Origin of the sequence: Paenibacillus sp. VTT E-133291 (assembly GCF_002264395.1) — a bacterium.
In the GTDB taxonomy this organism is placed as follows: Bacteria; Bacillota; Bacilli; order Paenibacillales; family Paenibacillaceae; genus Paenibacillus_AQ; species Paenibacillus_AQ nitricinens.
Window position 1 is genome coordinate 1 of sequence record NZ_NFVA01000058.1, and the last position, 45,828, is coordinate 45,828.

Here is a 45,828-nt window from a genome sequence, read left to right on the forward strand (position 1 = left end):
CGCGTCTGCCAATTCCGCCACGACCGCACAAAATATAAAAGAACCATGCAGTGCAGAACTAAATTATCATATATTAGCGCAAAGGGCAATACCTAATGTGAAAAGAAAAAGTGTACCGAGTCCCTATTAGGGATCATCGATACACTTTTAGAAGAACTATCGGATTATGAAGCTTGTTCAAGCATACGGTAGATAATGACTGCCGCTTGAGCGCGGTTAGCTATGCCCTTAGGTGCAAATTTACCACCCTCAACACCGTTAACAATTCCCATTTGGGTCAGTTGTGCTATAGCGTCCTGTGCGTAAGGAGCAATACTGGACTTGTCTGCAAACTTGCCCAGCGCTGCATTCTTATCAATCGGCTGTAGTTTATCCTTCAATGCATTAGCAATCATAATCGCCATCTCTTCACGAGTCACTTCACGACCCGGTTCAAATTTACCATTTCCAGAGCCTTTTACAAGTCCGGCTTTCACCGCAAGAGCGATAGAATCCGTGTACCAAACTCCTTGTTTAACATCGCTGAATGAACTGGTTGTTGCCGAACCCGTCAGATTCAATGCGCGAACCAGCATCGTAATAAACTCTGCTCTAGTCACTGTTTTGGTTGGCGCAAAAGTATTTGCATCCAATCCTTTTATAATGCCCTTAGCAGCCAATGCTTGAATAGCTTCCTGTGCCCAAGCTACCTTACCCAGATCTTTGAAGTTTGCTGCTGGAGCAGTAGTTGGCGCTGGTGTTGCTGTTGGTGCTGGTGTTGCTGTTGGTTTCACGGTTGGAGTAGGTGTTGGAGTTACAACATTAGAACTTCCATCGCCACTGCCCGATCCCGTATCAGCCTTCTCTTTGTTCGTAATACGACCTTCAATAGCTGCCTTGATCTCTTTGCGATCAAACGTCTTCACAATGTAATCGTAGAATACATCCAAATCAATAGGACCTGCCAGTGAATCACTCGCTTGAGTCAGAACCGTGTAGTTATCCCCACCCGCAGCCATAAAGTTATTCACCACTGCCGTATATTTCTGATCAGGATTAATTGGTGTACCATTAGTTAGCGTAAGACTCGTAATGCGATTTTTCACTGGTAGATTCATAATCGCTGTATATTTCAGTCCAGAAATTTGCAACGTTTTGATATCTTCTGATCCATCAGCTTTCTCTTTCCATTGTTGCTCTAGCAAGGTCTTGATCTGTGCTCCAGTTAGCGTCAGCTTCACTAGTGTGTTGCCAAATGGTTGGATTTTAGCCAAATCGCCAAAGGTTACATTACCCTTCGGAAGATCCGCACGAATACCACCCGGATTCATAAAGGCAAAATCAGCAGCCTTTACGCCATCACCAAAATCAGCAGCACGCATAGAATCAGCAATTAGGTTACCGAGGGCTGCTTCTTTGGTATAAGCATCCGTACGAGTTACGGTTCCATCAGTTGTACCCACTGGTTGGGTAAGTTCAGGATGCTTCTCAAGGTAAGCATTTACCAGTGCCACACTTTCCGGATCTGGTGTTACACCTTCATGGAAGGTGGAGGTTACCACAGCAGACTTACTCTTCACATCTCCTGTTATAGGATCAATGATCAGCTTAATATCTTCAAATGCCATGCCGTAAGAGTATGCTTGTACAATCAACTTTCCGTTTACTATTCCGTTTGCCAGCGCATGGTTATCACCAGCAACGATAACGTCAACCGGGGAATCAGCAGGAAGCGCTTTGGCCAGATCAGCAGCTTCACCTGTAGTTATGCCATCTTTAGTAGAGGCTGGATCATGCGCAAGCACGACGATCGTCTCTACACCTTTAGCTTGGAGCTCCTTGGCATATGTCTCAACAGCCGCTACTTCCTCCTCAGGAGTGAGGAAATATACACCAACTGTACCCGAAGGTGCAACTTTGCTTGGTGTAGATTTAGTTACAAGACCTATAAACCCAATCTTGACTCCACCCACTTCTTTGATCACATAAGGATTAATAATCGGTGGGCCTGGTTTATTATCTGTTTTACCATAAACAGCATTAGCATTCACATAATCAAAATCAGAACCAGCATGGATAATTTTTTCATTCTTTGGATCAGCACCACCATAAAGCTGTGTCATTAGCGCATCAACACCTTGGTCGAACTCATGGTTACCCAAGGAACCTACATCAAATTTCATCATATTCATCCAAGCATGAGTCGGCTCATCGCGCTCAAGTGAGGATACTGGTGCAGATGCTCCTACGGAGTCACCGTTATGGAAGAGCAAGGAGTTCTCGTACTTCGCACGAGCCTGTTTCAAGTAAGTCGCGAGGTAAGCTGCTGTGCCTACAGACTTATTGCTCACTGTAGAAACTGTGTCTAGTTGACCATGGAAGTCATTGATTCCAATAAGGTGAACTTCAACATCTGCAGTTGGCGCAGGAGTTTTCACACTTAGATCCAGTTCGAAAATTCCGAAGCCTTTATCATTTTGCTGACCCATATCGTATATGTTCGTTGGAAGTACACTTGCTGCTTTAGGTGTTGTAGTGAACGTTACTTTCACACTACCCTTAATAGGTGCCAAGGACCAGTTGCCATCAGCAGTAGGATCAATCGTTCCAGCTTCACTGATATAGTCCATCAAGACCTGACGATTCTCATCTTGAGAGTCCACTACCAACTCTGAGCCTTTAACACCCGGGAAGTTACCGCCACCGCTTGCACGATAATTGTTAGTGACAATAATAAAATCCTGATTCGGATCTAACGGCTGATCATTGTAAGTCACGTCCGTTACACGACTCGATGAATCATCATTAATCGCGCCTTCCGGAGTGTACTTCGCGTTTTTCGTTACATCAATTTTATATTGAATCCCATCAATTACATCAAAGTTAAAGACTTGGAATTTCGGGTTCAACAGAGACTGCGGAGTCGAGATTCCAAGTTTGATGCGGTTAAATGCACCTGCACTCATTTCCAGCCACTCTTTAACAACAGAACCCTTAACCTTGATCGCTTTGAGCGTATTGTCGTATAGATAGAGATCGCTTGCGCTACGGATAGTCAAGTTGCCTTCATCAATACTAGTGTATTCTTCTGGGCCGTTACGTCCTGCTTTAAAAGGAGCACCGACACTCAGAATTGGAAGGTCCTTATATTGAGGAATATTGGCATCAATATACTTCTGAACATACCACTTCTGTGCATACGTCACGAGCTGAACTGTAGGATCATCCTGAACCATTGCAAAATAACTGTTCATTGGAGCTGTTGTAACACCCAGCTTCTGTTCAGTATAAACAATAGTAGCATTATGCGCTGCCGCAGCAGCATCATCTACAGCTGGATCAGGTTCGACCGTTGGATAATTCACTTTATTCTCTGTCTTATAAATAGAACGAGTTAAAGCTTTTGAGCTTTTCTTATCTACTTCCCAGCCTTTATCACCGTATACAATATCCAGATCAATTAGACCTAAATAAGCACCGCCGTAGCCAGCTTGTACAGCAGGCGTACCATTAATGTGACCATTCACGTTATCGATTACAGCCTTATCGTTATTGTAAGGCTTTTTAGTATCCGGATCTTTAAACAAAGCATCCAGTGTGCTGTCATTTCCCGTTGGGAATACCTTATGGGTATGTGAGAATGTGATCGCATCAATACCCGGAACCTTACTCAGCGCATTAATGTCATTCTCGGAACCATCACCTATAACGGCATTAATATCAAAGCCAGTATGAGCCATAGCGACAATGACATTTGCTCCTTCAGCTTTCATTTTAGGAACAAATTTCTCTGCCGTTGCAGCAATATCTTCAACGACTACTTTACCCTCCAGATTAACCTTATCCCACTCCATGATTTGAGGGGTAACAAGGCCAATTAGGCCGACTTGAATCGTTTGATCTTGACCATTACTGTCTTTTATTGTTTTAGGTATAATAACAAAAGGATCAAAGGCATTCGTGCCATCTGTTTTATATATGTTCGCATTCACATAATCGAAATTTGCACCGGTAGCTAATTCATTACCATCGCTACCATTTATAGTACGATCTAAAAATTGCAAACCATAATTGAATTCATGATTGCCAAAAGTCGCAGCATCATATTCCATAACATTCATAGCCGCAATCATCGGATGAATCTCATTCGGATCTTTCAGTTCCGATTTCTTCGCCACGTACGTACCAAGCGGAGTTCCTTGAATCAAGTCACCATTATCAAGCAGGAGGTTGTCGGGTTCTTCAGCTCTCGCTTGTTTCACCAGACTTGACGTGCGGTCAAGACCGACGGTTACAGATGGTGCACCCTTAAAATAATCCCAACCATACACATTAGTGTGCACATCCGTTGTGCTCATCAAACGGAGCTCAACCTTGGCTCCAGAAGCAGGTGTAGCAGGTGTAGCAGCTACTTTGTCTGGACTCCAAACCGTACCCAAAACGACTCCACCTAGTACCTGTGCTGAAAGCACTGCAGTTGCTAGTACAGAAGCGAGAGGCTTGTTCCATCGTGTCTTCCATCCCATAAAGATTTATTCCCCCTAGTATTTTTTACATAATTTCGGTGATATTATATCACACAAACATGACGAAAAAGTATAGAATTGTAAAATTAATATAAATTCGTGTCAAATATAATAACGTGTGAAGAAAGACCTAGGTCACATTGTGTTTTTATTAGATCAAGAGTCTCTAGACATACAAAAAATACACCTTATACAGATGCACCCCAAGAAAGCGCATACATAAGGTCTAAAAGCGTCGAATCTTTATCTGACAATAACTCTCTCAAGACCCACTCATGATGGCAGTAAACCCAAAGCAAATTGCCGTGATTAAAGACAAAGGTGACATCACAAGTCTTTCTTTTTTACTCTTCGATAATATATTCATTACGGTATTGAGAATTAGATAGACTGCGAAAAAATAACATACGCTTCTATCAAAAGGTAATCCTATAGAAATCACGTTTCCTGCCTGCAACAAGTACAAGATTGCAATCGATTGTATAACAACTGAGATCGCACACGCAATCCTCATCTGTGAGGGCATGATTCTATGTTTGCCACCCATTGCAAATTCACCATAAGGTAATCCTAAAGACAGTAATCTGTAAAGAATCGCCGCTCCCGCAAAAGTAATACTCCCAATCCATGCAGATAACACCCTTCCACCCCCTTCACTAATTGTTATTCAAATCTTATAACCTCTCCTCATCAATTTTTGGACTTTATTTTCATATTAATGATGAACTCGCACAAGCAACACCGGAATATCTGAGTAATATATAATTAAATAGACCAATGAGGTGATCCACAAATGTCAAACAGAGCAAAAATTCGCAAGCGAGCTGAACAGCTCAAAGGTAGACCTGTGTGCGTTACGCTTCATGATGGACGTACGTATGTAGGATGGATAACTGGCCTCGATAAGGATGGATTGACCCTTTCCAAACCACGTAAAAATAAAAATAAAAACAAAAAATCAAAAAAACACACTTCTTCCCGCTCCCGGAAAGCGAACGTATCAGGACTCATGCCATTATTCGGCTCACTCTTCGGAATGGGAGGAGGGGCTGCTGGCGCTGCCGAGGGTGCAAGTTCAGGCGCTTCAGGATTCGGTGGAATTATGGGCTTCGTAGGGATGATCCAAAGAACAATGCCGGTTGTGAAAATGGGCTACAATATGATTAGATCTATTTCTCCATTCTTGAATGGGCTGAAGGGTTTAATGGGATAGTCTTCTAAATGAGTATACTTAGACATAAAAAGACACCCCACAAGGTGTCTTCTTTATTGTTCGTTTTAAGGACTATTGATTTCATTCGGGTCAAAGAAGGTTATAATTCATATTATTTCAAGGCTACACGCGATCCATCGCTCGTATCAGAATGCTAGCAGCATTTCCTGCAAAAGCAAATGAATTGGATAACGCATATTCAATAGGACCTGAATCATTTGCAGCTTTAAATGACCAGTCCCCCTCCATGTCTAATCTTGAATTCCACGTTTCTGGGAGTATGCCTTCATAAATTGACAACAAACTAAAGTATAACTCTATGCTTCCTGCAGCACCCAAACAGTGTCCTGTTCTTGATTTTGTAGATGATACTACGGGAAAACCACCAAAAACTTCTCTAATTGCCTTGAGCTCCATCTGGTCGTTGGCTGAAGTACCTGTGCCATGTGCATTAATATAACCTATTTCTTCTTTGCTAGCCTTAGCATCCTGTAGTGCCATTGTCATAGCCTGAATCGCTCCAGCACCTTTCGGATCAGGACTTGTAATATGGTAAGCATCGTTGGCTAAGCCGTATCCAATAATTTCACCATAACAACGTGCATTTCTTTTTTTAGCATGTTCGTATTCCTCAAAGATAAAAAAAACGCTCGCCTCACCAATGTTAATTCCATCACGCTCTGCATCAAAAGGTTTGCTAATATCTCTACTCAGTGATCTAAGGGCGTTAAATCCGAAGATGGAGAATAGAGAAATATGATCTGCCCCCCCGGTTACCACGACATCTGCTGCGCCATTGCGAATAAGATCAAAAGCTATTCCCGCACCAGCAGTTCCTGCTGCACAAGCTGAGCTTGTTGTGTAAAAACCCCCGCCTATTTTATAGGCTGCTGCCAATCTACTAATAAAAGCTCGTGTCTTCACAACCCACATCTGATCCTGTTTGCCTAAATCTAAATACTTTAGAAGATGATCTGTTCCGGCTAGTGAAGTAGACATAGAGAATGAAGCCCGTAATCCTTCCTTCTCTAAATCTTGAACCGTCAATCCAGCGTCTCTCAATGCTTCATCCAGAGCCTGCCTAGTCATTCTTTCAATCTTGTCGAGTTCATCTGGATGTTCTAGCTCTACTTGCTCAAAATTACTTATTCCTACTTTGACATACTCTAAATCGTCATAAGGACTGCACATCTCCGCCTTCTTAATTCCAGTAGTTTGATCTGCTAAAGCTTTTAACACCTCTACCTTATTATTTCCCAAAGCACATAGAATACCTATACCAGTGACTACCACTTTTCTTTCCATAGGTTTACCTTCTGCGAGCTTCATATTTTTTTGAGCACGATATATGTAATCATTGCTTCTGCAACTTTTTTCCCCTGAACAGATGCCTTTACCTTAACCTTAATAAAATCGGCAATTTTCTCAACAAATTTCCCTTCCACTATTACAGTATCACCCGGTATTACTTTGCAGATGAATTTTAAATTATCTACTCTTGATAAATAGGCATTATGTTCATTTTTGTTATGCCCGCCACCAGTGCTAAGCATAATCCCTCCTCCTTGCGCCATGGTTTCCATCATCAGGGCGCCCGGGAAAACTGCACCTTCGGGAAAATGACCTTTAACCCAAAATTCATCCTCTCTAACATGCTTTAGTACTTTGGAGTACTCTCTTGGAATTAATTCAATAATCTCATCTACGAATAGAAATGGTTCTCTATGAGGAAGTAATTCTTGGATCTCCACTTTCAATTCCTCCGATCTCATGAAATGAACTAATAACTACACAATGGTAGGGGAGAAAGCAATAGTATATATAAATCGAAGGTGGGAGAGCAGGATAGATGGAATTAATATGCAAGCCGTCATCATTAGCAAACTGAATAGCTTTATATCCGTCTTTCAACCCAACTCTAATCAGCTTTCCAATACTTTCCTTACTGCACCAAAGAAACGTTTTCAATTGCTTGCTACAATCTGTTTGTACAACTGACTGTATAGCCTCTATCTCTTCAGGACTTGCAAATACATCCAATACACAACCTCTAAGCTTTTCGTAACATTCAAGATCAATACCAATTTGAAACTGACTTACAATTACAGCAATATTGTATCCACTTGATGAATATGAGTAATTGAATTCTTCTTGGTTATCAAAACTTATTCGTCTCCGAACGAAGTCTAGCTCTACCAGGTCGCCATACTTTTTCTTTAGCATATCCAGAAGAAACTTTCGTCTGAGCTTCTTAAACTGTCTACCCGTGTATTGATACTTCAAGCCTTCAAAGTTTACAACCTGTGCCCCTAAAGACACAGGCTGCATTTTAATTAAAGTAACCCGCATATTTCACCCTTTAATAAGAACAGCCCACATTTTATAAACCGTCTGTTACGTTAATTAAGAGAGCATTGATCTCGTATGTATAAATCCACGATGTCCATCTACCAGACTTAAAAAATAATTGATAATAATTAGTTAGTGCAGCAAGCTACAGTACCAAAACCTGGAGTAATAACTTCTTCAACTTCTGGAATATCATCAAATTGAATGTCTTCGAAATGAATATCCATTTTCAATTGTTCCTTCATGCTTCTCACCTCCTTTCATATCATGATTAATTGCTAAATAGTAGAATGATTACCCGCAACATTTTTGCGATCCCCAACCAGGGGTAACGATTTCCTCAATCTCACAAACCTCGTCAAAGCTTAATTTATCAAAATCAACGCTTTTCAGCAGTTCATCAACTGATTTCATATAAATCTCACCTCCTTAAAATGTCAGAGTAAATTGTTCACATTAATAGCAGCAATAATAACTACCCCAACCTGGAGTTACAATTTCTTCGATATCCTCTACATCTGAAAACTTTAGATCTTCAAAGTTAATCGTGTTAAGCATTTCTAGCTCATCATTTTTCATTTTTTCACCTCCTTCTCTGATCAAAGTAGGCTAGGGTAGACTTAATAAATACTTTTGTCCTTCCGAAGCTAAAATCTGCTTTAAATCTTGGATCGCAGATGTCTCCAGTCGTTGAATAGATTGAAAATGCTTGACCAGCAATTCCAGCGTAGCAATCCATCCTTCAATATCCTTATTACGCTTCAATCCCATGTCGAGCTTACGCCCCAGCACCCTCCATTTTTTGGATATTCGTTCCCACTGTTTGATATTTATTGTTTTCAAAGGGTTGCTTTCATCATCGAACAGCGCATTTAGTACTTCCGCAAACTCATTTCGATAATATCCATCAGTACCCGCCAATATAAACTGTCTGAAATATCTTAATTCGACCTTCACATACTTCACAATCAACGCCTGCTGTTTCTGACTTTCTGTATTTCTAAGTGCATCAGCACATTTTTCAAACTGCTTGATAAAATGCACATATACCTGATCTCCCTCAATTCGAACTACACCATCATTAAAATCTACGTGAGTATTCTTTAAAAAAGCAGTGGCCATTTCTTCTAAAAGCTCTTTAACATCTAACTGATGAATGTTTTGAATAAATGAACACTGCTTCAATTGCTCCCGAGAAAGAATGTAAATACTCAAATTATCTTCCAAAAGCCAAGAATGAGAGTGTTCAAGTTGCAAACATACTTCTATATCAATCCAGCTAGAATTATCCTGCTCATCATCTGTCCTTAAGATGAAGCGGTTACCTTCACTATCCACGGAATGAATGGGAAGATAGGATTGTCCAAATAAAGTTAGATCTACATAATCCAGCTCTCTTACATGCAAAATTTCAGAGGAAAATGGTAAGATTGCTATATACTCTGTCTTAAAATCCTCTTCTTCTTTATATCTCTGTAAATAATCACTGACTGTTATAGCCTGATATGGAAGTCCGAACTTCTCAAATACAAACGGGCAACTAATATCTGTAAAGCCACTAGGAATAAAAAGTTTTACACTTTTATGCTGGATATAAAGTAAGCTGTTTTTTATTCCCCCTAGAATAAGGAAGACTTGCTGTAAGGTGAGATCTGCTCCTGCATGATGAAACACTTCATACATCGTCGTCATACGACATTCCCTGAATTTAATAATCCCTCATCCTCTCCGGCTTTTTTCTTTCAGTTTTAATGATTGCTCTACCAACCTACATGCCTTTTCTATTTTCTCTACAATCTCCATTAACTGATCTATTGTAGAATTTAAGGGTGGCGCAATAATTACCTTCCCTTCACCTTCATAGTAAGGAATCAATCCTTTTTTCTTCAAAAGCATCTCGATCACCCCACCCAGTTCCCACTCGAACTCATCGTCAGTACACAGGTTTGGGTTAAAATTAATCCCTAACATATATCCTTTTCCTTGTACCGACTGTACTAATGGAAAAGATTCCAGCAGCTTTAGAGATTGAAATACCTGCATTTCATGTTCCTTCACTCGATCTAATATCGATTCCTGGACGATACATTCCAAGGTAGCCAGGCCTGCAGCACATGCCAGCGGATGACCACTGGAGGTATATCCGTGAGAAAATTCTTTGGTACTATTTAATTCTCCGCAAAAATTATCATATATCTCACCGGTTACTAGCACGCCACCCATAGGGATAAGCCCATTTGTCATAGATTTAGCCATCAATACAATATCGGGTTGTACCCCCCACTCCTCATATGCAAATAAAGTGCCTGTTCGACCAAATCCCGTCGCCACTTCATCAACCATAAAAAGAATATTGTATTTATCACAAATGGATCTAAGCTTTTGAAAATACCGATCAGCAAACACAACTACTCCATTAGATAATTGAACGGGCTCAACTAGTAAAGCGGCTATTGTTTCTGGCTGCTCCGACTTAATTTTGTCTTCCATTTCACGTATGCATTCATCTACCCACGCTTCGTCCGTCATGTTGAGTGGTTTATTGCTATTATTAGGTGCCTTCACTTGTATAAAAGTGCTGAATTCCTCTCCTAAAGCACGCTTGTCATACTCATTCCCCGAAGCAGCAGTTGCAGCTATAGTTGAACCATGATAAGCCCCCTTCAGTGAAATAATTTTATTTTTTTGAAGCTGCCCTTTATTGAAGTAGTATTGCTTGGCCATTTTTATCGCAGTATCTGTAGCTTCCGAACCACTATTTGTAAAAAACAAATGCCGGAAAGTGCCTTGAATTTGAGATAACAGCTTATGGGTATATTCAATTGAAATTTTGCTAGTTGAGTATATTAAAGTGCATGAATCTAGTTGATTTAATTGTTTTGCTACTCGCTGGATTATTCGAGGATGATTATGTCCCAAATTGCTTGAGAGTAAATTAGAGGTTGCATCTATGTACTTTTTTCCTTTTTGATCGTAATAATATCCGCCTTCACTTCGTTCAAATATGATAAGCCCTTTCTCTAAGTACACCTGCATTTGTTTCCAGCCGTTCCATACCGAGTTAGCTTCAAGCTTCGTAAGAATCTTTTTCACCTCATTTAACGAATAGAATACCCACCGTCAATAATCATTGCTTGTCCAGTCATTCCTTTTTGACGAATCATATAATCAATAGCTTGAACAACCTCCTGAATAGCTACAACCTTTTGAGGAATTCCTTCTAATAAATGATACCAATTAGTATTCAGACTGCTATTCCTTACGGCCGTTTGATACATTGGCGTATTCATAAACCCCGGACATATACAGTTAACACTAATGCCACGGGGTAAGAGTTCTAAAGCCAAGTTTTGAGCCAAATGTTGCAGCGCCGCCTTAGAAGTGCTATAAGCCATCAGATCATATGCAGCTACACTACCTAGCACAGAACCTACCATAACAATGGAGCTAGATTCCTTAAGTAAGCTTACGAACTGTTGACACATAATAAACTGGCTAGTCAGATTGACATCCAAGGTATGTCTCCACAGCTCCAAGCTAGTCTGCTCAAAGGATGAAATGGGCATGATTGCCGCAGCTAAAACCATCCCGCTCAGATACAAATCTTCGTGCTCGATAGACTGTCTTAAACGGATAACTGCACTCTCATCTGTACAATCGATACAGTGATACTCAACTTCTTTAGTTGTTATAAGATCTTTAAGTTCATTTGAGAGGTCCTGATCAGGTACCCGATCGAGTGTCAACAGGTGGTAATCATGTGCAAGATGCTTACAAAGAGCTGTACCTAATCCTCCAGCTGCACCTGTAATGATGAGCGTTCGACGTTTACTCAACTAGTAAGTCCCCCATCTACAACAATGGTTTCACCAGTAATATAGCTGGATAGATCTGATAGTAAAAATAAGATTACATTAGCAATCTCTTCCGGATCAGCAGTTCGTCTCAAAGGAATTCGCGCTTTGAAGGAGTCAATAAGCTTAGGCGCCATCGACCGTATCATATTTGTTTCTACATAGCCTGGTGCAACAGCATTAACCCTGACATTTTTAGTGGCCACTTCTTTTGATAACGCTTTCGTCAACCCAATCACACCTGCCTTTGCTGCGCAGTAATTAGCCTGCCCAACTACTCCGGATACTCCTGCTACAGAAGACAGATTTACGATCGAACCTCTTTTGTGTCTCATCATGATAGGTAATACACTTTTTGTTAACAAAAAGAGCCCTTTTAAATCGGTGTCTACTACTCGATCCCAATTCTCCTCACTCATCAGCATCATATATCCATCAGAAGTAACGCCTGCGTTGTTAACTAGATAGTCTATTGTTCCAAAGTCGTTTTCGACTTCAAGAGCAACTGACTCAATACTTTTTTTATCCGTTAAGTTCATACGATACTGCTTCACATCAGACATTTCTCCGTATTGTTGTATATCTACCTCTTGCTGGTGATATGTAAAGGCAACCTTTACACCCTGACTAGACAGCAGCTTAACAATACTTTCTCCAATTCCTCGACTGCCTCCGGTAACAAGCGCTGTTCTTCCTTTCATATGTCCAAACATAAGAACCTCCTATGATACCGCTTTAATTACACAGGATGTGAAGCCTCCACTTACATCATAATGATTTACAAGAAGTACACTTATGGATGCAACCCCTAAATCTTCTCCCTGATCCAATAACAGTTCTGGGATCTTCTGCTGCTTTAAAATGGTCGCTCCAATTCCTACATTCATTCCTTCATTGGCTCCAAGGGCATCTCTAACCCTTTTTTTAGGATTAATAATTTGCACTTGATTGTTAAACAAACCACGTATCGCATCGACTTCTGCTGAATATATATCCAGATGTCCTGTAGCTGTAATAACACCGTCAATATCATCGAAATTCAGTTCCGCCTTTTGAATAACACCTCGCATAATAGACTCTATGCGACTTCGCTCACCTTGAAATAATGGAGTTATATAGGGATGCCCTCCTAAATTTCCTTCCAATGAACAGATCCACTCGCAATAGGTATGCTCATTGCTCTCATTTGCCATAACAAGCGTAACTGCATGCTCTCCCACCGGATATCCTAGCTCTATAAACTCATCAAATAAAGCCTGGTAGTACTCATCAAGTCCTCCTGCAACGACAGCTTTAGCTTTTCCCCGCTTGATTAACTCTGCACTATAACCTATATAGTTACTACACAAGAGCATAGTACTTGGCCCTTTAACCCCAAGATGAATACATACATGCCCTAGACAAGCATTGTTAACAGTCCCTGAGAACATGGTTGGACTCGCCAACTCGGGTTGTCCGTTAATAACAAATTCTCCGAAGTTTAGTGTTGTGGAGAGAGGTCCATAGATCGAATTAAACACCGTACCCACATCAAAAGGGTCATAACCCTCTATTGCCGCGTCCTCTACAGCCTTAAATGCGCCATACAATGCCATCGTTGAGAAACGGTCCATTCTTCTGAGCGCTTTACCATACTTAAAGGGAGGAATCTTAACCGCCTGCACGGGTGATTGAACATCCTCCTGATGCAAATGTTCCCATAATTCCTGTAATTCAGCTCCTACAGGTGTAAGCATACTTATTCCATTGATGTATACACTCAACTAAATTCCCCCTATATTTCCTGAAGACTCAACATTTTTCGCAAAATGATATCAGGGAAACTGAGCATCAATTCGTTATTACTGTTTAAAAACACATGCTCTGTGAACCCTTTAGCAATCAGCTGTCCAGAATCATTCTTTATTACATAATTAAAAGTTAGACTAGCTTTAGGAAGCTTATAAGACACGAGCGTCTCAATAGTATACTCTTGGCCAAATAGGACCGGTTGTTTGAACTCACATCCTAGCTTGATAACAGGTGAACGAAATTCATGTACAGTAGACAATGGCAAGTCAAGATATTCACCCATAAAATGAAACCTTGCCATTTCAAACCAGCAGAAATATTTACTGTGATGCGCGATAGAATAACTATCAATATCTGCAAAACGGGGCATAAACTTGTAAGTAAACGAATGGTTCACTTTTTTCCCCCTTTAATTTAGCGCCGCCTGTTTCTCACGAACAAAATTCGATAGTGAATTAATATTTTTGAAGATCGACATATTCGCTTCACCAACAACAATGCCAAAGGTTTCCCGCATGGCTACTACCAGCTCTAATGAATCAACTGAGTCCAGTTCAAGCCCACTACCGTCCTCATCATACGCGGAAAACAATGGAGTCTCGTAATCAATTGCATTTGGATCTACATCCTCCAATTCCAGCTTTGTAACGATCATTTCACAGATTTGCTCTTCTAATGTTTTCATTTCCTTTATCCCCCCGAATTGAATTTGTTGTTATACATCCATCTTTCATATCAATTATTTCATCGGCGAAGCTTGCAATATGTTCGTCATGAGTAACAAGAATGACCGTAATTTGATGTTCGCGTGCCATTGCAGTTAGAAGGTTCATAAACTGATCACCATTAGTACTATCTAGATTGCCCGTGGGTTCATCTGCCAATATGACTTTGGGTTGCATTAATAGACATCTGGCAATAGCTACTCTTTGTTGCTGGCCACCAGATAGTTCATGAATATAAACGTCCTTCTTCCCTTCAATGCCAAGCGACTTTAACAAGGAGGTATACCTCTTGAGATACGGCTTCACATCCTTTTTCACTAATCGAATAGGCAAAAATATATTTTCTTCAACAGTTAAAAAAGGGAGGAGATTAAAGCTCTGAAAAATATACCCCACTTTATTAAGCCTGAGCTGCCCTAATTTCTTCTCGGAGAGCTTAACCAAATTTTCGCCGTCCAGCCACACCTCTCCTGAAACAGGTCTCAATATACCTCCAATAATATTTAGCAATGTAGTCTTTCCTGAGCCAGAAGGTCCCATCACAGCGTATACTTTACCAGCAGCAAATGACTTGGTTATATTTTCTAAAATAACTTCTGGTATAGGCCCCGATTGATATTCCTGATGGACCCCTTTTAATTGAATGATATTCAAGCATATCCCTCCTATTCTTTGTACATATACTCCAATGCATTTTTCCGCAAAGCTGAGTAACCAATGATTACTGTGCTCACAAACAAAGCCAAGAAGCATACCGCCAAAGTTGCACTTAAATTAAGAACAGGAACATGTGTCTCCATAGGAACCGAAATAGAATCATTCATATACATAACTGCCCCTTTGATAAACTCCACTCCCAGTTCCCAGCCAAGAAAAGATCCTAACAGAAAAATAAGCAAGCCCTCTATACACATAGAGCCAACAAGCTTTAACTTGGACACTCCCACTATCCTGAGCATAGCAAATTGTTTCGTTCGATCTTGAAGAGATAACAAAAACATATTGATAATAAGTGATGTTGTGAATAATAAATTGATGTACAAGAATGCCTCGATCATCTCCGTACCCTTGATAGCCTGTGATTTATATTCACGTTTGAGATCTCCCATATTACTAATGGAAGCATTCTTTATTCCCAAAAAAGAGGAGATTTGCTCAGCATCTTTATCTGTACCACCAATCAAATAAACCGTATTGTATATATCATCCTGACCATACAATAGCTGAGATAAGCTTTGTCTTGATACGTAGCCTTGAAGTAGATTTAGAGGACGATAGGTTTCTTCAATTTTAACCGTTAGCTTCCTATTACCGACGTTATATTCCAGCTCATCCCCAATGTTAAAGCCCTTGTCGGCAGCCCTATTCGCTGAAAAAATTATGGGCAGAAATTCCTTCTTTTTAAAAATCTCTAATTCGTTGCCCGAATTAATATAAGACAGATCTTCAATGTTGAAATAAGTTGGATTAATTCCGGTAACTAACAAATATTTGTCTTTTTCGTTATTCGCTTCAAGTGTTAAAGCTGTTTCTACACTACGCCCCTTCCACTCCGTCTCAACATACCCTTTTAATTCACCTTCACTTTTGGTTATGGGTTGGTTCGACACAATAACATGGCTGTAGTGAATATGATCCTCTGCGAAGTTGGCAACCGAGCTCTTGGCCGAATGATAGAAACCCAGCATTCCGACAATAAGCAAGGTAGAGAACATAAATGAAACTGTCAGTGTTTTTATTTTTCGAAATGTGTACAAATTCTGTTGAACAGCCAAATGTAAAGAGGTTAGCTTAGAGGATTTTGCCCAAACCTCCAATATTTTTAGAATAATAAGAATCGTTGGACCCAGTGCTATAAATACACCAACCCAAAAAGAAATATCATTGATATTTTGAATCGCTTGGGCTCCCAAGTTTAAATTAAAAACTGTAGAAATCAATTTGCCCAAGCCCATAAAGCTGTATATAATAACGGCTACACCAACAATCAGCCAAATCCACTTTTTGATCATTTCATTTGCTTTTACGTATTGCACCGTGTTGTTTTGCTTTTGAATTTTCTTAGAGGTTGTAGTAAGTTGAAGGATACCTATTGGAAGCTGTTTTAGATTCTTATGTATAATGAAAATAAGCATTGGAATTGTGAGTGCGAGTATATAGACAATAACTTCTGAATAGATTACTTTGGATTTCATATTGTATTGATGCATGTACCAATACGATAATACCGTTCCTAATGTAGCACCGATGATCACCGATACAGTTCCAAGTATCACGATCTCGATATAGAGCATTCTTTTTATTCTTGTTCTGTACATCCCTAGTCTATTAAGTAAGGTGAACTCCTGAATACGGCCATGCAATATTACTGAATAGGTATTATTAATCATCACATAGCTGAACCCGATGAGAATGGCCATAAACATTAGAATCAAATTGGTCACAGATTCTAAGTCTTCCTTCATCGATGGAGAGGTCCAACTGCTATTAATCATGTTTGAGAAATTTAGCAGCACTTGAAGCGAGAAACTGACCAGAATTACACTAGCCACAAGCAATATAAATGTAAGCACTAGTCTCAGTTTATGTCTGTACATGCTCTTCACAATATAGGAGAACATTCCATTCCACCTTTCTTTGTCTTCCCTGCTAAGATAGGTTCATATTACGTAGTGATTTGAAAAACTTTATAACAAAGTATCCAACAGACATCAACATCGCTGCGACTGCCAGTATCGAAATAACGTTAGAATTTAGAATATGCAACCCTAAAAAGTCAACGACTAGTTTGATCCAGTAATATATACCTGCGAATGTCATTCCGTAGGACAGAAGAAAATATCCAATCATAAGCCATCCCTTCTTGCTCATGACGGGCCTTCCCTGCCCCTTTATCTGAATAATCCGACTCATCTGCTTTAGCATATTCCAACGTAAGCCTTCTACTCCAAATAAAATAGCAGCAACATGATAACCATCGCTGACTCCCAGTAAGGATAAATTGCTTATTATCGCACCTAAGTTCATGATCATTAGCACAGCAAATTTCCAATCAGATGTTAAACAAAGTAATAACCAAAATATGCTAGCTTGGATAAGGTTAAAATACACCCCTGCCATTAAAATTAGTGCCTTCTTCTTGCTAGTGGTTGCATACAGGTTTTTGTACTTAATATAGAAAACAGGACTTATCCCCATATGAATCAAAAAGTTAAATGATTTAAGCTTAATCCCAAAATAATTAGCCGTAAGTATGTGTCCTAATTCATGGATAATTACTGATAAAAAAATCCCAATTCCTACAACAACATATTCCCACAACGCTACCTCATTCCATCGAAAGCTCTTACTTTCCCTGTAGGTTTCAACTACGATTTGAGGATCTTTTATAATCAAAAACATACCGACGATTATACTAATCCAAGATAGGATCATTATAAACACTAGTGTTCTTCTGAGAAGTAATCCATACTTCTCTTGGATAGCCGCCATTGGAGCTTCAAACAGCTTTTTTCCGGATAACTCCAATTCAACCTTACTTACCGTTTTCTTCTCCGTACCATAGAAAAGTCCCTTTTGGTACAGAAATTCAATTCCCTTACTAATATCAATGGATTGCCCTAATTGATTTCTTAATTCCTCTTCAATCTGTTCCTTATTAGTTAAGCCATTGAGATAAGGAATTAACACTTTAAGATAACGATATTGCTGTTCGTCTAGTTTTAGATAGGTTTCCCTTTCATCGCTTAATAGAAAATACTTTTTTTTGCTGAATCCTGGATCCTCATACAAGGTTAAATCATCTACGACTCTCATATTCCCCAGTGATAATTCACTCATCATAGGGCCTGTTTATTGGCATTGGCTACATTATTCCAAAATCTAGTATACATATCTGTACCTTTTTTAAGATTTGCCAATGCTTTCAAACATTCTTCTACATTTGCTATTTGAAATACACAACGGCTATCTAATACCTCATACATGTCACCTGTAGACAAATATTGAATGCCCTTACACCAAAACGAGCAAACGCTTTGTGCAATGCAGACCTTGCAACGATCTCCATCCATGCGGTCAATATTGGCCTGCACATTTACCTTTTCCCGATCCATTCCACCATCTCTAACATTTCCCAATAAAAACTGATCATCATTACAGAACATATGGCATGGATATATACCCCCATCGGTATCTACAAATACTGAATGCCCTGCTGAACAACTATCGACATATTTGCCCTTGGCCAATTGAATCAGAGCCGCGATCATTCCCTTTGCCCGAATAACAGGAGTCTCTTCAAATAATTTATTTATATAGTATCGTGTTATTTCTCGTACCATCTGATCCAATACCTCAAGATGTGCTTTGTCTTTGATTTGAAGATCAGCATGATCAGTTTCGACAACAACTATGGCCAAATTCTCAGTTTCAAACTTTTCCATAATCTCAAGCCACTCGGCAGCTAAACCAGGTTTATATTGTTTTATATGATTCTGATTAATGGTCATTTGAATACTAAAACTAACTCCATGTGATTTTGTCTTTTCAATAGCTTTAATTACCGTATCATAGATACTGGCTCCTTCTTTTTGAACAATTCTAGCTATATCATTAATTTCTTTAGGACCGTCCAAGCTCATTACAATTTTAATATTATGCTGTTTAATAAATTCTAATTTTTTATTTGTTAATAGAGAGCCATTAGTGCTGATTCCTATATAAGGAACTTCTCTGCCTCTACTAATGAAATATTGTTCAAATTCGGGCACGAAACTCTCAATTTCCCTGAAGTACAAGAGTGGTTCACCACCAAAAAAACTAATACTCTTAATCCCCTCAGGATACATTTCGTCAATGGCTTTTACAGAATCGAGATATAAATCACTACTTATGTATTTAGACTTCACTTCTGAATCCCCATATTCTCCTTCCCCCGCAAAACAATATACACAACTCAAATTACAGGTTCTTGAAGACATAAATGTAATTCCGATACTTCCCTTTCCATATTCTCTATGTTTGGGTGATATGCTTACCTCTTTTAGCTTTTCGAAAGTTTGATAAATGACTTCATCGCTCATTTTTTCCATATCCGCATGCTTTGGAACCCTTGCAATTTTAGAAGAAGGTGCATGATAAAGTAAATTGTAATCCTCACCCTCTACTTCAACAGGAAAAAAGTGTTTGACTGTCATGAATATCCTCCTATTAGCACAATTATTGAACTAATCATTTATGTATTATTTTTTACAATATATTTCATTTATTACATTAATGTATTGGATGCATTAAATAATATGACATTAATCATGAAAATACATTTTATGAGATTACTATGCATATTTTCCCTAATCAAAAAGGTAGGGGCACTTGTGTTCGGAAGAGGATAGGTACATCGAGTGAGGAGGTTAAATAGCAAAAAGAGGAGCGATGCTCCCCTGATCAATACTTTGACACTTAGAATGGTGTGGCTGGAGTATTGGGTTATGAAGTAAGGTTACCTGATCAAGCGCTTCAAAAGTATCCCCGCAGATCTTACCCGTGGGCGCTTTAGATGCTCCTGTACGTAGCGATAGTCTGTCAATTCAACACTAGCATCACGAATCGCATAGGTAAAATCATCATCAAAGGGTAGACGGTATTCCCAGACTCGCTTCTCCCAATGTGGTATATTTGCAAGCATCCATGGATCGTCGATTCCGGGATGAATATAGGTTTCACTAACACCATCAGGTAGCGAATATAGCTTATCAATAATAGATTGTTTGAAACGATCGTACGTCTCACCCTCCTCTACACCAAAGGGATGCGACAACAAGTAATCAGGAATCGGAACTCCAAGTGTATCGGCCAGCCCGGATCCAAGTGCAACAGGACGTTCAATATTTTTCAGCGATCCTAACAGGGGATCCTCAGGATGGATGCATCGAAAGAACCGTGATGGCAATCCCCAGCGCGAAATTCTCCACAACGTCTGCGGAAGCAAGCTGCGTCCCGTTTCCATGCCATATAAACTTCCCATATGGTTGTCTACATGACTAATCACGATTCCGGATTGTTTCACTCTCTCATACTGCGCAACAATCTCCTTTAGCACAGCTTTTGTCTGCGCCCCCTGTTCAAACTCTTTTACCGTCTTATATTGATGCCCGCCATCGTCATGTAGTGAAGAGTCCCCCGTCAGGCTGCTCCAGCGTAAAGCCTCAAACTCACTAGTCATCGTCAAATGAAGGCCCACATTTCGTTGTTGCCTACGGCTACACCATCTAGCTGCCTCCTCGAATCCAGGGGCCACCGCCATTATCGTCGCTGAAGATACTTTTCCTTCTTCTAACAGATGCATAATCGCCTGATTCATGGCAGGGCTTTGCCCAAAATCATCACAATTGATGATTAATCTTTTGCTCATAGTCAGCATCACCTCTCAATTGCCCCGTAAATGTGAATTTAATCGTAAAAGATATGACAACAGATATGGCTAGCAGACATAACGGCACCACGCTTATTAAATACCGGAACGTTGCTTCTGGATCAGACCCTGGATCATCACCACCCTTATAACCAAAGATCATCCCTACAATAAAAAAAGCCAATGCTGATATTAATCCGCTCGAGCGAGTGATAAATCCGCTTACCGCGGTATAGATGCCTTCTCTTCTCAGACCTGTCTTCTCCGCATCCTCATCAATAATTTTGCCACCTACGATTGCCGGGGTTACTAGAAATCCTGCTAGTCCGAAACCGACAACAATACCAGCGGCTACACCACTTACAAGATCATAACCGAACCATAGCGGAATGACAGATAAAGCATATAGGATAAGCGATAGCCGCCATGCCTTGACCCCATCCATCTTACGAATAATCCAATACCACACAAACACTAATGGAATAACCGAGACAAAGACAGCTGCGAGCATAATAGACACCTGTGTTTCTGAAATATGTAGAACATATTTTGCATAAAAGGGAATCATCGAGCTTACAAGTCCATTCACCGTTTGGGCAAAAGAGTTCGAAATATTAAACACCCAGAACTTCTTATTCCGAATCGTCTCCCGAAACGCCGGAATGAGCTTCAATGGTTCGGTCTTAGTAGTCTCTTTCTTCTCTTGAACGTTCATCATGCATAAGAACATAAACACGCCGAAGACACAGGCATACACAATAGCCATATTAGAGAAGTTAATCGCTGCGAAAAGGATTGGCGTTAGAGCCGTACCGATTAACAGAGCGACCACTTGATACCCTTGCTGAATCGCCGAGGCTTTTGCCCGAATACGATCTCCACGGAAGAGCTCCGGAAGCAGCGCGCCATAGTTCACCCACAAGACCGTAGCCACAGCCTCATAGAAAATAAGCGTCACTAGAAACCAAGTGAAGAGTCCATTCTCAGATAAACCGCCGGGGGGAGAGAACACCAGCACAAACGCCAGCATAAACAAAGGGATCGATCCGAACACCCAGGGTCTACGCCGACCATAGCGGGTATTTGTCCGGTCTGACCAATATCCAAACAACGGATTATTCACCGCATCCCAGATCAGAAAGATTGTTCTGGCCAGTGTAGCAAGTCCAATGCCCAAGCCCAATTTCTCCACATAAAAATAACTGTAAAAAGAACTAAAAGCCTGACTGGGAACCATCATCGCAAACATTCCAAAAGCAAAGGTGTACGGCGAGTTCATCCATTTATGCTTCACTCACATACCTCCATATAGTAAATCATCTAGTTGTAATATATTACCACATATACTGGAAGTTTAGTGACAAATTTGCTCCAATCTAATGCGTCTCCTCATCATAAATGGAGGGATAACCGCGCATGTTTACACAGATCAAAAAAAAGTGCTCAGTAGTATAAACTACCAAGCACTTTGCTTCTGCCACTATAAAACGTCTTTCAGCTTATTCCGACTCTGAATATCCAAAGTGGAATAATCACGAATTTCGCATCTTTTTCCATTGACGTCAGTCAGAATGATGCGGTTAAGACTCGGGTATTGCATATGCTCATGCAGGTTACGCATAACGATACGAGTCTGCCCCAGATTCGTTTGCAGCTCCCAAATCCACATATCTGCCTTCTGTTTGATGGAATCAATTCGGGTCACAACGGGAAGGAAGTAGCGCAGCTGCAATTCTTTGTCCACTTCCCCCCGACTTTCCTCATCCAGCTGATCAATGTCACGAATAACACCAATCTCCTCACTCTTAGAATTCCTCACAGAAATATACTGGGTGTTGTATTGAAAAGGAAATATACGAAAAAGGATTAGCTCTTCATAAACCTTACCTTCTACTACCCCTTGAAATACCCCACCTTGACTACGGTTAAAGGAAATCAGACCCGGTTCAAAAATGTTAATTTCATAGGGATCTTTATCTTGAGCTTTCAATTCATCACTGACACTGATTGGATCACTCATGCACTTCTACCCCCTTGATCTGGGACATTTCTTTCTGTGCCTCGACCAGTTTGAAGTAAGCCCCTTCTACTGCTAGCAATTCTTCATGCGTACCCACCTCAATAATCTTACCGCGTTCCAGCACGACGAGCCGATTGGCATTTCTTAAAGTGGACAATCGATGAGCAATGGCGAATGTCGTTCTACCTTTGACCAGACGCGAGATGGCTTCTTGGATTTGCCGCTCAGTCACTGTATCCACAGAAGCCGTTGCTTCGTCCAGAATTAGAATCCGCGGATCGTGAATTATTGCTCGGGCAATAGACACTCGCTGCTTCTCCCCTCCGGATAACTTATGCCCACGTTCTCCTACCCTTGTGTCATAGCCATCAGGTAGCTGAACGATGAAGTCATGTGCATTGGCAATTTTAGCAGCACGCATAATTTCTAGCTCTGTAGCATCCGGTTTAGAATAAGCGATATTCTCAGCAATCGTGCCGTCGAACAGGAATGTCTCCTGCAGCACTACACCGATCTGACTCCGAAGGTCAGACTGGCTAATATTTCGGATATCCACTCCGTCGATGGTGATGGTGCCCTCATCTGTGTCATAGAACCGGCAAATCATATTGATGAAGGTCGACTTCCCAGCACCTGAATGTCCGACCAGACCAATCATCTCTCCTGCGCCTACTTTTAAATCCACGTTCTTGAGCACAGGGTGATGCTTTTCGTATCCATAAGTGACCTGTTTAAACTCTACCTCACCATTAACACGACCAATATCAGCTGGGTTCGTCGTATCAGGCACATCCGATGGTGTATCCATAATTTCAAAGACCCGATCTGCTGCTGAAATCGCATGGCTGGCCCAATTGATCATTTGACTTACCCACTGCAAAGGTCCGAGGAGCATCCCCAGGTAAGTAACCAAAGCGATTAGCGTACCAATAGATAATTGTCCGTCAAGCACCGTTCTGCCGCCATAATACCAAATTAAAAGCGTACCAACGCCAGCAACTAACGCAAAAGCGGGAAACATTCCCTGCCACAAGCCTTCAATCCGGATATTGTGCCGCACCAATTCCTTATTAGCGACAGTATAACGTGACATTTCCGTAGTTTCCTGACCAAATGCTTTAACCACACGAATTCCCTGCAAAGAATCGCCCACCAAAGCGTTTAGTCTAAAAATAGATCTCCACTGCTGGTACCACCGTCTGCCAATCATCGGCCATAACACAGTCGATAGAACGACCATAAGCGGCATAGGCAGCATGGCTAGCAGCGTTAGCTTCCAATCCATACTAAACATAATCGCGAAGATTGCGATCACCCTTAATGATTCACCCGAGACCCATATTACGCCATCTGTCATGAATTGCCGCATCGCCTCAGAGTCATTATTTACCCGTCCAATGAATTGCGAAGACTGTCTTCGATCGAAGAAAGATAGCGACAATTTCATCAAGGAATGATATACATCATGACGCAGATCACCCATAATTTTCGAGCCAATCCATACCCCGATAAGTCCACGTACAGTCTGCATTAGAGTAACCATCAGAGAGGTGGCAGCAAGCCCAATTACAATCCATAGTAACGTTGAACCCATGTCCTTTTTTGTTAGCACGTTATCTACAATCATTTTCGTCAAAAAAGGTGGAACAAGCTCTATCAATGTAGTGAAAATCAGCATAATTGCTGCTGCGATCATTTGGATTTTATACGGCTTCGCGTAACCTAACATTCGAAATAGAACCTTGCCGTTACTTTTACACACCGGACAGGTCTGAGAATCGTCTGGTAGCGGATTGCGGCATTTCGGACAATGTCTTGGAAATTCTTTTTCAGAAGCCGTTGGCCGCTCCTCCCCTTTAGCTACAGCAGCAATTAATTTAGACGCATATCCAAATATAGAGGTAAGCGATGCGGTATAACGTATAAGGATAATTGGACCCTCTTTAGTATCGACAAGTAACGAACCGCCACCAATCCCACCTACTACTCGAGCATCGGCTATACTCGAAACAAAAAACTTCGAAACCATTTCCCCGTCCGTTCCCCAAACGGACACTTCCTTCTCTGTCAATACAAGCCATTGCTCACCGAATTGTCCATCATTCATTAAATCAGTTCCAAAGTGGAATAACGGCTGTTCCGTAAGCTGCATTTCTATAGACTTGGGAAGTTTATCAACATATGGCATTCTTTTTCTCCCCTTTCTTTACCCACCTATTTACTCACATATATTTACAGCGGTAAAGATGAAAGAATGACTATAACTGTTTTGTATAGTCACTTGGACAACCCAAAAAAGACACCCTTAAGGGTGTCTTTTTCATTATTTTGTATGATACTGGCCATGTCTTAAAAACAAATCCAGATCGATTCATTTTTATGTATAACGGGTCAACAAATGCTCCTGCGCTAATTTCATATCTTAACCAAATCGATCGGATTCCAGAAATTCTATCGTTATTTTCGACGGCGAATATTCATGCGATTATACATCACTAAACCGGCGACGACCATGCCCAGTGTACCTATACTACTCGCTACTTCAGTCTGCATACCAAACAAAATACATACGTTAGTCACCAGGCTTCTCGTAAGCAACGCGACAATAATTAGCATGATCGGACGCCAAAAGTTATATCTTCTCATTTCAGTAACACTCCTAACCCAATTTTCTTAAGCGCTTAACCTAAATTATCTATGTGTATTATAGCATAAGTAAGTAACCGCATACATTTTACGTAATGCTAATAGCCGAAAAGGACATTATCTTCAAAGTGTCTCCGAAGGAGATTGCCGAAGAGCGTATGTAAATTCATACATTTCGATCTAGTTAGAGCATAAATCAGTAACCAACATTCGTTTTCGTTCGACTTTTGGTGTAGACTTATCAGTTTTTACGGATTATAATAACAAACATACACCAAAAGACGAACATTAAGGCGGATAATATGAATAAATATATGCAAATATTCCTAGGCACTTCATTTTCAAGTAAATCACCTAAGGAAATTCAAATTTTAAAAGATCACCTCTTCTGTATAAATAGAGATGGAATGATAGAAAGGATCGTTTCTCCAGAAGCGCCGGACTATCAACCATTACTAGATACTTACCAAGACCAAGGCAACTTCCATCGATTAGGGGACGGTCAGTTTTTCTTGCCCGGCTTTATCGACTTGCATGTTCACGCGCCCCAATGGGCTCAATCTGGAACGGCATTAGATATTCCACTCTATGACTGGTTAAATACTTACACCTTCCCATTGGAATTTAAATTTTCGGACCTGGATTTTGCTAAAAAGGTCTACGATGATGTGGTTGACACTTTACTCGCGAACGGAACGACTACAGCTCTTTATTTTGCAACGGTGCATAAAGAAGCCAGTTTACTGTTAGCCCAAATCTGTGCGGATAAAGGGCAACGCGGACTCGTTGGAAAGGTGGTAATGGATGATCCACAAGGAAATCCAGAAAGCTATCGCGATGCTGACACCCAAACGGCACTAAAAGATACGGAAGAATTTATTTTAGCTGTAAAAGAACTAGCCAAATCGACTAAGCAAGGCGTTTACCCTGTAGTGACACCTAGGTTCATTCCAAGCTGTACAGATAAGGCATTGCAAGGTTTAGGTGAATTAGCCGCTAAATACGATACTTATATTCAATCGCACTGTAGTGAAAGTGATTGGGCGCACGGTTATGTAAAAGAACGATTCCAGAAAAACGATGCTTTTGCCTTGCATGATTTCGGTCTGCTCAGTGATAAATCTGTCATGGCACATTGCAATTTTTTGGATGAGGATGATGTGGATTTATTTGCGGAGACAGGAACGGCTATTGCACATTGTCCGATCTCGAACGCTTATTTTGCCAATAGTGTCATTCCGATCGCACATTTCCATTCCAAGGGTGTGGAGATTGGTTTGGGGTCTGATATTTCCGGAGGTTTCTCACCTAGTCTATTCGATAACATAAGACAAGCTGTAATGTCTTCAAGAATGCTTGAGGATGGCGTTAATCCCTCCCTTCCTGCACAAGAGCGTGGATTACTAGGATCACGAATTACGATTGATGAATCCTTCTATCTTGCTACTGCTGGTGGCGGAGAAAGCTTAAGTTTACCTATCGGCCGGATATTAGAAGGCTATACGTGGGATGTTCAAATCATCGATACAAAAGTACCATCGGCTAGACTGCCTCTCTTTGATGGGAATGAAGATTTATACGACGTGTTTCAAAAAATGATGTATCTAGCTCGACCTGAGAATATCCGCGAGGTCTGGGTACAGGGTGAAAAGGTTTATTCACGTTAAGGACCGAAAAAACTAGAAAAGTTAAGGTGGGCATCTGAGTGGAAACACAAGCAAACGTACAAGATCAAGCACCATTAAAGTCACAACTATTAACCGTTCTACCCGATGAAAAAGTTTCATTCAGTAAATCCATCATCTTAGGCTTTCAACATGTATTGGCCATGGACGTTTATGTGGTTCCGTTCCTGATTGCAATGTTAATCGGCTTACAGCCGAATCAGTCAAGCGCGTTAATTCAATCTACCTTTATTGCTGCTGGACTTGCAACGATTGTGCAGACTTATTTCTGTATGAAGCTTCCTATCGCTCAAGGTCCTTCCTATGTTCCGCTTGGTGCGATCGTCAGTATTTATGCCGCTAGTGGCGGCGGGGAGCTGGGCTGGAGTTCCGTGTTAGGTGCCAGCTTAATCGGTGCGATTCTAGTTATTATTTTAGGCTATGTCGGGATCTTTAATAAAATCGTTAAGAACTTTATCCCACCCATTGTAGGTGGTACGATCATATTCATAGTCGGTCTTTCTTTATTACCTGTTGCTATAAGAGACAATATCTATGGAGCTTCAGGCGCTTCAATCAATCAGAACGTTTTGTTAGCCCTTATTTCAGCAGGCACACTCCTTTTATTCGTGATTCTCGGTTCTATGTTCCGTAATAAAGGATCGATCTTCCGAATTATTTCCGTCATGATGGCATTAGTAGTTGGATGTATCTCTGCTAACTTGATGGGTGTGTTAGATTTCTCAGCGATTAGCAAAGCGAACTGGTTTAGCATGCCGCGTATCGCTTTTGTAGATTTCGGATTCTCGTTCAACTTTTCGGCTATTATCACCATGGTTATTATTTATCTCGTACTGCTAGCGGAAACAACAGGTACCTGGTTTGCTGTCAGCAACGTAATCAATAAACCTTTAACAGACGATCATATTAATAAAGGGGTTATCGGTGAGGGGATTGGCTGTCTTATTGCTTCTGCACTCGGTTCAACACCTGTTACAGGCTATTCTACCAATGCGGGGATTATCTCCATCACAGGTGTTGCCTCCCGCCGGGTTTTCCTCGCTGTTGGAGGATGGTTTGTCCTCTTCGGTTGTTCTGGTAAATTAGCTGCTCTGATTTCTTCCATTCCATCCGCTGTAATCGGCGGCGTCTTCGCTATCGTCTGCGGGATCATTGCAATTAATGGTGTGCAGGTGATGAAGAACGTAACGATTGGCGAGAAAGAAATGTACATTATCGCAATACCGATGATTATCACGTTAGCTTTGGTGCTCATTCCTGGCGACTACTTGCATTCCTTACCTTCATTCGTGCAATATTTATTGGGCTCACCTATACTAGCGGCTTCATTAGCAGCGATCGTACTGAATAAACTACTGCCAAGTGGCAAATAGAACGTAAAAATGCTAGATCATAAAACGGACATCCAATGATGTCCGTTTTTTTTCTTATTTTCTCAGCTTATTGGGTAATGGAATATGCCTAATTGACTCAATGGGATGATATAGTAACATCCATGGACCTGAAAAACGCATAACCCCTTTTATTCTTTGACGATACTCCGGTTTATAACAATGAATAGGGCATTTAGCACAAGCCGTTTTCACTTCCCCGAACTTACAATAAGCTAACCTCTTCAGAGCATAATCGTTTAGATCCTGACATTCGTTGCAAAGCCCCTTATGATGATGTTTTTTCTTACAATATATACGAATCATTTTCGTGACAATATCTTGTTCTTTTTGAATTTTAGGACCTTCGTTTAATTGTCGGGTTACCTTTATTGTCATTTATGAGCCTCCTTGTAACTTGTACAATAAGATCTCATCTAATTATAGAGGAAAAGCAGTCCTTCTTTTTTTACATTTCTAAGGATTTTTATCATACTACACACCCAAGGCGTTATTTCGTTATACTCATAATATTTTTAGAAAGGCTGTAACGTTTATAGCTTTTTACGGATATATAACCTGAGGAGGTGAACGAATGCAGGACAACGAGGAATTATACAGGGAATATTCAACCCAAGTATATAAATTCGTATTTAGTTTTTGTCATAATCATTTACTGGCAGAAGAAATCACCCAAGAAACTTTTTATAGAGCTGTAAAGTCCATACACAAATATGATGGAACCTGCAAAGTATATGTATGGCTTTGTCAGATTGCTAAGCATGTATGGTATCAGGAGCTGGACAAGCAACATAAAAGGAAGTCTTATGAACTAGATGATCCTCCTGTTTCTAGCGCAAATTCAACTGAATCTCAATTCATTCTTGCACAAGACAAAATGGAATTGTTTAAACAGCTTCATTTACTTGATCCCAATACCAAGGAAGTACTGTATCTGCGTTTGACTGGAGAATTCAGCTTTCGGGAAATTGGCGAGATTCTTGGAAGAGATGAGACCTGGGCGAGAGTTACCTTTTACCGTGGAAAACAAAAACTGATGAAAGGAAGAACTACATGAAATGCGAAATCATTCAGGATTTATTACCTTCCTATATTGAAAAGCTCACCTCTTTACATAGTAACGAAGAGATTGAAAAACATCTGCAATCCTGTGAAAAATGCCTTCAATCTTATAATGAAATGACCGCAACAGCAAATCTAAGTCTGCCTATTGTTGATCAAGAGGAGGTTAAGAAACTTAATTATTTTAAAAAGGTAAAAACAAAAAATATAAAGACGCTCGTCTTTTCCCTCTTAACAGTGATCATACTGGCTACAGCCCTTGTTGGACTTTTCGTTATTGGTTTCCCTGTATCCACTAAAGATGTGGCCATTGATTATCAGAAGACAAAAACTCGTCTGGAGGTTCACCTAACTTTGGAAAACGGCAAGGACTTGGTGTTCTCAGGGAAAACTACATTTATCCGTGATGAGAATAATAATGTGATTGGTTCCGAAACTAGGTATAAGCCTAGAGGTTTGCTTCATAACCCCTTTGATAATGTTGGAACAGAGGTGATGTTGGGGACGGAGATTCATAGCGATCCGGATTTTTCGAATACATTTATCCTTGAATTTAAAGACAAAACTATGACGTTCATTAATGGTATTTTGGTGGAATAGACATTGCCGTTAAATTCGAAAAAAGACACCTATTTAGGTGTCTTTGCTGATAATCATATGGAATCATATTGGAAGATATAGTTGTTTAAGAGGAACGAAGGGCTTGCCTTCTCATCCACATCGTTGCAACCCATTTTTCACCTTTGATCACTGGTGTACCTGCATGCAGGGTAGACTCATTTAATTCATGATTATCATAAAAATATTCAAAGTAGACCGCCATACCTTTGTTAGGACTTACGGATAAATTAAGCATAGGGAAAGCTGTTTCTCCGCCTTCCTCCACATCATTCAAATACATCACTAGCGTACTAATTCGATTATTGCTACTTGCTCGACTCGTTTCTGCGAAGAAATCATAATGGGGTAGATACTCTTGGCCAGGGATATACAGCAGGACTTGCAAGCCATCACCATGCTCGACAGGAATATTCATAATTTGAGAGAAACGTTTCTCGATTCTAGTAACCGTCTCATTCTCCTCACAGAACACACCACTGCTCGTTCTAATTGGATTGACCACATGGTCTTCGCCTATTTTTGAACGTTGCAATCGTTCCCTAGAATATTCAATTAGCTCATGGCATTCCTCATCGCTAAGCACATTTCCTAGTAAGACAACTAGTGGCTCCTCATACTTGGCAATAATTCGAATCTCTCGATCTTCTGTCTTGATCGTATTTCCAGCATGATCAAATATCGTCCGTTCTTTGTCTGTACTATTCCCTATCATCCTTATGCAGCTCCTAGGTTATAACATCCATCACAAAAAACATACCATAAAATGGTTTTATTTGCTTGATTACTTCGTGACATCCAGTATCCAGCTTTATAATGTTTTTCTTTGATCCGTAGATGGCATAACCTCTTAAATCTCCATTCCTTTTTTATTCTTCCTCGACACGGAAGCACCCGTACCAAACTGATAACGGTACAGCACAACTACAGCAATAGTCACCAGGGACATAACGAGAAAAATATTACTATACACATGGGCAGTAACATTAGTATTCAGAGGATTGAACTGCACAGCGGCAGTGCCCATGTCTAGCATTTTCCCAACCACGCTCATAGCCATCGCGCCAGAAATGAAATTGATCATGGAGAGTAATCCCATGCCAACTCCTGTCTCCTCTTTTGGCAGCGTCTGCGAAATCGTATTGGACATTGAGATTTGCATGAAGGTCTGACCTACGTTTCCTAATATTAAAATAATGGCAATAAAATATGCCGATACCCCAATAAAAGTAGATAGTAGGGAGAACGCTAGAAATAACAAAACCGAAGCCACGAACACAAGTGCCAAATTGCCGCGATCATCAGCCAATCTGCCACCCTTACGTCCCATGATCGCTGAAGCAATTGCTGCTGGCACTAACACAAAACCAATGGTCGAAGGAGTCAAGCCATTCACTGCCGCTAGAAATTGTGGGGTCATGAACGTCATACTAAAGCTCATCGCTGTCGTTGTAAAAGCAAGCAGCAACCCGATCGAATAGGTTTTGTTACGGAACAATACTGGTTTAATAAAAGGCTCCTCAGCTTTCCGAATCCGAATGATGAATAAGGCCAGCAAAACAAGCCCTCCAAGGAACAACCACACTTGCATCTGAGTGATGGCAAGTAAGAGGATTGCGACTGCTGTAGCTAATAACCCGCCGCCAAGAACATCAATACTTCCTGCCTTCCCTTTCACATTATCTAAATACTTCCGAAAAAAAGGGAGTGTCAGTAGCGGAAGTAAGGAAAGAACAAACATAAGCCTCCAGCTTCCAAAGCTGGTGATGAGGCCTGCAGCGACCGGTCCCAAAGCATTACCAAGCGCTAACCCAACCGCAGAAGTTCCAAGTGCCCGCCCCCTCTTCTCGGGAACAAAATAACGAATTGGAATGATCATTGCTGTTGCAGGAAGAACGGAAGCACCGGCAGCTTGAATTACACGGCCCAGAATAATAATCCAAAACTCACTAGCAAGCAGACCTATTAATGAACCGAGAGCGAAGATAAGCAGTCCATACGTTAATAAATCCTTCAACCGATATTTATCTGCTAATTTCCCCATGACGATGGAACCTACCGCGTATACCACCATATAACTAGTCATCATCCAACTAACCTGAGAAGGAACAAGATTGAACTCTTTGCCGATCTCAGGAAGAGCTACATTGAACATCGTACCGTTCATAACTGAGAATATTAAGGTAACTACAAGTATTTTTAGCAGCTTATCTGCATTTTCTGTGGATGTATCTGACATAATCTAAACCTCTTTTCTGATTCAGAATGAATTATAAGTAAAAACATTAATAGTGAGTATCCTCAGTATTATATAATACTGAGGATACTCACTATTTTCTCTGGTGTCAAGGTATATCCTTTACTTCGAGCCTCTTGGTGCACGCTTCACCAAACTACAAACATTCTGTTTCACCGAACTATAGTTGAATACACCTTATAAGAGTATAATTTAAAGAGCACACTCATTAAGAGTATCCACATATTGACCCATCTCACGAAATTGAGAATAAAAAATTGACAATAAAGTCAAGGAGGCCCTACATCATGAACACAGATCATACCAAGGCGATAGACGTCATCCACATATTAATGAGATCAACCAACTACATTAAAACAGAGTTTCAATCCCAGTTATTAGCGCTTAATACGCCTTATCATCTCTCCGGCCCTAGATTGCGTCTGCTCTCAGTCGTCGCGGAAGCAGGCAGTATCCGCATGAATGAGTTAGCCGTTAAATTAGGGATCAAAGCACGTACTGTTACCGATTTTATTGATGCGCTTGAGCAGGATAAACTCCTTGTTCGAATTCCTGATCCAACCGACCGACGCGCTACACTGATCCAGCTTACGGAGCTTGCGCAATCCACTATTGAGCAAGTTCTTGCTTTCCAAGATACAGTCGCTGACAACATGCTGGACAATCTCTCGCTAGAGCAAAGAAAGCAATTCTATGACCTTCTATTACAGCTAACCAAAAACAAAGCAATTACTGAGCTATGTGAAGAAGCTAAGTAAGTTAGAGCCACGTCGAGGAACTTCCTCGCTAAATTTATCAATAAAATATCGGATACGCCCATTCACTTATCTCCGCTCCTACATACAATGTTTTAGCCCATTCATTAAGGAGTGACAAGATCATGTCATTTTTCCCATCTCCAAGTTTCCCAGGATTCCCAGGACAGCCTGGGCAGCCTGGACCACCAGGAATACCAGGGTCACCAGGAATACCAGGGTCACCAGGACAACCGGGACTCACGGCACCCAGCTCACCTCCGCCGCAACTCATCCCTCAACAACCTGCCATTTCGTCTTTTGCTGTCGACCCGGGAGCAATTGCTGGTTGTTTGTTTCGGAATACGTACGTATGGCTCGTAAATAGAAATCAATTCTGGTTTTTCCCGGTTTTCGTAGGACGCACCTCGGTTGCGGGTTTTCAGTGGAACGGAAGGTTTTGGATGTATACAGGCTTGAGCCTGCAGTCCATCCAATCCTTTACCTGTTTCTAAATGAACACACAGAAAAGCTCCGTTCCACGAGGAATGGAGCTTTTGGCTCTACGTTAGAATTGACCATTATTTAATCCGTAATGCCTGGCTACAGCGTGCACAGTAGCGGGTACCTTGGGGAGACATTGACCCGCAGCCTTCACAGTAAAGCTCCTGTGTCATTGACTTCACTTGATTGTCATGCAGAATTGCCTCATGCGTGGTTGGATTTAACATATTCAATACGTGGAATTCTTCTCTTCTTCCCCTGCGAAGGAGTGAGAACAATAAATAGAGGCCCATGAACCCGACTAAAGTCATAGCACCCGCCTTTATCAGACCCGATTCAAAGCGATAATTCCAAAGTGCATGCATCACCACTGCTGCCAAGAACATCTCCAATGCATGTCGCCATCTTGTCCATGGCTTGCCATTCCCCAAGTTCGAGTTCTTATGCATGCTGCTTGCATACCATATCCCCACAGTTGCAATTGCAGTCCATGTTCCATGGCCGAAGGGTGATAATAATGCTCTCATCCATAGGACCGCGAGCATCCCAAGTGAAGATGCTTCGTCTAAATGTACCCATCCATAAATAATACTTTCCACTGCTGCAAATCCCATTCCTGCTGCGGCACCAAACACCACTGCATCCATCAGAAATTGGATTTTTCGCGTTCGAACGAGTATCACACAGATTAACAATTTAGCAGTTTCTTCTATTAAAGCCACAGACAGAGGTACATAAAGCTGCGAAAAGTCAAAGGAATTTGCTTTTACTTCAAAAAGCCAAATCCGCTCTAAATACCAAGCCAGAGGGATGGCGACAATCGCGGTAGACACAAAAACTAAACCAACCCTCATCTGACGAAAGCCTACTAACTGCTGACTTCTTACAAAGGCTACGAATGCTACGGGACCCACTACACCTCCAACAATTAAGGCGGCGATCTTCCACCATTGACTATGTAAGAACAATGCCAAGAGGGATAAGACAAGAAATCCGCCTCCCAGCCACAGCAACTGGTCCATCCACTTGTCTTTGGCCTTAGGTAGCGATTCATTATCCTCGACAATAAATTCCTCACCGAAGGCAATTGTAACTTTCTCCATCAGATGGGGTGTTCGTATGTTTAGAACCTTAATGAGTTGTTGACGAACCGGAGCGTAATAATCGAGTATAGTTAAGAACTCTAACTTGCCCATAATCAGTATTTCACTATCTTCTACCGCGATCAACGTATGTGAGGAGACCGTGTCTGTTAGTAACTCTGTCTCTCCATAAAAATCCCCTTCTCGAAGGACAATCTTGCGCCGCTTTCGGCCGCGAAGCTCAATACTCCCGCTGCTAATCATGAGAAATTGATCAATTACTGCACCTTCCGCGATAATTTCTTCGCCCTTCATCACTTTCTTGATCATTGTAATCTCCGCAAGACCCCGAAGTTCAGCATCAGGTATGACCGACCAGATGGTCGCTTTTCGAAGCATACTATGAATCATTCGGATTCGTATGTTCACAAGCACACTTTCATAAAATAACGGACTCAGGTTCGCCAAATATTCGAACGATGGACGGTCTAGACGCAGCGCCCTTACTTGACCGATTGCCGTAACACTAGCCGATCTTTGTAGGTTCCGAATAAGACCGATTTCTCCTACTAATTCTCCCGGTCCAAGTTCAGCCAAGAGCAGTGCCTTCCCAACTAAGTTAACCGAGGTGACCTGCACCTTCCCTTGCCATATAATGAAACAGTCCTTAGAGGTGGACGCTTCCATAAGAAGTCGTTGTCCATCCTCTAAAGACACAAGTTTTATAGCATCAATTACATTTCGTAGCTCATCATCAGGAATGCCTCGCAATAATGGATGATCACGTAGAAAATCAACTGCAGTATTAGGTATCATAGTTTTTAACTCATCACCGCATATTTCCTATAATACTACTTCTGGAATCTTGCATTTTTTTAACAAAATTCGTCATTACATCAAAAGCTTCGTTACGTTTATTCGATAAACTTTGCAGGCGCAGCATATCCATTTGCTGACTATTGCTTGCACTATCAATCTTTGACTTGATTTGTCCCAACAGATTCTCAAGCTCTCCTTTGGTTTGCGGTATAGCCATACCCATAGCAGTAAACATGGCCCCCTTGTCATCTGCCAGCTGTACAGCAGAGCCGGCCTCAGCACCTGAAGGAAGCTTCCCCAGCTCTTCATTGATCACTCCTAGCAATTGATTCAGTTGTGAGATTGTTTCATTCTTGGCTTGTACAGCTGCGATTTGATCTTTCAGCTGCTCGTCTAACATACTTGCACGACTCGATTGTACAGCCATCATGGCTGTTTCAAGATCCATGTCCTGAATGTTAACCTGTGTCATACCACCCACTCCATTCACACTGCCTACCGAATTTTGCGTGGCATTTCCATTCAGGGCATCTTTAACGGAGTTATAAACCGAATTGTTATATAACAAAGCCCCTCCTACAATGATCCCCAGCACAAAAGTACCGGACATAGATAAAACCAATTTTTTCACACTCATTCCATTTCCTCTTTTCGTTTATGGATGGTCATTGTGTCATCACGATTCATAAAGCCAAACGAACGCGTTCTTTGTTAATAATGTTATATCATTTAGGGTGATTTACAGTCTGTAACCCCAATTACAATTCCCATATATTCAAGCTCAAATGGCGTCGAGTATATTTCTAAGTCTATCTGTGTTACACACGAGTATTTTCCTCTGATCAATCCGTATCAACTGCTCATCCTGCAATCCAAGCAATGATTTCGTCACTGTCTCACGTGCCGTTCCTGTCATATCCGCCAGATGTTGATGCGTCAGTTTCAAATCGATAAGAACACCATCATCAGAGGACACTCCATGCTGTTCCGTTAGACGCAACAACACGCGAGCAATGCGCGTACGCACATCGATAACGGTTAAGTCTGTGATTAATTTATTGGCATCACGCAGACGATCTAACGCTGTTTCCAAAATGCCGATTAGTATTTCCGGATTACTTTTTAATAAGGGAATGAAATCGCGTTTTTTCAGAATACATAAGGTGGATTTCTCGATGGTCCTTGCAGAAGCAGAGCGTGCTCTTTCATTTTGTAACAAAGCCATCTCTCCAAAGAAATCACCTTCTCTAAAAATAGAAAGGATTACATCCCTAGAGTGGTTATCTTGATAAATTTGAACAACTCCAGAGATAATAAGATAGAACTCCTCTCCCTCTTCCCCTTCAAAAAAGATGGATTCTCCTTTTATATATGTACGCTCGCTACATAGCTTGGAAATTTCAGCTAAATATTCATCATCCAGATGTTCAAAGAACGGGAAATCGCGCAACAGTTGTGGGTTCACCTTCAAGAGAGACCTCCAGTGTGAGTGAATAATTCTTTTTAGGATAAAAGTTAAAAATTCAGGACTATCCTTTATTGTAATTGTTTTAATTTAAGATAAATAGTGACAGCAGTCATCAAATTATCATATGACATTTTTACATTTTGTGGATATAAAAACAAAAAAGAATCAACCGCGCGGATCATCGAAAAGATACTCACGGCTTGATTCTCCTTTTCTACTTAAAAGCTCCTCGTAAAGCTTCAATTCTTCTCGCTACACTCTGCTGCACAATTCCGCTTTTTTCCGCTATATCGTATCCATGAATGGTTCCTTTGGTGTGATACAATTCAACCTGAACTCCACATTCTTGTAAGGCTTCTGCGTAATGAATTCCTTCGTCTCGCAAACAATCAAACTCCGTAATTTCAACATAAGCATTAGGCAAACCTTTTAATGAAGTTGCTTCCATAGGAGACGCATATTCTCTCTTGCCAGCTGCTACTCCATTCTTGAGATATAGCTTCCACATCTTCTCATTAAGCTCAGAGTTCCACAGAGGTGTGTCTGTAAACTCTTTAATGGATTCCGTAGTCTGTCTTGCATCTGTCACTGGATAGAGTAACATTTGAAAACAAATAGGAGGCGCCTGCCTATCGCGAGCCATTAGAGTCACTGCAGCAGCAAGCGCCCCACCTGCACTATCCCCACCTATAGCAATTCTACTCCTATCAATGCCTAAGGCATCCGCATGATCGCTGGCCCATTCAAATGCTGCATAGCAATCTTCAACGCCATATGGGAAAGCGTACTTCGGGGCTAATCTATAATCCACAAATATTACTTTGCAAGGTGTCTTTGAAGCATACTCACAGGCCCAATGGATATGGGAAGGTGCTGCCTTTAGGACAAAGGCTCCTCCATGAATGTAAATAAGGCAGGGAGCGTTTTGGGATATACCCTCAGGTTCAATTATTGTCAGCTGAACGCTTCCGTCTTTATAGCCTGAAATAACTTTTTTCGTTACCTTCACACCTTCAGCAGAGTTGAATTTTTTCAAACTTCTCGCTATGAGTTTATTTAAAATTGGCAATAACAATGGATTTAAGGGAAGTGTTCTCTTTTCATAGGGTTCAAAGTCGCTATGGATTTTATATTTACTCATTAGATTCCTCCTATAATCAACTCATTAAGTAAGTACATCTTATCAAATCGTACTAATATGTCCACGTATTCATAACAGAAGCTGCATATAAAAAGACATCTCTATAGGTGAGTCCGCTTCAAATATATTTCCTTGTTGTGCTTCTCCCCAGACAAAAAAAGACTGCCGGGACCTTCCCGACAGCCTGAACTCATTCTCATAATTGGCAACCCAAGTTTCTTCACCCAAAACAATCCTCTACAACCTCGGGTCGATCGCTTTCTCTTTCGTTACCTCGAATAACAAGTTTGCCGCAATTTGCTTGTAGACCTCGTTGGCAGACGAAATCTCACCCAGCTTCACTTCTAGCATTTGTCTGCCCAGCCGGTGCTCAATTAAGGACATACGAAGCTTAGGAGCGATATTCTTTTGCTTCATCAGCTTGGCATACTTATGTGGAAACTTGTAGTCGTACCCGTAGATGATCGACAAGTAGCCCGGATTGCGGACCTTCATATATGGGACTACCCCCTGCTGTTCTTGCTCCGGTTTGATTACAATTCCCTCCATATGTTTCTCTACCGTTATCTTTGCGAAATACGCCTCTGCCCTGATGTAAGCATCGGGCTCATTCAAGTCCAGAATCAGAAATTCATCATCATTTAAGAACCGGTATAGTTCGGAGGTTTTGCCGTCAGGTACCCGTTCATCGCCATTCTCCAGCACTTCCTTCAGGATTGCAAAAGGTTTGTATGCGAATTCCGCATCACCCGCATATAGCTCCAGCTGCTGCTTGTATACCCGGTAAGCTTCGTCACGCTGGTCAAGATCTACATACGATTCTCTTATGTCACGGACATGCTTAAAAGTCTGGTAAACATGAGACCCATAGTTATTGTTAAGCGCCTCTTTCGACATATGGTGCTGGTCTTGTTCAAACCCGCTTACTTCAAAATCCTGTATCAGTTTACCCAGTGACTCCTCAAATCCATATTGTCTTAGGAAATCCAGCTCTGTCTCCAGCGCCTTGCCAATCGGCTGGAACTGACGCTCAATTAACCCATCCCCAAGCGCTTTCCAAGGTAGCAGCTCGCCATCCAGTAAAAGCACACCAATCCCCTGCTCAGCCATATAGGTTCCGAATTTATGAAGCAGCTGTTCGTAGATGGGCGTTAGATCGACCGCCTGAACCTTATAGCCGTTCCGGCTAATTGCGTAACACTGCTCTATATCCCGATAAAGGTACACACTACAGCGTGATCCCATATATTTAGGCTGCAGGACGACTTCAGATATACGACGCTCGGCAAAATAATCCAACCCTTTTCGCAGAGACTCAAGCTCACCGGCAGCCACATCCTTATCCGCAGGTGACATCGTTCCGGAAATGAAGTTGACCCGGTTCTGCGAGGAATACTGCAGTCTGCGCACAGACTCATAATCAAGCTCTAACAAGGATACGGTTTGCTCAGCCCGGAACAGGATAGGTAGCTCTTCGTGCACCGTAGTCACATGCGATTTTTGACTTTTATAGAAAGGTTTAAACGACATGCGAACAGAAGTTAGTTCATTACCCTGCGCACTCCCTGTGTCGAGGTGGAGTTTGTTTTTGATCCGAAAAGTCTGCTTGGCTGCAATATGTCCGAAGAGATGAAAGGGGTGATTACTAACAGCTTCTTGCTTTAGGAAATCAAGCTGTTCCTCAAAGGAAACCTCACGATCCAGCCGAAAGTTACGCTGATGGCGTAGTGAATTCGTATCCAGCTTACCAATGTACTTATTACGGCAAGGAGCATGGGTAACATAAAAAGAAGGACCTTGCATACCGATATAGCGGTAAAAGGGCTGGGATTGCTCTACTAAAGCCGAAAATTTACTAAAAAGCGCAGCATCCTCCTTAAGCACTTGGGTGGAATCAAAGTACGTTCTTAGCAGTTCGGGATCGGTACCTTGAATCTCACCCTTTACGTACTTGTAAACAAAGTTCTCGTGATTACCCATAACAAATAGGAAATGCTCGCGGTTATCAAATAAGAACTCAATCGTCTCCCGCGTCTGCTTGCCCTTATCAATCCAGTCACCAGCAAGAATAACTCGGGTGTTACTCAGCTTATCTGTAGCGCTTAACTTCCCTTCGTGCACCCGGTAGCCGTAATTAAGTAATAGTCCCCGAAGCTCTTCGACACACTCATGAACATCCCCAACCACAATATACTCTTGTGCTTGTAGAAGTACCGTAGATGCGTAAGTATCCCAATCCTGTATAATCACCCGGTAGTCCGGGTTAGGTATATCTTCGTCCTCGAGAATAAAATCTTTAGCACGCACCTTATGAATCTTGTTGTAGCCTTCCCGTGACAGAACAGGCAGGACTTCTTTTCTCAGCCGGTTTAAATGATTGGAGATCAGCTTCTTCGAGCGCTCCGAGACGTAGTAATCCTCCCGTTTGCGGTAATCAAACAGAATAACCTCCAGATTGTAATTATTTTGCCCGGCGATCTCACGGACTTTACTACGATAATCTTCGGATAGCCCAATGGTATCCATCACCACAAACTCCGCATTAATCGGAAAAGAAGTGACTAACTTCAATCTCTCAAATAATAATTGAAAGGTATGCGAACTCGCCTCCAGCATAACCTGATCATACTTATCATAGTCGTAGCCCAATATCTCCTGGCGGATACTATCTGAGGATAAATACTGCACATTCGTACGTAAATCTTTGGAGGCATCCTCTAGTTTTAACTGCGGGATCAGAACTTCTTTAGCAAAAGTCGATTTCCCGCATTCCGTTGCTCCTACAAGCAGAAATATGGTGTGTACACGCGTTTGAATTTCCACTGTCTATTCCTCCTTTCTTCGCACAATAGCGCATTGCGTCGTACGGATCTCGCCAACCCGGTCACCAACCATCAAATATTCGACCTCGACTGCTAAACCTTGAACCGTATCCAAAACCCATTGCCCGAACGCTTGCTGTCCCATTTCCCATTTGTGATCTTCATGCCGGAATCCTTCCAGCTCATAATAACGATTGAAATCAGCATTCGGTGTGGTCACAATAAGTTGTTCAAAATTCACATTACCGACAATTTGCTGAATAAGCTCTGCGGCTTCACCTTCACTCATGTGCTCTACAACTTCTGTTAGAATCACATCAACCTGCTCCCCGTTGTACGACTCCAGAAAATGGTCCAACGAGCTAAAGGTTGCAATGTTATCAATGTCCTTAGCTTTCGCTTTCCGATTCACAACCTCCAGCAGCGCCTCGGCTATATCTACTGCATAATAGGTACTCTCTATTTTTCCGGCAAACGGTATCGCATAGAAACCTTCTCCGCAGCCGATGTCCAGAATCGGCTTATTAAATGGAAGCACACTCGAAATAAACGTACGCCGCTGCATCGCAGTACCGCCATACTCCAGCCCAATAGAATACTGGTCCGTTTGTTCAATGGAGGCTTTATATCGCTTGAACCGTTCCTTAGAGGTAAGGAAATTCCTTGCAAATAGACTTCTTATATAAAAAGGTGCATCAATGACGTTAAGGCTGCGGATATATTTATCCAAAATAGCATCCGAAATATCTATGTACTCTTCCCCAAATATGGACAAGAACAAGGACAACACACTAACAACATGCAAGAGATGATTCAAGCTTTTATGTGTGGAAATTGTCAGTGAATAGCTCTTATGCGCCTGATGCTGCAAGGAGAAGGTATAGCCCTTTAAATGCTTTTGGAAAAATTCAATATAGTGTATCCGCTCAACCTGAACCATATGGATGAAAAAAGAATGCTCATATCCTTCCACATCGCGTTCATCCTGCGCTTTGAAGGGTGTAGAGAAAAACTCATTGACCGCATTAAGCGGAAATAGAGGTGTATTAAACCGGGAGACATTTAAATACTCAAAGCTCTCACTTTCGTTCTGCTTGTAGGATATATCGTTATCTGCATCCTTAAAATAAACGTTATAAGTTCCATCGTCAGAATACCATCCATAAGCCAATCCCTGACGAACCGGACGAAGCTGCATACCTGTCACTGGATTCTTTTTAATTAAAAAAGTGAATTTTGGATTCGTTGATTTCAGTTGTACAATAGCCATACCATCTTCCTCCTATCAATCTTTCTATAAGACCCGTCCCCATACTTCCTGTAAAGCTTCTCGAAATAGAGCATCCAGCTGATGATCTCTTTTGTCCTCCTTAGCATTTAAGGACGCCGCCACCTTATCCAACACTTGGAACTGTTCTTCTAAATAATCGTTAATTGCGGTTAGCTGCGGTTCATAGTCTAGTTCCTCACCAGATTTTTTCCGGGCCAGCAATTGCTGAATCACCTGCCACAGCTCTTCATCCTTCGGAATAAGCCGCTCTACCAATATATCGAACTCCATCGGCGGCATCTCTCCATATCGGTGAGTCCATTCACAGGCTAGAACGGGACGAAGTACATACAAGTACTTTTTGATCTTGACCTGCTCGCCTTGCAGATAATCCCGGTAGTTGCCTCTTGCCATGTTTAAGTAATGGTACATACAAGACTTCGGCGAAAAGGTGTACGGGGAGATGCTTCTAAGCTTCTCTGCTATACTGTACTTTTCTGCATATTGAATGGGTGATTGCAGCCACTCCAGCAGGGATGGATTAGACTTCCGAAATAAATTCAGTGCTTTCCGCAAATCCCAGCCATTGATATCAAGCCTATTGTTAATAGGACGCTCGATCACATCCCGCTTATCAAAAATAGATAGGTACCATTCCGGTTTATGCAGATAAATAAACCTCACATCATAATCACTGTCCTGCGATGGGAATCCCCACGCCCGGCTGCCTGATTCACAGGCATACAATATTGTAACTTGCTCCTCCTGTTCAATCTGTTCCAGCTGCTCACGGATAATCTTGTTTATAGGATCCATCTTCACCCCTCCAGATCGGTTACTTCCCTATTCTCTACCCTTGTTACTATTCGAACGCCTCATCAGAATTGCTTCGGCTTCATGGATCTATCTTCGCTCATCTTCCCTGTAACGAACAGGGCGGAAGTATGGCGGTGGCCAAAAACACTTCCATTTTATTCAACTCTGGTGCTTAATATAATGAGTACTACTATTTCTAATGGATTCGCTACAGGCTGGAGGAATATAAATGGCCCGGGAAAGTTTTGACAAGGAGATTCAATTTCTTCGCATGCTCTCTTTAGCAGGGGGAGCTTACAGCAGACAACAATTCGCCGATCGTCTCGGCATTTCTGTACATACCTATGACAAAACGCTGCGCAACCTGAAGGGCATGGTAACCGTCTTACAACAAGACCTGCCTACAGAACAAGGAACAGAACTCTCTGAGTGGCTCCGCTATAACTACTATGAATCTGCCGACCCGCTGCTCCTGTTCTTGTTCCGGGCGAAGTCGCTTAAGGAAACGGAGAGCATCCGGCTTACTCTATCATTAACTGCGCTCCAGACTCAGGAGCTAACGGCTAAAGATCTACAGGATGTCTGCAGTGAGAAAATGCCAACCCATTATCCAATGCCCGATGAGAAGACCATCCGTGGAGATCTGAAATACCTTGAGGAAGTTGGCGTTATTCTTCGTGTAAACGAAGGGCGCCCTTATCGATACAAGGCTGCTAACGATCTGATTGATCAATTATCCGACGATCAGCTCTTGGATCTTTACGACTATGTTGATGTCATCGCCAACACGCAGACTCCGTCTGTGCAAGGTTACCTGCTGCGCGACACCCTAAAAAAGGTCCTGCGGATGCGGGGTTATAACCTCGAAGCTACGGAAATTCATAGATACAAATATAATTATCATTCACGTATTCTTGATGAGGCACACCTATATACGATATTTGCAGCGATTCAGCAGCGAAAAAAAATAAAATTTCTATATTTATCCCCTAAAAAGGGAAAAAACTACGCCTCTCAGAATACCAATCCTCTCTTTGAGCGGGAAACAAGGGGCGTCACAGAAACCGTTCTTCCGCTCCGCGTCATCTATGACCTTCAATATGGGCGCTGGTATTTAATCGGACATAATTCACGTATGGGCATCATGAAATTCCGAATGGAGGGCCTTACTCAGATTGAAGAGGGCGACACTGTGGAAGAAGCAGAGTTTGCTCAGAAACTCAGCAATCTGGAAGAGCAGATGACAAACAGCTGGGTTATAGATACCACCCGTGCGATTAAAGTGGTGGCGAGATTTTATAACCCCAATCGTCCAGGTGTTAATTTCATTCGGGAGCGGGTTGAAGCACAGGGACAGTGGGGAGTAATTACGGAAGAGTCCGATTCTACATTCCTTTATGAGATCACAGTGAATGGTATTTATGAAATTAAGCCGTGGTTACGAAGCTTTGGTTCGAGCTGCGAGGTATTAGAACCCCCTTGGCTGCGTAAGCAATTCATCGCGGAGTGGAAGGAGATTCACAGCTATTATGAATCCATTTGAGAAAATATTTAACTTTCAAATTAATTCCCGCCTCGACGAAGTGGGTTCATTAGCGCTGACCTCCCAGGAACGTTCTTGGCTAAAAACCATGTTAAAGCACCCGGCCTCAGAAGCAGCTTTTACACTAGACACCTTAAGTAAATTGAACTCCATATTGGAGACAGAACCGTCCACAGAAGTGAAGGAAATTATTATGGAGAAAGCCAAAAGCAAAGAGCTGCAGGTCTATCATCCAATGCTACGTACACTCCGCCGTATAATCATGCAGAATCAAGCGATCCTTATTACTTTCCGTATTAAGCATGGAGGGCAACGAACTGACCAAGCCGGGTTCCCTCACAAGCTGGAATATAATTTGTATAAGCGGGAGTGGTATCTGCAATGGTACAGTACCCGGCAGCGTTCTCTTATGTCCACCAAACTAAAAAATATTGTTTCTGTCGAAGCAGCCCCCTTCCCCGCCAAACGGATTGAAGGCTTGAAAGCAAGGATAGCGGGCTTATTAGAGGATCAAAAAGAATGTGCATGTATTCAAGTCATACCAACCTTTAATACTGAGCTGTCACGAATTCTATATGCCTTTTCCTGTTTTGATAAATCCGTGTCCTTTGATGAAAACTCGGGTATCTATCGCGTCAAAGTCATCTACATGAGAGACGACAGCGAATTTCTGTTGTCCAAAATCCGTTTTCTTGGCCTGCGCGTAAAAATCGTCGAGGGTGAGTATCTTAAACGGCGCATGCTGAAATCCGCAGCTATGGCGATTGATCGGTATGGGGAAGGAAGATGAAGTTAATATTGAATGACCGCTTTGATTATCAATTTCGATAGATTTTGACAATTTTTCTTAATTACTTAAGTCTTATAAAAAAATTCTATCGAACAAATGGAGTTTAAGTCGAATGGTTAGACCTTTTATCGAATAAGCAGACAGAAGAAAGACATCCCGCCTTGTTGGAGAGATTGTCGTTCACCACCAATATATCAATATAAAGGGGATTTTCCGTTCATAGGATAAAGCTTGCGCCAGGATGCTTCGCGTAAGCCCTTTTCAACGTATCCATCACGAGGTTATTGTTGTTGGAATGGCTTAATACCCAT

41 protein-coding genes are annotated in these 45,828 nt (G+C 41.5%); 9 read left to right on the forward strand and 32 right to left on the reverse strand.

From position 1 onward, the window contains the following. Window positions 1-164: 164 nt before the first annotated feature. Window positions 165-4,505: a bifunctional 2',3'-cyclic-nucleotide 2'-phosphodiesterase/3'-nucleotidase gene (locus CA598_RS20770; RefSeq protein ID WP_094877733.1), complete on the reverse strand. Its 4,341-nt coding sequence runs from the start codon at window positions 4,503-4,505 to the stop codon at window positions 165-167. A gap of 262 nt (window positions 4,506-4,767) precedes the next feature. After that, a complete protein-coding gene (locus tag CA598_RS20775; RefSeq protein WP_094877734.1) occupies window positions 4,768-5,145 on the reverse strand; it encodes a hypothetical protein in 378 nt (125 codons plus the stop codon). A gap of 153 nt (window positions 5,146-5,298) precedes the next feature. On the opposite strand from CA598_RS20775, the gene CA598_RS20780 reads away from it, so the two are divergent. Next, window positions 5,299-5,718, forward strand: coding sequence for an LSm family protein (locus CA598_RS20780; RefSeq protein ID WP_094874437.1), 420 nt, complete (start codon window positions 5,299-5,301; stop codon window positions 5,716-5,718). Between the two features lie 123 nt (window positions 5,719-5,841). On the opposite strand, the gene CA598_RS20785 is transcribed toward CA598_RS20780, so the two are convergent. From CA598_RS20785 to CA598_RS20875, 20 genes are all read right to left on the reverse strand, one after another. Then, complete coding sequence (locus CA598_RS20785; RefSeq protein WP_179283724.1) at window positions 5,842-7,023, reverse strand: beta-ketoacyl-[acyl-carrier-protein] synthase family protein; 1,182 nt, start codon at window positions 7,021-7,023, stop codon at window positions 5,842-5,844. Window positions 7,024-7,043: 20 nt separating this feature from the next. Then, window positions 7,044-7,469, reverse strand: a complete 426-nt coding sequence (fabZ, locus tag CA598_RS20790; protein WP_218832615.1) for a 3-hydroxyacyl-ACP dehydratase FabZ — start codon at window positions 7,467-7,469, stop codon at window positions 7,044-7,046. Then, a complete protein-coding gene (locus tag CA598_RS20795; protein WP_094877738.1) occupies window positions 7,441-8,067 on the reverse strand; it encodes a 4'-phosphopantetheinyl transferase superfamily protein in 627 nt (208 codons plus the stop codon). The genes fabZ and CA598_RS20795 overlap by 29 nt, the downstream gene beginning before the upstream one ends. A gap of 456 nt (window positions 8,068-8,523) precedes the next feature. Next, the gene (locus tag CA598_RS33035; RefSeq protein WP_256990575.1) at window positions 8,524-8,646 is read right to left on the reverse strand and encodes a hypothetical protein; all 123 of its coding nucleotides are present in this window, start codon (window positions 8,644-8,646) and stop codon (window positions 8,524-8,526) included. 30 nt (window positions 8,647-8,676) lie between these two features. After that, window positions 8,677-9,759 carry a hypothetical protein gene (locus CA598_RS20800; RefSeq protein ID WP_094877739.1) on the reverse strand — a complete coding sequence of 361 codons (1,083 nt, stop codon included), beginning with the start codon at window positions 9,757-9,759 and terminating at the stop codon, window positions 8,677-8,679. A 27-nt stretch (window positions 9,760-9,786) separates the two neighbouring features. Next, on the reverse strand, window positions 9,787-11,097 hold the full coding sequence (locus tag CA598_RS20805) for an aminotransferase family protein (protein ID WP_179283725.1): 1,311 nt from the start codon (window positions 11,095-11,097) through the stop codon (window positions 9,787-9,789). A 68-nt stretch (window positions 11,098-11,165) separates the two neighbouring features. Beyond that, the gene (locus CA598_RS20810) at window positions 11,166-11,903 is read right to left on the reverse strand and encodes an SDR family NAD(P)-dependent oxidoreductase (RefSeq protein ID WP_094877742.1); all 738 of its coding nucleotides are present in this window, start codon (window positions 11,901-11,903) and stop codon (window positions 11,166-11,168) included. Continuing rightward, on the reverse strand, window positions 11,900-12,634 hold the full coding sequence (locus tag CA598_RS20815; protein WP_094877744.1) for a beta-ketoacyl-ACP reductase: 735 nt from the start codon (window positions 12,632-12,634) through the stop codon (window positions 11,900-11,902). The genes CA598_RS20810 and CA598_RS20815 overlap by 4 nt, the downstream gene beginning before the upstream one ends. 9 nt (window positions 12,635-12,643) lie before the next feature. Continuing rightward, window positions 12,644-13,684, reverse strand: coding sequence for a beta-ketoacyl synthase N-terminal-like domain-containing protein (locus CA598_RS20820; protein WP_094877745.1), 1,041 nt, complete (start codon window positions 13,682-13,684; stop codon window positions 12,644-12,646). Between the two features lie 11 nt (window positions 13,685-13,695). Then, window positions 13,696-14,109, reverse strand: coding sequence for an acyl-CoA thioesterase (locus tag CA598_RS20825; protein WP_094877747.1), 414 nt, complete (start codon window positions 14,107-14,109; stop codon window positions 13,696-13,698). 12 nt (window positions 14,110-14,121) lie between these two features. Next, window positions 14,122-14,397, reverse strand: a complete 276-nt coding sequence (locus CA598_RS20830; RefSeq protein WP_094877748.1) for a phosphopantetheine-binding protein — start codon at window positions 14,395-14,397, stop codon at window positions 14,122-14,124. Continuing rightward, the gene (locus CA598_RS20835; RefSeq protein WP_094877750.1) at window positions 14,369-15,091 is read right to left on the reverse strand and encodes an ABC transporter ATP-binding protein; all 723 of its coding nucleotides are present in this window, start codon (window positions 15,089-15,091) and stop codon (window positions 14,369-14,371) included. The genes CA598_RS20830 and CA598_RS20835 overlap by 29 nt, the downstream gene beginning before the upstream one ends. Before the next feature lie 11 nt (window positions 15,092-15,102). Then, window positions 15,103-17,058 carry an ABC transporter permease gene (locus CA598_RS20840; protein ID WP_094877751.1) on the reverse strand — a complete coding sequence of 652 codons (1,956 nt, stop codon included), beginning with the start codon at window positions 17,056-17,058 and terminating at the stop codon, window positions 15,103-15,105. Window positions 17,059-17,086: 28 nt separating this feature from the next. Further along, entirely contained in the window at window positions 17,087-18,253 is a 1,167-nt protein-coding gene (locus tag CA598_RS20845) for a M50 family metallopeptidase (RefSeq protein WP_143812432.1), read from the reverse strand. A gap of 23 nt (window positions 18,254-18,276) precedes the next feature. Further along, window positions 18,277-19,635, reverse strand: a complete 1,359-nt coding sequence (locus CA598_RS20850) for a radical SAM/SPASM domain-containing protein (protein WP_094877753.1) — start codon at window positions 19,633-19,635, stop codon at window positions 18,277-18,279. 302 nt (window positions 19,636-19,937) lie between these two features. Further along, window positions 19,938-20,849, reverse strand: a complete 912-nt coding sequence (locus CA598_RS20855; protein ID WP_094877754.1) for a polysaccharide deacetylase family protein — start codon at window positions 20,847-20,849, stop codon at window positions 19,938-19,940. Continuing rightward, window positions 20,821-22,143, reverse strand: coding sequence for an MFS transporter (locus CA598_RS20860; RefSeq protein ID WP_094874439.1), 1,323 nt, complete (start codon window positions 22,141-22,143; stop codon window positions 20,821-20,823). The genes CA598_RS20855 and CA598_RS20860 overlap by 29 nt, the downstream gene beginning before the upstream one ends. A 186-nt stretch (window positions 22,144-22,329) precedes the next feature. After that, window positions 22,330-22,869 carry a DUF1854 domain-containing protein gene (locus CA598_RS20865; RefSeq protein ID WP_094877755.1) on the reverse strand — a complete coding sequence of 180 codons (540 nt, stop codon included), beginning with the start codon at window positions 22,867-22,869 and terminating at the stop codon, window positions 22,330-22,332. Then, window positions 22,862-25,057 (reverse strand): ABC transporter ATP-binding protein, encoded by a 2,196-nt coding sequence (locus CA598_RS20870; protein WP_094877756.1) that lies wholly within the window; start codon window positions 25,055-25,057, stop codon window positions 22,862-22,864. The genes CA598_RS20865 and CA598_RS20870 overlap by 8 nt, the downstream gene beginning before the upstream one ends. A gap of 269 nt (window positions 25,058-25,326) precedes the next feature. Further along, entirely contained in the window at window positions 25,327-25,515 is a 189-nt protein-coding gene (locus tag CA598_RS20875; RefSeq protein ID WP_094877757.1) for a hypothetical protein, read from the reverse strand. Between the two features lie 302 nt (window positions 25,516-25,817). Here CA598_RS20875 and guaD point away from each other — a divergent pair, with 302 nt between their 5' ends. Then, on the forward strand, window positions 25,818-27,182 hold the full coding sequence (gene guaD / locus CA598_RS20880) for a guanine deaminase (RefSeq protein ID WP_094877758.1): 1,365 nt from the start codon (window positions 25,818-25,820) through the stop codon (window positions 27,180-27,182). Window positions 27,183-27,220: 38 nt separating this feature from the next. Further along, complete coding sequence (locus CA598_RS20885) at window positions 27,221-28,573, forward strand: uracil-xanthine permease family protein (protein WP_094877759.1); 1,353 nt, start codon at window positions 27,221-27,223, stop codon at window positions 28,571-28,573. Window positions 28,574-28,627: 54 nt separating this feature from the next. On the opposite strand, the gene CA598_RS20890 is transcribed toward CA598_RS20885, so the two are convergent. Further along, a complete protein-coding gene (locus tag CA598_RS20890; protein ID WP_094874444.1) occupies window positions 28,628-28,969 on the reverse strand; it encodes a nitrous oxide-stimulated promoter family protein in 342 nt (113 codons plus the stop codon). Window positions 28,970-29,165: 196 nt separating this feature from the next. Between CA598_RS20890 and CA598_RS20895 the strand changes: the two genes are divergently transcribed. Together CA598_RS20895 and CA598_RS20900 are read left to right on the forward strand one after the other, a co-directional pair. Continuing rightward, window positions 29,166-29,648, forward strand: coding sequence for an RNA polymerase sigma factor (locus CA598_RS20895; protein ID WP_094877760.1), 483 nt, complete (start codon window positions 29,166-29,168; stop codon window positions 29,646-29,648). Further along, a complete protein-coding gene (locus CA598_RS20900; RefSeq protein WP_094877761.1) occupies window positions 29,645-30,253 on the forward strand; it encodes a zf-HC2 domain-containing protein in 609 nt (202 codons plus the stop codon). Before CA598_RS20895 ends, CA598_RS20900 begins: the two co-directional genes overlap by 4 nt. An 85-nt stretch (window positions 30,254-30,338) precedes the next feature. On the opposite strand, the gene CA598_RS20905 is transcribed toward CA598_RS20900, so the two are convergent. Together CA598_RS20905 and CA598_RS20910 are read right to left on the reverse strand one after the other, a co-directional pair. Then, the gene (locus CA598_RS20905; protein WP_094877762.1) at window positions 30,339-30,986 is read right to left on the reverse strand and encodes a 2OG-Fe(II) oxygenase; all 648 of its coding nucleotides are present in this window, start codon (window positions 30,984-30,986) and stop codon (window positions 30,339-30,341) included. Window positions 30,987-31,121: 135 nt separating this feature from the next. Next, entirely contained in the window at window positions 31,122-32,510 is a 1,389-nt protein-coding gene (locus tag CA598_RS20910; RefSeq protein ID WP_094877763.1) for an MFS transporter, read from the reverse strand. Window positions 32,511-32,815: 305 nt separating this feature from the next. On the opposite strand from CA598_RS20910, the gene CA598_RS20915 reads away from it, so the two are divergent. After that, window positions 32,816-33,286 carry a MarR family winged helix-turn-helix transcriptional regulator gene (locus CA598_RS20915; protein WP_094877765.1) on the forward strand — a complete coding sequence of 157 codons (471 nt, stop codon included), beginning with the start codon at window positions 32,816-32,818 and terminating at the stop codon, window positions 33,284-33,286. A 122-nt stretch (window positions 33,287-33,408) separates the two neighbouring features. Continuing rightward, the gene (locus tag CA598_RS33040) at window positions 33,409-33,777 is read left to right on the forward strand and encodes a transporter (protein WP_094877767.1); all 369 of its coding nucleotides are present in this window, start codon (window positions 33,409-33,411) and stop codon (window positions 33,775-33,777) included. A gap of 66 nt (window positions 33,778-33,843) precedes the next feature. On the opposite strand, the gene CA598_RS20925 is transcribed toward CA598_RS33040, so the two are convergent. The 7 genes from CA598_RS20925 to CA598_RS20955 all read right to left on the reverse strand — a co-directional run bounded on the left by CA598_RS20925 (window position 33,844) and on the right by CA598_RS20955 (window position 43,184). Then, window positions 33,844-35,664 (reverse strand): PrsW family glutamic-type intramembrane protease, encoded by a 1,821-nt coding sequence (locus CA598_RS20925; protein ID WP_094877768.1) that lies wholly within the window; start codon window positions 35,662-35,664, stop codon window positions 33,844-33,846. A 13-nt stretch (window positions 35,665-35,677) separates the two neighbouring features. Next, entirely contained in the window at window positions 35,678-36,304 is a 627-nt protein-coding gene (locus tag CA598_RS20930; RefSeq protein WP_094877770.1) for a hypothetical protein, read from the reverse strand. A 144-nt stretch (window positions 36,305-36,448) separates the two neighbouring features. Then, a complete protein-coding gene (locus tag CA598_RS20935) occupies window positions 36,449-37,132 on the reverse strand; it encodes a Crp/Fnr family transcriptional regulator (RefSeq protein WP_143812433.1) in 684 nt (227 codons plus the stop codon). Window positions 37,133-37,349: 217 nt separating this feature from the next. Next, the gene (locus CA598_RS20940) at window positions 37,350-38,276 is read right to left on the reverse strand and encodes an alpha/beta hydrolase (RefSeq protein ID WP_094877772.1); all 927 of its coding nucleotides are present in this window, start codon (window positions 38,274-38,276) and stop codon (window positions 37,350-37,352) included. A gap of 237 nt (window positions 38,277-38,513) precedes the next feature. Further along, complete coding sequence (locus tag CA598_RS20945) at window positions 38,514-41,099, reverse strand: metallophosphoesterase (RefSeq protein WP_094877774.1); 2,586 nt, start codon at window positions 41,097-41,099, stop codon at window positions 38,514-38,516. Between the two features lie 3 nt (window positions 41,100-41,102). Then, window positions 41,103-42,368, reverse strand: a complete 1,266-nt coding sequence (locus tag CA598_RS20950) for a class I SAM-dependent methyltransferase (protein WP_094877775.1) — start codon at window positions 42,366-42,368, stop codon at window positions 41,103-41,105. A 24-nt stretch (window positions 42,369-42,392) separates the two neighbouring features. Further along, window positions 42,393-43,184, reverse strand: a complete 792-nt coding sequence (locus CA598_RS20955) for a nucleotidyltransferase domain-containing protein (protein ID WP_094877776.1) — start codon at window positions 43,182-43,184, stop codon at window positions 42,393-42,395. 229 nt (window positions 43,185-43,413) lie between these two features. Between CA598_RS20955 and CA598_RS20960 the strand changes: the two genes are divergently transcribed. Continuing rightward, window positions 43,414-44,727 carry a helix-turn-helix transcriptional regulator gene (locus CA598_RS20960; RefSeq protein WP_094877778.1) on the forward strand — a complete coding sequence of 438 codons (1,314 nt, stop codon included), beginning with the start codon at window positions 43,414-43,416 and terminating at the stop codon, window positions 44,725-44,727. After that, window positions 44,714-45,517 carry a WYL domain-containing protein gene (locus CA598_RS20965; protein WP_094877779.1) on the forward strand — a complete coding sequence of 268 codons (804 nt, stop codon included), beginning with the start codon at window positions 44,714-44,716 and terminating at the stop codon, window positions 45,515-45,517. Before CA598_RS20960 ends, CA598_RS20965 begins: the two co-directional genes overlap by 14 nt. Window positions 45,518-45,828: the final 311 nt, after the last annotated feature.

Excerpts from the sequence above, each read along its gene's own strand:
- CA598_RS20830 (WP_094877748.1), bottom strand. The coding sequence starts at position 14,397 with ATGAAAACATTAGAAGAGCAAATCTGTGAAATGATCGTTACAAAGCTG.
- CA598_RS20795 (WP_094877738.1), bottom strand. The coding sequence starts at position 8,067 with ATGCGGGTTACTTTAATTAAAATGCAGCCTGTGTCTTTAGGGGCACAG.
- CA598_RS20850 (WP_094877753.1), bottom strand. The coding sequence starts at position 19,635 with ATGACAGTCAAACACTTTTTTCCTGTTGAAGTAGAGGGTGAGGATTAC.
- CA598_RS20965 (WP_094877779.1), top strand. The coding sequence starts at position 44,714 with ATGAATCCATTTGAGAAAATATTTAACTTTCAAATTAATTCCCGCCTC.
- CA598_RS20915 (WP_094877765.1), top strand. The coding sequence starts at position 32,816 with ATGAACACAGATCATACCAAGGCGATAGACGTCATCCACATATTAATG.
- CA598_RS20930 (WP_094877770.1), bottom strand. The coding sequence starts at position 36,304 with ATGAGTGTGAAAAAATTGGTTTTATCTATGTCCGGTACTTTTGTGCTG.
- CA598_RS33040 (WP_094877767.1), top strand. The coding sequence starts at position 33,409 with ATGTCATTTTTCCCATCTCCAAGTTTCCCAGGATTCCCAGGACAGCCT.
- CA598_RS20905 (WP_094877762.1), bottom strand. The coding sequence starts at position 30,986 with ATGATAGGGAATAGTACAGACAAAGAACGGACGATATTTGATCATGCT.
- CA598_RS20940 (WP_094877772.1), bottom strand. The coding sequence starts at position 38,276 with ATGAGTAAATATAAAATCCATAGCGACTTTGAACCCTATGAAAAGAGA.
- CA598_RS20845 (WP_143812432.1), bottom strand. The coding sequence starts at position 18,253 with ATGAGAGTCGTAGATGATTTAACCTTGTATGAGGATCCAGGATTCAGC.
- CA598_RS20895 (WP_094877760.1), top strand. The coding sequence starts at position 29,166 with ATGCAGGACAACGAGGAATTATACAGGGAATATTCAACCCAAGTATAT.
- CA598_RS20900 (WP_094877761.1), top strand. The coding sequence starts at position 29,645 with ATGAAATGCGAAATCATTCAGGATTTATTACCTTCCTATATTGAAAAG.
- CA598_RS20840 (WP_094877751.1), bottom strand. The coding sequence starts at position 17,058 with ATGTTCTCCTATATTGTGAAGAGCATGTACAGACATAAACTGAGACTA.
- CA598_RS20955 (WP_094877776.1), bottom strand. The coding sequence starts at position 43,184 with ATGGATCCTATAAACAAGATTATCCGTGAGCAGCTGGAACAGATTGAA.
- CA598_RS20890 (WP_094874444.1), bottom strand. The coding sequence starts at position 28,969 with ATGACAATAAAGGTAACCCGACAATTAAACGAAGGTCCTAAAATTCAA.
- CA598_RS33035 (WP_256990575.1), bottom strand. The coding sequence starts at position 8,646 with ATGAAAAATGATGAGCTAGAAATGCTTAACACGATTAACTTTGAAGAT.
- CA598_RS20875 (WP_094877757.1), bottom strand. The coding sequence starts at position 25,515 with ATGAGAAGATATAACTTTTGGCGTCCGATCATGCTAATTATTGTCGCG.
- CA598_RS20870 (WP_094877756.1), bottom strand. The coding sequence starts at position 25,057 with ATGCCATATGTTGATAAACTTCCCAAGTCTATAGAAATGCAGCTTACG.
- CA598_RS20785 (WP_179283724.1), bottom strand. The coding sequence starts at position 7,023 with ATGGAAAGAAAAGTGGTAGTCACTGGTATAGGTATTCTATGTGCTTTG.
- CA598_RS20925 (WP_094877768.1), bottom strand. The coding sequence starts at position 35,664 with ATGATACCTAATACTGCAGTTGATTTTCTACGTGATCATCCATTATTG.
- CA598_RS20855 (WP_094877754.1), bottom strand. The coding sequence starts at position 20,849 with ATGAGCAAAAGATTAATCATCAATTGTGATGATTTTGGGCAAAGCCCT.
- CA598_RS20770 (WP_094877733.1), bottom strand. The coding sequence starts at position 4,505 with ATGGGATGGAAGACACGATGGAACAAGCCTCTCGCTTCTGTACTAGCA.
- CA598_RS20815 (WP_094877744.1), bottom strand. The coding sequence starts at position 12,634 with ATGTTTGGACATATGAAAGGAAGAACAGCGCTTGTTACCGGAGGCAGT.
- CA598_RS20910 (WP_094877763.1), bottom strand. The coding sequence starts at position 32,510 with ATGTCAGATACATCCACAGAAAATGCAGATAAGCTGCTAAAAATACTT.
- CA598_RS20865 (WP_094877755.1), bottom strand. The coding sequence starts at position 22,869 with ATGAGTGATCCAATCAGTGTCAGTGATGAATTGAAAGCTCAAGATAAA.
- CA598_RS20960 (WP_094877778.1), top strand. The coding sequence starts at position 43,414 with ATGGCCCGGGAAAGTTTTGACAAGGAGATTCAATTTCTTCGCATGCTC.
- guaD (WP_094877758.1), top strand. The coding sequence starts at position 25,818 with ATGAATAAATATATGCAAATATTCCTAGGCACTTCATTTTCAAGTAAA.
- CA598_RS20780 (WP_094874437.1), top strand. The coding sequence starts at position 5,299 with ATGTCAAACAGAGCAAAAATTCGCAAGCGAGCTGAACAGCTCAAAGGT.
- CA598_RS20800 (WP_094877739.1), bottom strand. The coding sequence starts at position 9,759 with ATGACGACGATGTATGAAGTGTTTCATCATGCAGGAGCAGATCTCACC.
- CA598_RS20950 (WP_094877775.1), bottom strand. The coding sequence starts at position 42,368 with ATGGCTATTGTACAACTGAAATCAACGAATCCAAAATTCACTTTTTTA.